This window comes from Comamonas trifloxystrobinivorans, assembly GCF_043359985.1.
Classification (GTDB): Bacteria; Pseudomonadota; Gammaproteobacteria; order Burkholderiales; family Burkholderiaceae_C; genus Comamonas; species Comamonas trifloxystrobinivorans.
In genome coordinates this window covers 113120-154718 of sequence record NZ_JBHZGV010000013.1, presented here as the reverse complement: position 1 = coordinate 154718, position 41599 = coordinate 113120, and the positions used below count along the sequence as shown (strand labels likewise).

The following is a 41599-nucleotide window of genomic DNA, read 5'->3' as shown; positions in this document are numbered from 1 at the left end:
ATCCGCGAGGCGCAAGTCTTCCGGCCAGCGTTGCGCGCGGCCTTCGTCATCAATCGGCGCGTCAGCACCACCGTGATCGGGCGCGAAGCGCGCCAGGCGCTCGCCGACCAGCCGCTTCCTGCGCTGCGCGCGGAAGTGCATCAGCGCATCGTGTTCGCCGACAGCGTGGCCGCTGGCCGGCTTGCACGCGAGACGGCGCCCGACAGCGCCGCCTCCCGCGAAATCACCGCCCTGGTGGACGAACTGCTGCGGTGGACGCCATGACAGAGAAGCCGCCAGCCACCAGCAAACGCACGGCCAAGCGCGTCGGCATCGGCGCGCGTCCGCCTGCGAATCCGCACGCCGAGGCGTGGATTCGTCAGGGCGATGCCGATGCGATAGGCAAAGGCGAACTCTACACAGCCCGCCTCACCCTCGACATCACGCCCGCCATGAGGGCGCGCATCAAGGTCTCGGCCTTCACGCAAGGCGTGACCGTGGCCGATCTGCTGCGCGGCCTGCTGGAGCGGGAGTTTCCAGAACACCGCAGGGAGAACACACCATGACCGCATCTGCTTCGCCAGTCTCCGCGCCTGCCGTCTTCGCGGCCACGGCTGCGCCCGTAGCGCCTTCCGGCCAGCCCGCCAACGCGCCGCTGACGCGCGTGGCGCTGGCCTACATCGAGGCCCGTTTCAAGCTCTACCTGCGCTTCGGTGAACCCGCGCGCACGCACCAGCTCGACCGCTGGCGGCGCAGCTCGGTATTCCTGCCGGGCGCGGTGTTCTGCCGTGTGCGCTGGCAGGCCAACGATTACGGCACCGTGCGCTGGCAGCTCATGGTGATGCAAGCCTGCACACCGCTGGACGACGCGCAGCGCATCCCCGGCATACAGCCGGGCGCGCGCCTGCTGCTGCACGCCGAGGGCGACGGGCAAGTGCGCGCCGTGCTGGAACGCATCGACGCCATCGAGGCCCTGGGCATCTCGCCTGTCGCTGCCTCGCCCGCGTACTGGCGCACGCTCGCCAACCGGCTCGCCGCGCGCCTGCCGCTGCCCGACTACACCGCCGAGCGGCACGCCGCCTGGCTGGCCGGGAGGGCGCTGCCATGACTGCCGTTTCCACTGGTGCCAACACCGCCGGAAAGGCTCCGCGCCCTCGCTCCCGCCTGCGCGCTCGCATCGTGCTTGCTGGCTTCGCTGCCTGCGGCCTCGCTGCGCTGGCATGGGCGTCTTTCGTGCATCCGCTGCCCCGCCTGATCTACAACCCGTCCGACAGCGTTCCCGTCGGCTGGTATCGCATCGTGTCACCCGACGCGCCGCGCGTCGGCTCCATCGTGCTGACCACGCTGCCACCAGACGCCGCTGCGCTGGCCGCACTGCGCGGCTACCTGCCGGCGCACGTGCCGCTGCTCAAGCGTGTGGGCGCGATCGCGCCGCAGGAGGTGTGCGTCGCCGGCGGCAGCGTTCGCATCGACGGCGTGCCTTCGGCAGCCTTGTTGCGCGCCGACCGCTGGGGACGGCCGCTGCCATCCTGGCAGCAGTGTCGCCGCATGGAACCGGGCGAGCTGTTCCTGTTGAGTGTCACCAATCCGGCGTCGTTCGACAGCCGATATTTCGGGCCGGTCGCCGCATCCGCCGTGATCGGCGTCGCGCACCCGGTTTGGCTGGAGGCCCGTCCATGATGGCCGCCGACTCGCTGCACGTTGCCGTGCATCTTGTCGTGCCATCTGGCATGTCGATCCCGTGGCTTTCTGCATGTCGTCGCGCGTGCAGTGCGAACGCATCCGCGCCGCACTTCGCGCTGCCTTCCCATGTACAGGCGTCTTGCCTCGAACGCGCCCGGCCTATGGCCGTCGCCGCGTTCGCCGGTGCGCTGGCTGCTCGCGCAGCAGCGCCGCCGGGCCGCCGCTGCCCGGAGCGCCAGCGAGGGGCAAAGGCGGAAGGCAAGACAAAAGGGGGCGGCACCTGTCGGCCCGCAAAGCCAGTCTGCACGTGGGGGGGCGAGGCACGCAGCGGCTTTGCCGCCGTGCCGCTTGGGGCGTGAGGCACGCACCGATACAGGCATGTCCGCGTGCTTCGCACGCCCGGACACGCCAGAGTTTGCAGGGAGCGCAGGCATGACCAACCGCCGCGACGATGATTTCCGCATCCGCCCCAGCGCACCGAAGAACCGGGGCCAGGGCTTCGTATCCAAGGTGCTCCAGCAGGCAGGCAAGGCCAGCGGCGGCAAGTCCACGGTGCGCCGTCCTGGCGGCAGTGGCAAGGGCACCGGCCAGCGGCCCGGATCGCGCCTGGGACGCGGCCACACGGCGGCGCGCTTCGCAGGGGCGAAGCTCACGCCTATGTCGCGGCGCGTGACCATCAAGACACTACTGGTCAACCAGCAGCGGGCCAGTCCGCAGTCGCTCGCCAAGCACCTGCGCTACATCGAGCGCGACGGCGTGGGCCGCGACGGCGAACCGGGTCGGGCCTATGGGCCGCAGACCGACGAAGCTGATCTGAACGCATTCAAGGAGCGCTGCGCCGATGATCGGCACCACTTTCGCTTCATCGTTTCGCCCGAGGAAGGGGCCGAGCTGGAAGACCTGCGCACCTACACGCGGCACCTGATGGGACGCATGGAGGCCGACCTGGGCACGCGGCTGGAATGGGTGGCGGTCGATCACTGGAATACCGACAACCCGCACACCCACCTGATCGTGCGCGGGCGCGACGACACCGGCAAAGACCTCATCATCGCGGGCGACTACATCACTGATGGTTTTCGTCATCGCGCCGCCGAGCTGGCGACCGAATGGCTGGGGCCACGCACCGAGCTGGAGATCCAGCAGACCTTGCAGCGCGAGGTGGAGCAAGAGCGGTGGACTAGCCTGGATCGCACGTTGAAACGCGAGGCCGGCGAGGATGGCCGGGTACAGATCGAACGCTTCAACGAACCGACGTTGCAACGCCAGCGCCTGCTGCTGATCAGCCGCCTGCAACGCTTGCAGCACCTGGGCCTGGTCGACGAGACGCAGCCCGGCAGTTGGGCCGTCCATGCCGATGCCGAGAAGACCTTGCGCGCCCTGGGCGAGCGTGGAGACATCATCCGCACCATCCAGCGGGCCATGAGCGGCCAGCCGCGCGAGCTGGCGGTGTTCGAGCCGGGCGACGATGGCCGAACTATTCTCGGCCGCGTAGCCGCGAAGGGGCTGGCCGACGAACTGCGCGACCGGGGCTATCTGGTCATCGACGGCGTGGACGGCAAGGCCCACTACGTCGCGCTCAATGCCCGCGACGAGCTGGCGAACTATCCCAGCGGCGCCGTGGTGGAGGTGAAAGGATCGGCCGACGTGCGCGCGGCGGACAAGAACATCGCCGCGCTGGCGAGCGATGGCTTGTACCGTACCGACCATCACCTCGCCATCGCCCAGGGGCAGGCCGTGCCCGGCCGCGATCCGCAGGAAGTCGTCGCGGCCCATGTCCGCCGACTGGAAGCCTTGCGCCGCGCCGGCATCGTGGAGCGTGTGGCCGAAGGTCTATGGAAGGTGCCGGACGATCTGCCCGAGCGTGGCCGTCAGTACGACGCGCAGCGCCTGGGAAGCGTGGCCGTGGAACTGAAATCGCACCTGCCCATCGAGCGGCAGGCCCGCGTGATCGGGGCCACCTGGCTCGACCAGCAACTGATCGGCGGCGGCTCGGGCCTGGGCGACCTGGGCTTTGGCGGCGAGGCCAAACAGGCCATGCAGCAGCGCACCGACTTCCTGGCCGAACAGGGGTTGGCCGAGCGGCGCGGGCAGCGCGTGATCCTGGCGCGCAACCTGCTGGGCACGCTGCGCAACCGGGAGCTGGCGCAGGCCGCGAAGGACATTGCAGGCGAAACGGGCCTGGAGCATCGGCCCGTGGCCGACGGGCAGCGCGTGGCCGGCATCTACCGGCGCAGCGTCATGCTCGCCAGCGGGCGCTACGCGATGCTTGATGACGGCATGGGCTTCTCGCTGGTGCCGTGGAAGCCGGTGATCGAACAGCGATTGGGGCAGCAGCTTTCCGCGACGGTTCGCGGCGGCGGGGCGTCCTGGGAGATTGGGCGGCATCGGGGGCCAACCATTTCTTGAGTCAAGGTAAAGCCACAAGCCGGTGGGCAAAATTAGATTTTATCCATAGATGGGTGATCAATCCAAAGCGTTACCAAAGGTTGGGATGTCAAAATTAGAATTATCTGTAATTTCGGATACACGGCCACATTCAAAGGCACGCTATCGCGTATATGGATTGATGGTTTCCGACCAGTGCCGCATGCGCCTTCCGCAGAATTTGGGGCAAATCCACGATGAAGAGAATAATTTGGACGTTCTGGTTTTTTGCGCTGGCATTGAGCGCTTTATGGCTTTTTACCGATACGCTCTGGCCTGCACAGTCCAACTACTTCGCCCTGCGAACGGTATGGATTAAATACAGCGGCGTACTGGCCATCGGCGCGATGTCCGTGGCGATGATGTTGGCCACGCGCCCGGCGTGGCTGGAGCCCAGCTTGAACGGACTGGACAAGATATACCGCCTGCACAAGTGGCTCGGCATCGCTGCTCTGGCCGCTGCAACAGTACACTGGCTGTGGGCGCAGGGTACTAAATGGGCCGTAGGCTGGGGCTGGCTGACGCGCCCCGCGCGCAAGCCCCGCGCAACGGCTGATTCAATGGGCTCCATTGAATCGGCGCTGCGTGGCTGGCGTGGACTGGCCGAGGACTTGGGCGAATGGGCCTTCTACGCCGTCGCCGTGCTACTGGTGCTGGCTTTGGTTAAGCGCTTTCCCTACCGGCTGTTCGCCAAGACGCACCACTGGATGGCAGCGATCTACTTGGTGCTGGCCTTCCACACCTTGGTGTTGGTGCAGTTCTCCTACTGGGCCCAGCCCGTGGGCTGGGCTTTGGCTATGCTGCTGGCGAGCGGCACGGTATCGGCGGTGTGGGTGCTGCTGGGCCGAGTCGGTGCGCAGCGCACCGCGCACGGTGTCATCGAATCGCTGCAGACCTACCCTGCGCTGAACGTGCTGGAAACCACCCTGCGGATGGACCCGGGCTGGCCCGGCCACCGGCCCGGACAGTTTGCCTTCGCCATGTCCAACCCGAAAGAAGGCCCGCACCCCTACACGCTAGCCTCAGCCTGGGTGCCGGAAGACCGGCGCATTACCTTCATCACCAAGGCGCTGGGCGACCACACCCGCCGGCTGCCTGAGCGCCTACGGGTAGGCGACCAGGTAACGGTCGAGGGGCCTTACGGCTGCTTCACTTTCGACGACGAGAAGGCCCGCCAGATCTGGATCGGCGCCGGCATCGGTATCACGCCATTCATTGCGCGCATGAAGTATTTGGCGCAGCATAAAGGCCAAGACGCACGCCCGGTCGATTTGTTTCATCCTACGAGCGACGTTGATCCGCAGGCCATCGAGAAACTGCGCGCCGACAGCCAGGCGGCCGGCGTTGTGCTGCACCTGCTCATCGACAAGCAGAACGGTCGCCTGACGGGTGAACGCCTGCGTGCCATGGTGCCGGGTTGGAAAGACGCCAGCGTCTGGTTCTGCGGCCCCACGGCCTTCGGCCGCGCGTTGCGCGCCGACCTGCTGGCCCAGGGGCTGGAGCCGGAGGCGTTCCACCAGGAGCTTTTCGAGATGCGCTGAATGGAAGAAAGCACATGCGCGTATTGATCGTGGAAGACTCGCAAACGCTGGCCGAAGCCCTGAGCCAGAGCCTTCAGTCGGAAGGCTATGCCTGCGATACAGCAGCCGATGGCGTGTCCGCGCTGAAGTTTCTTGCCAGCTACCGGTACGACGCCATCATTCTGGACTTGATGCTGCCCCGGCTGGACGGCTTTGGCGTGTTGCGCGCATTGGGCCGAGAGGCCCATGCCGCACCGGTGTTGGTGCTCTCCGCGCGCGAACTGCTCGACGACCGGGTGCGGGCCTTGGATGCGGGTGCCGATGACTACCTGACAAAACCCTTCGAGCTAGCCGAACTGCTGGCTCGCCTGCGGGCGCTAGTACGGCGTCCGCCGCAACGGGACGTTCCAGTTCTGCGCCACGGCGATCTGGAGGTCGATCCGCGCTCGCGCATCGCGAGGTTCAAGTGCATTGATCTTGGGCTCACGCCGAAGGAGTATGGACTGCTCGACTTGCTGCTGCGTCGGCGCGGCGCCACGCTGTCGCGCTCGCAGATTTTTGAACATTTGTACGACAGCCGCAGCGATGCATCGGACAAAGTGGTAGAGGTGATCGTCAGCACCTTGCGAACCAAGCTTGCCCAGTGCGGCCTGGATGAACTGATCGTGACACGCCGTGGCTTCGGCTACATCCTGCCCTGAACGATGGTACGTCCCGATTCCGAAGCCCTTTCTGATGCGAGTCAAGGCGGATCCTGGTCCTTGCAGCGGCGGCTGGCTGCCAGCTTGGTGATCTGCATTGGAGGAACCTTCGCGATCCTGTTTCCCGTCCTCGACTACTGGATTGACCACGAAATCTATCGACGGATGGATACCACCCTGATGCAACGATCAGCGGCGGTGGGGCGCGTGCTGCAGGAGTTGGATGCGAGAAAGCTCGAAAGCCTCATGCCGGAATATGAGCCTGGCGGGCATACCGAGTTCTTCACGGTCTTCGATTCGCAGACCCACCGGGCCTTGCTACGCTCTCCCAGCAGTGCAGGCGCCGAGCTATCGCTTGGCCCGGTGGAGCAAGGCACCCCGCGCTATTACGACGTGACACTTCCGGATGGCCACGCGGGCCGCGCGCTGGCGACGCGCGTGTCGGTAACTGGAGAGAGGTCTCAGCTATTAGTCGTCGCAACAGAACGCCGGGATTGGGATCAAACCGAGCGGCGCATCCACTTTGCGCTCTTGGGCGGTATTGTGCTGGCAACGCTGCTAGCGACGGGCCTGGCGCTGCTCATGGTTCGGCATATCGTGGTCATGCTGGAGCGGGTCGGCGAGCAACTGGCCGATCTGCGTTCGGATCGGCCGATTGCGCGGATCGGAGCGGACTTTCCCCGTGAACTGCGTCCATTTGCCGAAGCCTTCAATCAGGGCTTGCATCACCTGTATGTGGCCATTGTCCGCGAGCGCCGCTTCTCCCGCGATGTGGCCCACGAGTTGCGCACGCCCCTGGCGGAAATCCGCATCAGCGCAGAAAGCGCTTTGATCGATGCCGACCCGGCCCGAATCCAGCGCGCCCTGAATGCAATGATCCAGGCCAGTTCACGCATGCAGCGCAGTGTGGACACTCTGCTGTTGTTGGCGCGACTTGAGTCCGGCCAACACACAATGGCGCTGGATCCTCTGGATCTAACTGCTTTGCTGCGAGAGTTGCTGGCGGGACTTAACGTCCAGCAAATGGCACCCAAGTCACCCATCCGCGTGACTTTGCCTGAATCGGCATGGGTGCAAAGTGATCAGGGCGTGATCGAACGCATCGTCTCCAACCTCTTGCGCAATGCCATTGAATACGCGCCCGAAGGCGACGACATTCAATGCGGGCTGGAGCGCGAAGCTTCCGGCTGGATGTTGACCATCGTCAACACAGCTCCCAATTTGCTGGCATCCGATCTGGATCAATTCGGCCTTCGCTTCTGGCGCAAGGATTCCGAAGGTGGCACGGCGCACCACGCCGGGTTGGGACTTGCACTGGCCCTGGCGCTCGCGCATGCCATAGACCTGCCGCTGGCGTTCTCACTGGACAACGGTCGGCTGTCCGCGCGGCTTGGCCCTTGGCCAGCGCTGCTCTGAGATTGACGCAGATTTACACCGCGGTGCCGAACATGGCTCCCACGCCCGCTGTCACCGCCATGGCAAATGTGCCCCAGAACGCGACGCGCAGTGCACTTTTGAACAGCGGCGTACCACCCACGGCAGCAGCCGCAGCGCCGAGCAGGGCCAGGAAGACAATCGCCGTCGCGACGATCCAATAGAGCAGGCTCTGCTCTGGCGCCAGCAGAACCACAGCCAGCGGCATGGCCGCGCCCACGGCGAAGCTCCCGGCGGACGCCATTGCAGCTTGCAGCGGGCGAGCGCTCAGCGTTTCAGAAATGCCCAGTTCATCGCGCGCGTGCGCGCCCAGCGCATCATGTGCCATCAACTGCGTGGCGACTTGATCCGCGAGCCGATGATCCAGGCCACGCCGGACGTAGATGGCGGCCAGTTCCCGATGCTCTGCATGCGGACTACGGTTCAGTTCATCTTGTTCCCGTGCCAGATCTGCCTTTTCCGTATCAGCTTGTGAATAGACCGACACGAACTCGCCTGCAGCCATGGACATGGCGCCGGCTACCAACCCCGCGATGGCCGTGGTCATGATGCTGGCATGGCTTGCATGGGCAGCAGCCACGCCTGCAACTAGGCTGGCCGTGGAAATGATGCCGTCATTGGCACCCAGAACAGCTGCGCGTAGCCATCCGATATGTTCAGTGCGATGACTTTCAGGGTGAGCGCGATGATGAAATTTTGTCATTGAAAAATCAAATCCATGTGAAGCAGCCCAAGGCCAGCAGTTCAGGTGCGATGACCGGGAAGCATGCGAACCAGTGTGTTGTCACGCATGACGTAGTGGTGCAACAGCGCCGCCATCGCATGCAATCCGATCAAGACATAGCCCAATGTCGCCAGCGCCTCATGGACATCCTTGAGTTGGCGCGACAAAGCAACGTCGGTGCCGATCAGAGAGTGAATGGGCAAGCCAAACAGAACAATCGGCTTGCCCGCCGCACTCAAGGTGAGCCATCCGAGCAGCGGCATGGCGAGCATGAAGCTGTAGAGCGCATAGTGCATGACATCGGCGAGCGTGGCCTGCCAGCGTGGCATGGGTGGTTGGATCGATGGCTTCACGCCCGCCAGGATGCGCACCCCGATACGGATCACGACGATCACCAGAACGCTGAGGCCCAGCAGGTAGTGCAAGGACTTCATGGCGTCTCTCAAGGCGCTGCCCTTCGGTGCCAGACCGCGCAGCTCCATGCTCGCATAGACCGCGATGATGAGAAGCGCGGTCAGCCAATGCAGTCCTATGACCAAAGGACTGAAACGATATTCGGAATTCCTGACATTCATGGTGTATGGCTCCGAAGTTTGAGGTAGCAAAGGCGCACCGCTGGCATATCAGAGCAAGTTACTGAAAAATCAGTTTATCGATTGCTTGCTGCTCAAAGCAGGCGTTTTGCAGAAATACATCGCACTGAGAAAATTTCGCTTTCTCCAAAGCTTTCTCAAAGCTTCACCGAAGAACATGAGCTGATCTTTACAAGAGATCGACCGCATGTTTCGCCTCATTAACCTCGCGCACCGCTTCATATGCGACGAATTTTCAATTCGCGCTGTGTGCTCTCTACTCTGCTCTACGTCATTTGGGGCGGCACAAGCATGAGCTTCCCGACCTTGAAAGCGGCGGGCACCTCCAGCCGAACCAAGACCTTGGCCCTGTCCGCCGTCGGTGTGGCAGTTCTGGCTGCCGTAGGGTACGGCTGGTGGGCTTGGGCAACCCAGCAGACAACCGTAGCCGATAAAGACGCGAGCGAAGCTGTCGCCCAACCGAACGCTGGCGGCGTTCACCTCAATGCCACTCAGCTTCGCGCGCAGGGTGTGGAAACCGCACTCGTCAAGGATGCTGCAGTGATACCGCTGGATAGCTTACCCGCGCAGACGGTGGCACCACTCTCGGCTAGCGCGCAGGTCGTGGCGCCATATGGCGGTGTGGTGACGCGCGTTCTGGTCGATGAAGGCGCCGCAGTGCGCCAAGGTCAGGCACTGGCGCGCATCCAGAGCAAGGACGTTCTGGCGTCTCAGGCTGATCTGGCGCGTGCCCGCACCGAAGCGGCGGTGGCTACGGCGCAGGCCCGGCGCGATGCCACGCTCTTGGCCGAGGGCATCATCCCAGCCACGCGCAACGAGCAAACCCAGGCGCGCGCGGCGGCTGCGCAAAGTACGTTGCAAGAGGCCAATGGCGCCCTCGCACGGCTTCGACCCGTTAGCGGCGGGCAGGCCGGCGAGTATGAATTGCTGGCGCCTTTGTCCGGGCGGGTGATGCGTCGTCACCTGAGCCTCGGGCAGGCGGTCGCGCCGCTCGACATCGCCTTCATAGTGGCTCAGCCTGGCCCGCTGGATGTCAGCGTCGCGGTTCCGCTGCGCTGGCGCTCGGATCTCCACCCAGGCTTGGAAGTGCGTCTTCCCGATGGCACGATCGCTCGCGTGACGGCTGTTGGTGGCGACACTGACCTCAGTAGTCAGAGCCTGCGGGTACGTGCCCGCGTCGATGCAGATCAGGCAGGGGCAGACCGCTATGCGGCCGGGCAGCAGATCAGTGTCGCGCTGTTGCTGCCAGCACCGCAGGGCACCTTGAGCGTGCCATCGTCCGCACTGCTGCCAGCGGGCAGCGCCCACGTGGTCTACGTTGCTGAGCCGTCATCGCAAGACAAGCACGGCGACCTACGCGTCCGCGCTGTTCCGGTGCGACTGCTGGGGACAGACGAATCAGAGGCGTCAAGCGCCGTGCGTGCCGTCTCGCCAGACACTGCGCCGCTTGCGGCAGGCATGCAGGTCGTCGTGCGCGGTACGGCACTGCTTAAATCCATGATTCCATTGCAATGAGGGGCGACCACGCATGTTGTCCCGTCTGATTGAATTTTCCCTGCGCCAACGTGCGCTGGTACTGCTTGGCGTGCTGGCTTTGGCGGGTGCGGGCCTGGTGGCCTTCCTGCAACTGCCGATCGACGCCTATCCGGATATTTCCCCCACGCAGGTCAAGCTGATTATCAAGGCCCCTGGCATGACGCCTGAGGAGGTGGAGTCGCGCGTGATCACGCCGCTGGAGATGGAGTTGCTCGGCGTGCCGCGGGGCGTGATGCTGCGCTCCACGGCCAAGTACGCCATCGCCGACATCACGGTGGACTTCGCCGAAGGCAGCGACATCTACTGGGCGCGTCAGCAGGTGGCTGAACGCTATGCCGGCGTTTCGGGCAGCCTGCCCGAAGGCGTCAGCGGCGGGCTGGCGCCGATTTCGACACCGCTGTCGGACGTGTTCATGTTCACCATCGAAGGCGGTGGCCTCACGTTGAGCGAGCGCCGCGCCCTGCTGGACTGGACGCTGCGCCCGGCCCTGCGCACGCTGCCCGGTGTTGCTGATGTCAACGTGCTGGGTGGAGAAGCCAAGAGCTTTGCTGTGGTGCCGGATCGCGCACGGCTTTCCGCTGCGAGCCTCAGCTTCTCTGATGTCATCACGGCGATCGGCCGCAACAACCGCAATGACGGTGCGGGCCGCCTGGATGCAGGCGAAGACACGCTGATCGTGCGCGCTGAAGGCGCGATCCACACTTTGGACGATTTATCCCGTCTGATCCTGCGCGCGGGGGCCAATGGTACGGCCCCAGTTCGCCTGGGCGACGTGGCCCAGGTGCGCATCGAAGGCGTGACGCGCTATGGCGCCGTCACCCGGGACGGCGCAGGCGAAGCGGTGGAAGGCATCGTGGTGGCGCTGCGCGGGGCCGATGCCTCGGCGCTGGTCAAAGCCATTCGAGCCCGGCTGGACGAGGTGACTCCCAGCCTGCCGCCCGGCGTCAAGGTGGTGCCGTTCTATGACCGCAGCACGCTGATCGAGCGCGCCGTGGGCACGGTGGAAAGCGCCTTGCTGGAAGCGACGGTACTGGTCGTTATCCTGCTGCTTCTGTTCCTCGGCGAGCTTCGCGCCGCGCTGGTTGTGGCGGTGATGGTGCCTTTGGCGGCACTGGGCACCTTCTTGCTGATGCGTCTGGTCGGCATGAGCGCCAACCTGATGAGCTTGGGGGGCCTCGCGATCGCCATCGGCATGCTGGTGGACGCCGCCGTAGTGGTGGTGGAAAACGCCGTCAGTCGGCTCGACCCGCACGCGCCCAGTGCGCACCAGCCGCGCCTGCACCGCATATTCGCCGCGGCGCGCGAGGTCGCCATGCCTGTGGCCTCGGGCATCCTCATCATCTGTCTGACCTTCATGCCCCTGCTCACTCTGCAAGGGTTGGAAGGCAAACTGTTTGTGCCGGTGGCGCTGACCATCGTATTCGCCCTGGGCGTCTCGCTGCTGCTGTCGCTCACGCTGGTGCCGGTGCTGGCCTCGCTGCTGCTCAAGGAACACGCTCACACCGAGCCGTGGGTGATGCGCTGGGCCACGCGCCTGTACCAACCGCTGCTGGAGGCTGCGCTTCACCACCCGCTACGCGCATCGGCGGTCGCCATCGCGGCCCTGGCATTGGGTGTGGTGGCCTACCTCGGCACGGGCAAGGCGTTCATGCCGACGATGGACGAGGGCGATATCCTGCTGCAACTGCAAAAGCCGCCGTCCATCGGGTTGCAGCGCTCGCTGGAGATTGACCTGGCAGTGCAGAAGGCCATCGGTGCGGCGGTGCCCGAGGTGCGGCACAGCATCGGGCGGGTGGGCTCCGACGAGCTGGGGCTCGACCCGATGGGCCTGAACGAAACCGACCTGTTCATGCAGCTCGCACCGCGCAAGGATTGGCATGCAGCCGACAAGGACGCGTTGAGTGCCGAGATACGCAAGGTGATGGATGCCTTCCCCGGCCTGGAATTCGGCTTTACCCAGCCCATCGAGATGCGCATCTCGGAAATGCTCACCGGCAGCCGGGGCGACGTGGCCGTCAAGCTATTCGGCCCTGATCTGCAAACGCTGGGCGATCTGGCGCAGCGCATGGCCGCTCGCATCGAGAAAGTGCCCGGTGCGCGCGACGTGCTCACCCAGGCCAGCGACAGCGTGGAATACCTGCAGGTGAAGGTGGATGCGCAGGCGGCGGGGCGCGCCGGACTGGCCGTGACGCAGGTTCAGGACGAGCTGCGCGCGCAGCTCGAAGGCGTGCCGGCCGGGCTGGTGATCGAGCCGGACAGGCGCACGCCCATCGTGGTGCGCGGGGATGCCCGGCTGCGCGGATCGGCCGAGCGGTTCAAGGACTTGCAGCTCGCCCGTGGCGATCAGGGCGAAATCCCCTTGACCTCGCTGGCGCGCATCGCCACCACTGATGGCCCCGTGCTGGTGCGGCGCGAGAACGGCTCGCGCTTCGCGCTGATCCAGTCCAGCGTGAGTGGGCGCGATCTGGTCGGCTTCGTGGATGAAGCGCGCGCCGCCGTGGTGCGCGACGTGCCGCTGCCGCCCGGCTACCGCGTCGAATGGGGTGGGCAGTTCGAGAACCAGCAACGCGCAGCGGCCCGCCTTGGCATGGTGGTGCCGGTGGCCCTGGGGCTGATTTTCTTCGTGCTGTTCATGACCTTCGGCTCGGTGCGGCAGGCCGCGCTCATCCTCGGCAACGTGCCGTTTGCCATGGTCGGCGGCGTGGCGGCGCTGTGGCTGTCGGGGCAGTACCTGTCGGTGCCTGCTTCGGTCGGCTTCATCGCGCTGCTGGGCATCGCCGTGCTCAACGGATTGGTGCTGATGACGCACTTCAACCACCTGCACGCGCTAGGCCTGCCCATGGAACAGGTGGTGCGCGAAGGTTCGCTGCGACGGTTGCGCCCCGTGCTGATGACGGCTTCCATCACCGCCTTTGGCCTAGTGCCCCTGCTGCTGGCCAGTGGCCCTGGCTCTGAGATCCAGCGCCCACTCGCCATCGTGGTGATTGGCGGACTGGTCAGTTCCACTGCGCTGACCCTGGTCCTGCTGCCGGTGCTGTACCGGCGATTCGGCCAGGCCATCTCCTCACAACAAGGAGTCCACGCATGAACGGATTGAAAGAAGCGCAACTGGTGCGCCTGAATCTGGTGTTTCCACCCACGCTCGAAGACGCCGTCACCGATGCCCTGATGGCCGACCCGGTGCTGCCAGGGTTCACCCTGTTGCACGCCGAAGGGCATACCGGCGACTTCGCGCGCGCGTCCATTCGCGAGAAGGTTCGCGGTCGTGTGGATCGGCGCGTCATTTGGGTGTTGATCGAATATGAACAACTGGAACAGGTCCTGGCGCATCTGCGCCAGCGCATCGCGTCTAGCGATGTCCGCTGGTGGGTGGAGTCGGTGTTGGCAAGTGGAAGACTGGTATGACGAGTAAAAACAAAGGATGCAGCCTGGTACTACCGACTGGTGCCGTCATGGTGGCTATCGCGGCTTTGACATTTCATCCCGCGCAAGCGCGCGCCGATGATCTTTCGTGGCTGCCTGCGCAGGCGCAAGTCGAAGCGGCGATAAAAATCCAGCCGGTCGTGAATGCCGCAGCCGCTCGCTTGGACGCGGCGGCCGCCACGCAAAGCGCCCTTGAAGCCGGTAGCCACGAATTTGAACTCAGTAGTGGCCTACAACGTCGCAACGTGACCAACGAAGCGCGTCGCTACAACGAATGGGAAATCCAGCTCAGCCGTGCTGTTCGCTTGCCAAACAAGGCGCGTATAGATCGGGACATCGGCAGCCGCACCCGTAGGGTGGCCGATATGCGCCTTGAAGATGCCGAGCACCAAATGGCAAGGCGACTGTTGGAAGTCTGGGCCGGATGGCTGCGCAGTTTCGTCGTAGTCGACGAGATGCAAGCTCAGGAAAAGTTGCTTAGACGTGAGCAGGAAGCAATGGCCCGCCGCGTGGCCCTGGGCGATGCAGCGCAGCGGGACAGCGACGTTCTGCAAGCCGAACGCGCGATGCTTGCAGCCCAGGTTAGCGCTGCGCGCGACGCAGAACGGGCAGCACGACAAACGATGGTGATCGAGTTCCCGGGCATTGAGATTCCCGCGCGGCCATCCACGCTGCCAGATCCCGATCCTTTGCCGGGCGGGGTACAGGAGTGGCTGGCGCGAATTGTGCGACAAAGCGTCGAAATCGGCATTGCCGATGGAGAGGCAGCGCGCCTTGCCAAGGTGGCCGAGCGAGCTCGCGCCAACCGCACGCCCGACCCCACAGTCGGGGTACGGATGATGTCTGAACGCGGTGGGACGGAACGTGTCATTGGCGTTGTCCTGACGGTGCCATTTGGCACTGACTATCGCAGTGCAATGGCTGCCACGGAAAGCGCCAACGCAGCTGCCGCAGAGGCAGAGGCGCTCGGCGTGCGGCGCGCGGTGGAGCAAAGTGCGTGGGTAGCCGCGCAGGCAGCTGAAAGTAAGCGCACGCAGTGGCAGTCATTCGCGCAGGCGCTGGCCGCGCAGACCACGGCCAGCAACCGCACGCGGCGAGCTTGGGAACTGGGAGAGGCCCCCTTGGCCGAATACCTCTTGACGTTGCGAAACCTGCGCCAGACACGCCTCGGTGAGGCACAGGCTCGCATCGATGCGCTGCAAGCGTCAGCACTGGTGCGTATCGATGCGCATGCGCTGTGGCATTCGAAGGGGGCACATGCCGATGCCCCTCAATGAATCCCGACTACTGGGCAACGCCCCACTATCCAACGCACCATTCGCACCTCGATTCTTAATCACTCATTTAGCGCTACCAGCGGGTGCGGCGCTGATCATCAGCAGTCTATTGATGGATGGCGATGGGGACTTCTGGGTCGCCGATCATCTCTATCGCTTGCAGGGCAGCCGATGGGCTTTGCGGGATGCCTGGCTAACCAGCAACCTGCTGCATCGTGGTGGGAAGAATCTTTCCACCTTCCTGGCAATTGCGGTTGCAGCAACGTGCATCTGGGCTTGGAGAAAAAAACGTAGCAACAAATGCTCGGCATACCTACGCTGGCCGCTACTGTATCTTTTTTGTGCGTACTTGATCGGGGCACTGACGGTTTCGGCGCTGAAATCGTTCACTAACATGGATTGCCCCTGGAACTTGGTGCGCTATGGCGGAACGCGAGTGTTTGTGGGCCTGTTTGAAACACGCCCGCCCGGTATGCCGCGCGGTGTGTGCTTTCCCGCAGGGCATGCAAGTGCCGGATATGCATGGGTCAGCCTATATTTCTTTACCTTGATGGTTCGTCCTGCCTGGCGTTGGATGGCCTTGGCTGCAAGTTTGATGATAGGTGCCATCTTTGGATGGACCCAGCAGGTGCGCGGAGCCCACTTCCTTTCCCATGACTTGTGGACGCTCCTGATTTGTTGGGTCGTTGCCTTGGGTCTTTTCATGGTCTGGCAACGCTGGTTTGTTGATGGCTCAGGCGATGTCTATTCATCGGGGTTCCAAGCATGAGAACTTTCAAACAGGCTCTCGGTCTGATGCCGCGATTCAGAACTGCAAACCTCAAGGACCTAAGCCATTGGCGACCACAATGCAGCGTCGAGTGGCTGATCTTGATGACCAGTATTTTCTTTGCACTAGCCTGCAATGGTCTATTTTGGAGTAGCGCCTTAGGCGTCCAGTCCAGCTTACGCATGGGTACATCCGTACTGCTGTTTCTGGTGGGAATTCACAGTCTGCTGTTGAGTTTGGTTGTGTGGCGCTGGAATGCCAAGGTTTTACTTGCGGTGCTTTTTGTTGCCTCTGCCCTCGCAACACATTACATGCGCAGCTTTCATATCTACCTCGATTCGAGCATGTTGCGCAATGTTCTAGCCACAGACTTCAAGGAAAGTCGCGAGCTACTGACGCCTGCATTGATTGCTCCACTAAGCCTACTGGCAGTAGTTCCGATTATTTTTCTTTGGCGAATCCGATTGCTCGGGCGTACTTGGCTGAAAGCAACCGTGTGGCGTATGGGATTGATGCTGTTTTCGACACTGATGATTTCGGGCGGTGTCATGCTGTCATTTCAGGACATGTCCGCACTGATGAGAAATCATCGCGAAGTGCGATACTTGATTACACCGGGAAACTATCTGGTGGGTTTGCCGAAGGCACTGACAGGTTCCTCTATCACGCAGTCCGCCGAAAAAATACCCATTGGAGCTGATGCCGTTGCAACAGTCAGGCCCGAAGGCAGTCGGCCACGTTTATTAGTCTTTGTCGTAGGCGAGACGGCTCGCGCCCAAAACTGGGGATTGAACGGCTATGCACGCGAAACAACGCCTCAATTGACTCAGATGGGTGTGATCAATTTCTCCGACATGCACTCCTGTGGAACTAATACCGAGGTTTCTGTGCCTTGCATGTTCTCGTCCTTTGGTCGCCGAAACTACGATGAAGACAAGATTCGCTCACACCAATCCTTACTGCATGTTCTGGAGCGCGCCGGTATTACCACCTTATGGAGAGATAACCAGTCAGGTTGCAAAGGGGTGTGCGATGGTCTCGAATATCAAAGCCTAGGGAATGCACAAAGTTCCTCTTTATGCGTTGATGGTCGGTGTTTCGATGAGATTTTGCTTGAAGACTTACCAGCTCAGGCTCGCAAAAATCCCGGTGATCGTGTGATTTTTTTGCACCAGCTTGGAAATCATGGCCCCAGCTACTTTCAACGATACCCAGCAGCGTATCGAAAATTCATCCCAACATGCGACACACCGGAAATGGGGAAATGCACCCGCGAACAGATTGTGAATAGCTACGACAACGCTATTCTCTACACAGATCATTTCCTAACCCAAGTCATTAAAAAATTGCAGGGCCTTTCCGACTACGACACAGCTATGATATTCGTCTCGGATCACGGCGAATCCCTGGGCGAGAAGGGACTTTTTCTGCACGGCATGCCTTATGCGATTGCTCCACAAGAGCAGACTCGTGTTCCTTTGGTTATGTGGTTCTCTTCAACGTTTACTCAAAGTCGAGGGCTGAATATTGGCTGTTTGAGTGAGCGAGCCCGCTCTTATGCGAATCACGACGCATTGTTTTCGTCTGTCTTGGGGCTAATGCAGGTTAAAACAAGTGAGTACGATAGGAATTTCGATTTTTTCTTTGGCTGTGATGATAAGAATATATAAGAGTTGTTCTCATGAAAGATAAAAAACACACAATCGCAGCTGATTCCATGTCCGCATTCGAAAATAAACAAAAATCTCGCCGAGGAATATTGAGAATTTGGCATGCGTCCCATTACTCAATTCAGGGATTGCGCGCTGGATGGAATGAGCCGGCCTTTAGACTTGAGTCAGTATTTTCCTTTGTGTTGGTCCCATTGGCCTTCTGGTTGGGGCAGGGATGGGTCGAAGTCGCTCTTCTCTCAGGAAGTATCCTTATTTTGATGATTGTGGAGCTACTCAATACTGCTGTGGAATCGGCGATTGATCGTATTGGCCCTCAATGGCATGAGCTATCAAAGCGTGCAAAGGACATGGGAAGCGCTGCCGTGCTGTTAGCCACTTTGCTGACCGGGGGGGTTTGGCTGGCAGCACTCTGGCAAAGGCTGATTAATTAGCCGCGCAAATGAAATTAGACGAATTAAAGTGGAGTGAGCACAATGGAGCTTCGACATCTTCGCTGCTTTCTCATCGTTGCGGAGGAACTTCATTTCGCTCGCGCCGCTGAACGACTACATATCGACCAATCTCCACTTTCACGCACTATCAAAGAATTAGAAGAGGAACTTGGTGCTCGTTTATTCATTCGTACTACCCGAAGCACTCAACTAACCCGTGCCGGGCGACAGCTTTTGGAGCATGTCCCGCGCATTTTTACCGCATTGGATCAGGCCCGTGATGGCGTCAAGTCGGCCACCAACGGATTTTTAGGCCAGTTACGCATTGCCTTGTCTGATGGTGTAACACCCACACGATTGTCAACTTTGCTGGCGCGATGCCGTGAAGAGGACCCTGAAGTTGAGATGCGTCTGTTTGAGGTGCCGCTCGGGCTGCAGATCAAGGGTTTGCATGAAGATCTGTATGACGTAGGTTTTTCGATGGCAGAGGATGGAGGCGATGGTATCTTGGTCACACCTGCTTGGGAAGATGAACTGATGGTAGCGGTGCCAGCCCGCCATCCCGTGCTCGCCTTCAAACAGGTTCCGCTGAAAGAAGTGCTGCGCTATCCGTTGGCACTGGGCGACCCGGCGGTCTGCGAAGGCCACGCGCGGCAGATCGATCGTTTTCTGCGCAAGCTCGATCAGGAGCCGCTGATTGCGCAGCGCGTGGCAACCTTCGACGTGATGATGACGCTGGTTTCCGCTGGCCTGGCTTTGGGCCTAGCGGGCGAGGCGCATATCGCCTCCAGCCGCGAGCCGGGTGTCGTGGCCCGCCGCTTGGCAGGCAAGCCATACATGCTTACGACCTATCTGCTACGCCGCGATGCGGAGCCGTCCGAGATGCTGGCTCGGTTCATCGAGCGTGTGGCCTTCATTGATTCGGCAGACGGTATCGACGCTGCCGACGATGCCTGAACCATCCGACGAAAGGACTGGAATCATGAACAGAGTGATGCTACTGATGCTGACCGTCGCACTGACCGCATGTGGCTCGTCTCAACCTTCGGAAACCGTGGATTTCCTCGCGGCGCATCCCGAGCGCATCAAGGAGATTCAACGGCAATGCAAGGAGGATCGTGCGAAGGTCGGCGATGAACTTTGCCGCCGTGCGGCCGAAGCCGCCAATCGCCGCTTCTTCGGTGATCGACCTGAGCAGAAATCCAAATAACCTTGTTGTAGTCGCTTCGTAGCGACAAAGTTCTCGCCGTGACCTCGTCACGCCGCAACGTGCTCGCGCACGCTGCGTTCTTATGGCTTTCGACCCTGCAAGAAATCTGGCTTTTTCGGCCTAAATCACAGCCATAACGGCCTTTGACCGGCCTGTACGCACGCCTTGATCCTCAGTGCTGCGGCACCTCCGTGTGCCGTGATCGGAGGCGAGGTTATGCAAGGGACGAACGTGCTGTTCGGTCAGATCGCCGTGGTATTCGGCATCGTGATCGCCGGTGTGTGGAGCGCCACACAATGGACGGCAGCGGCCCTGGGCTATCAACTACGCCTTGGCTCGCCGTGGTTCGATTTTCTAGGCACGCCGGTCTATCACCCGTGGCGACTGTTCGAGTGGTGGTTCTTCTTCGATGCCTACGCGCCCCGCGTGTTCGACATCGGCGGCGCTATTGCGGGCGGCAGTGGTCTCGTCGCCGTGCTGGTGGCGATTGGCATGTCGATCTGGCGCTCGCGGCAATCGCGCCTGGTCACGACTTACGGCTCGGCCCGCTGGGCGAACGCGGATGACATTCGCAAGGCGGGACTCACGCAGCCGGCCGGCGTGTTCCTCGGCCAGCACGACCGTCAGTACCTGCGGCATGAAGGGCCGGAACACGTCCTGACCTTCGCACCCACGCGCAGCGGTAAAGGCGTTGGCCTGGTGGTGCCGACGCTGCTGTCCTGGCCGGCCTCGGCCGTCATCCACGACATCAAGGGCGAGAACTGGCAGATCACCGCAGGCTGGCGCAGTCGGTTCAGCCACTGCCTGCTGTTCAACCCGACCGATGCGAAGTCGGCGGCCTACAACCCGCTGCTGGAGGTGCGGCGCGGCGCGCATGAAGTGCGCGACGTGCAGAACATCGCGGACATTCTGGTCGATCCCGAAGGCGCGCTGGAGCGGCGCAACCATTGGGAAAAGACCTCGCACGCGCTGCTGGTCGGCGCCATCCTGCATGTGCTCTACGCGGGCGAAGACAAGACGCTGCGCGGCGTCGCCAACTTCCTCTCCGACCCGGCTTGCCCGTTCGAGCTGACCTTGCACCGGATGATGACCACGCCGCATCTCGGCGATGGCCCGCATTCGGTCGTGGCCTCGGCGGCGCGCGAAGTGCTCAACAAGTCGGACAACGAACGCTCCGGCGTGTTGAGCACCGCCATGTCGTTCCTCGGCCTGTACCGTGATCCCACGGTGGCCGAAGTCACGTCGCGTTGCGATTGGCGCATCGCCGACCTGATCGCGGCCGAGCATCCGGTGTCGCTGTACCTCGTGGTGCCGCCTTCGGACATTTCGCGGACGAAGCCGCTCATTCGCCTGATCCTCAACCAGATCGGGCGGCGCCTCACGGAATCGCTCGATGGCTCCGACGGCATCGAGCGCCGCCACAAGCTCCTGCTGATGCTCGACGAGTTCCCGGCGCTGGGGCGCCTCGACTTCTTCGAGACGGCGTTGGCCTTCATGGCCGGCTATGGCATCCGCAGCTTCCTCATCGCCCAAAGCCTGAACCAGATCGACAAGGCGTATGGGCAGAACCATTCCATCCTCGATAACTGCCATGTCCGCGTGACGTTTGCGACGAACGACGAACGCACGGCCAAACGGATTTCCGAGACGCTGGGCACGGCTACCGAGCTACGCGCACAGCGCAACTACGCGGGCCACCGGCTCGCGCCGTGGCTGGGGCACCTGATGGTGTCGCGCCAGGAAACCGCGCGCCCGCTGCTGACGCCGGGCGAAGTGATGCAGCTTCCGCCCGACGAAGCCGTGGTGATGGTGTCCAGCGTGGCGCCCATCAAGGCCAAGAAGCTGCGCTACTACGCAGACAGCAATTTCAAGCAGCGCGTGCTGCCGCCGCCTGTGCTTGCAGGCAGTCAGTACACAGATGCGCCGCCATCGCGGCCCGACGACTGGAGCGGGCTGGCGATTCCCGCCATGCCCGCCGCACCGGCTCCAGCTCCCGCTGATGAGCTGGGCAGTACCGACGACGGCGGCCCGCGCCGTCAGCCCGAACTCTCCGAAACCGTCGCCTACGACCCCGAGCGGGCGGCATCCGCAGCCGACCTCGCGCTGCTCGATGACGACGACGACCTGCCGCTTCCCCTTCCTCGCCAGCTTGATCCTGCCATGCAGCGCACGGCCCGGCTGGCCTCCCTCGACCCCAACGACGGAATCGAGCTATGAGCCACTACCGCCTCAACCTGTTCATCCAGCCGGAGCACGCCAAGCGTCTGGACGAGCTGGCCGCCAAGAAAGGCGTGTCCAAGTCGTCCATCGTCGCCGCTGCCTTGGCGTCCTGGCTATCGCCGGACGCGGCAGACCAGCGCGAGGCCGCCATCGCCAAGCGGCTGGATCGCCTTTCGCGCCACGCCGAGCGCATGGAGCGCGACCAGAACATCGCCATCGAAACGCTGGCGCTGTTCATCCGCTACTACCTCACGGTTAGCACGCCAGTTCCCGAGGCACACCAAGACGCGGCGCGCGCCCAGGGCAAGGCGCGGTTCGAGCAGTTCGTGGAGCAGTTGGGCCGTCACCTACTGCGTGGGCGCAGCCTGGTGCGCGATGTGGTGGAGGAACTGCACCCCGACCCGATGCGGATGGATGACGCGGCGGCAGTTGCCGAAGCGCAGGAGCGCGCCTCATGAGCGCCGCGCCTTCGTCCTTCGCCACCTCGCTCGACCGCCGCATTCAGATGCTGCGCACGGCGATGGGGCCGCTGATCGCCGCCGCGCTCGAAGACCCGGACGTGGTGGAAATCATGCTCAACCCGGATCGCACCTTGTGGATCGACCGGCTTTCCTCGGGTCGCGCACCGATGGGCGTGGAGCTGTCCGAAGCGGACGGCGAGCGAATCATCCGCCTTGTCGCCGCCCACGTTGGCGCAGAAGTCCATCGCGGCCAGCCGCTGCTGTCCGCCGAGCTGCCCGAAACCGGTGAACGCTTCGAGGGCATCTTGCCACCGGCCGCGCCGGGGCCGGCCTTCGCGCTGCGCAAGCGCGCCATCGGCGTGATTCCGCTGGAGCGGTACGTCATCGACCGAATGATGACCAGCGCGCAGGCGGGCTTTCTCGTTCGCGCCGTGCGCGAGCGACAGAACGTGTTGATCGCCGGGGCTACCAGCAGCGGCAAGACCACGCTTGCCAATGCGCTGCTGGCCGAAATCGCCGCGACGGGCGACCGCGTGCTGGTGCTCGAAGACACGGTGGAACTGCAATGCGCGGCCCGCGACCACGTTCCGCTGCGCACGCGGGCGGGCGTGGTGTCCATGACCGAACTGGTGCGCTCGTCCATGCGCTTGCGGCCGGATCGCGTGGTCGTCGGCGAGGTGCGCGGCGCCGAGGCGCTGGATCTCATCAAGGTGTGGGGCACGGGCCATCCGGGCGGCATCGCCACGATCCACGCTGGTTCCGCGCTGGGCGCGCTGCTGCGCCTAGAGCAACTGATTCTCGAAGTGGCGGTGAACCCGCCCCGTGCGCTGATCGCGGAAGCGGTCAACGTGGTCATCCACATCGCCGGGCGCGGGCGCAAGCGCCGCATCGAGAGCATCGCCCGCGTCGTCGGCTTCGATGGCGTGGGCTACCACCTGGCGGATGCGCTGGAGGCTCCATTCCCGGAGCTGCTGCCGCAGTCCGACTTTTCCTCCCTGTCCCCTGACCACTCTGGAGAACTGCCATGACGCACGTTGATGCTTTCCGTATTTCCGCAAATCCGCTTCCTCGGCCCGCACGGCTGGATGGCCTGGCTCGCCCGGCCATGCAAGGCTTGATGCTCGCTGCCTTCATGCTGCTGCTTGCGGGCACTGCGCAGGCCGCCGGCTCCTCGATGCCCTGGGAAGGCCCGCTGCAATCCATCCTCGAATCCATCCAGGGGCCGGTGGCGCGCATCGTCGCGGTCATCATCATCATCGCCACGGGCCTCGCGCTCGCGTTCGGTGACACGTCGGGCGGCTTTCGCAAGCTGATCCAGATCGTGTTCGGCTTGAGCATCGCCTTCGCCGCGTCCTCGTTCTTCCTGTCGTTCTTCAGCTTCTCGGGCGGGGCCGTCGTATGAGTGCCCCGGACACCTTCGCGGCCGGGTTCGAGGTGCCGCTGCATCGCTCGCTCACCGAGCCGATCCTGCTGGGCGGCGCACCGCGCACCGTGGCGATCGCCAACGGCACCTTGGCCGCCGCTGTCGGGCTGGGCCTGCAACTGTGGATTCCCGGTGTCGTGCTCTGGATCGTCGGCCATTCGCTGGCGATGCGGGGCGCGCGCGTCGATCCGCAGTTCATGGCCGTGTTCGCGCGGCACATCAAGCACCGCCCGCTGCTGGACGTGTAGGGGAGGACGCCCCGATGCTGAACCTCGCCGAATACCGCCAGCGACCGGCCTTGCTCGCCGACTGGCTGCCCTGGGCCGGACTGGTGGCACCGGGCGTCGTCTTGAACAAGGACGGCAGCTTCCAGCGCACGGCGCGCTTTCGTGGCCCCGACCTCGACAGCGCGACGCAAGGCGAGCTGATCGCCACATCGGCGCGCTTGAACAACGCGCTGCGCCGCCTGGGTTCGGGCTGGGCGCTGTTCATCGAAGCCGAGCGCCGGTCTGCCGCCGACTACCCGCACTCCGATTTCCCCGAACCGCTGTCCTGGCTGGTCGATGAAGAACGCCGCGCCGCCTTCGAGGATTCGGGCAACCACTTCGAGAGCGGCTATCACCTGACGCTGGCCTACCTGCCGTCCGAGGAATCCCGTGCTCGGGCCGCGGGCCTGCTGTACGAAAACCGGCCCACCGAAGGCGTGGATTGGCGCGAGCGGCTGCACGCCTTCGTCGCTGAAACGGATCGCATCTTCGACCTGCTCGATGGCGTGATGCCGGAGATCGCCTGGCTTGATGACAGCCAGACGTTGACCTACCTGCATTCGACCGTCTCGACGCGCCGCTACCGCGTCGGCGTTCCCGAAGTGCCGTTCCACATCGACGCGCTGCTGACCGATTCCGCGCTGGTCGGTGGCCTGGCGCCGATGCTGGGCGACCAGCACCTGCGCGTGGTGTCGGTGCGCGGTTTCCCGACCTCGACCTGGCCGGGGATTCTGGACGACCTCAACCGCCTGGGCTTCGCGTATCGCTGGAGTACGCGCTTTCTGTGCCTCGACAAAGCCGAGGCGGAAAAAGAACTCGCCCGACTGCGCCGCCAGTGGTTCGCGAAAAGGAAGAACGTCATCGCGTTGCTGCGCGAGACGATCTTCCAGCAGGAAAGCCCGCTGGTCGATACCGACGCCAACAACAAGGCCGCCGACGCCGATGCTGCCTTGCAGGAGCTGGGCAGCGATCAGGTCGCCTTCGGCTACCTGACGGCGACCGTCACCGTCATGGACGCGGACGCCGCCGTTGCCGACGAGAAGCTGCGCATGGTGGAGCGCGTCATCCAGGGGCGCGGCTTCGTCACCATCCCCGAAACGCTCAACGCCGTGGATGCGTGGCTGTCGTCCATTCCGGGCAACGCATACGCCAATGTCCGCCAGCCCATCGTCTCGACGCTGAACCTGGCGCACATGATGCCGGTGTCGGCGGTATGGGCCGGCCAGGAACGCAATGCGCATCTCGATGGGCCGCCGCTGATCGTCACGCGCACAGACGGCGCCACGCCGTTCCGGCTGGTGACGCACATCGGCGACGTGGGCAACACGCTGGTGGTTGGCCCCATCGGCATGGGCAAGTCGGTGCTGCTGGCGACGATGGCGATGCAGTTCCGCCGCTATCGCGGCTCGCGCATCTTCGCCTTCGACATGGGGCGCTCGATCCGCGCGGCCATCCTGGGCATGGGCGGCGAGCACTACGACCTGGGCGCGGACGACGAGATCGCCTTCCAGCCGCTGGCGCGCATCGACCGAGAGGGCTACCGCACCTGGGCCAGCGAATGGGTGGAAGGCCGCCTGCTGCACGAAGGCGCGGCCGTCGGCCCGGACGAGAAGGCGGCCATCTGGTCTGCGCTGGGGAGCCTGGCCAGCGCGCCGGTGGAGCAGCGCACGCTCACGGGCCTGACGGCCTTGCTGCAATCGAACACCTTGCGCCAGGCACTCGCGCCCTACGTCCTGGGCGGCGCGCACGGCAGGCTGCTGGATGCCGACCACGACCGCCTCGGCACATCCGACGTGCAGGCGTTCGAGATGGAGGAGCTGATGCACAGCAAGGCTGCTGTGCTCGCGGTGCTGCGCTACCTGTTCGCGCGCTTCGAGGAGCGGCTGGATGGTGCGCCCACGCTGCTGATCCTCGATGAAGCCTGGCTGTTCCTCGATGACCCGGTGTTTGCGGCGCGCATCCGCCAGTGGCTCAAGACGCTGCGCAAGAAGAACGTCAGTGTCATCTTCGCCACGCAGTCGCTCGCGGACGTGAAGGATTCGGCCATCGCGCCGGCCATCATCGAAAGCTGCGCGAGCCGGATTTTCTTGCCGAACCCGCAAGCGACCGAACCGCAGATTCGCGCGATCTACGAGGGCTTCGGCCTCAACAGCCGGCAGATCGAGATCGTCGCCACCGCGCAGCCCAAGCGCGACTACTACTACCAATCCCGCCTCGGCAACCGCGTGTTCGACCTCGACCTGGGGCCGGCGACGCTGGCCTTCGCGGGTGCTTCCACGCCGCAAGACCAGCGCGCCATTGATGAGGTTCTTGGCCGCGTGCCGCAGGACGCCGGCGTGCCCGGCTTCGCGGGCGCCTGGCTGCGCCATCGCGGCCTCGATTGGGCGGCCGACCTGCTGCCCTCGTTCCCCGGCTACGCGCCGGGTTCCCTCCGTACCGCTGACCACCCCCAGGAGAACCAACTATGAAATTGCATACCCCCAAGCTCGCCGCGTTGACCGCCGCCTGCGTGCTCGCATTCGGCATCGCGCAACCCGCCCACGCCTTGTTCGGCGTCGGCGACATCGTGCTCGACCCGACCAATCTGGTGCAGAACACGCTCACCGCCGTTCGCACGCTGGAGCAGATCAATAACCAGATCCAGCAACTCCAGCACGAAGCGCAGATGCTCATTAACCAGGCGCGCAACCTGGCCAGCCTGCCGTCCAGCGTGGTCGGCCAGTTGCGCGCGAACCTGGCGACCACCCAGCGACTGATCGCGCAGGCCAAGGGCTTGGCCTACGAAGTGACAAGCATCGACCGCGAATTCGTGCGCCTGTATCCCGAGAAGTACGCCGCCACGGTGAGCGGCAATCAGATGTACCTCGATGCGCAGGAGCGTTGGAAGAACACGCTCAACGGCCTGCAAACGACCATGCAGATGCAGGCCCAGGCGTCGCAGAACCTGAGCGACGACGAAAGCGTGCTGGCCGACCTCGTGGGCAAGAGCCAGTCGGCCGAGGGCGCGCTGCAAGCGATGCAGGCCATGAACCAGTTGCTGGCCTTGCAGGCCAAGCAGTCGATCCAGACGCAGCGGCTCCAGATCACGCAAGACCGCGCGGCCTCGCTGGAACTGGCGCGGCAGGCGGCGGCCACGGAGCGCGGGCGCGAAGTGACGCGCCGCTTCCTGGGCGAAGGCACGCCGTACACGCCGCAGCCCGTCAATTTCTACAACCGCTGACGGAGGCTGCCATGCAACGCACGCCCGTCGTGTTTGCTTTCGCCATTCATGCGCTGGTGCTGGCCGGCTGTGACCGGCCGCAGCAAGTGTCGGTGAATGCGCTCGCCGCCGACCCGGCCCGGTTGCACGCGCTGCGCGCGCAGTGCCGCGCGGGCGCGCACGACGGCGCGTTTTGCGCGCAGGTGGCACAGGCCGACCTGCGGCGCTTTCTCTCCGGCCAGGCCGGGCCGAATGAGTACCAGACGCTGGCCGACCTGCCGCCGATCCCGCCCAGCTTCGATGAACCCGCCGATGGCAGCGCGGCAATCGCTCTGCCTGGGCAGGAGGACTCGCCATGAACGACGTGACGGTCATCGACCGCTTCCTCGACACCTTCTCGCGCTACATCGACTCGGGCTTTGGCCTGTTGCACGGCGAAGTGGCGTTTCTGACCGTCACGCTGATCGTCATCGACATGACGCTCGCCGGGCTGTTCTGGGCGATGAGCCATGCCACCGGCCAGGGCGAGGACGTGATCGCCAAGCTGATCCGCAAGGTGCTGTACGTCGGCGCCTTCGCCTACATCATCGGCAACTTCAACTGGTTGGCTGGCATCGTGTTCCGCTCCTTCGCCGGGCTGGGCCTGACGGCCAGCGGCTCGACCCTGAGCATGGAGAACTTCCTGCAACCGGGCCGGCTGGCGAAGGTCGGCATCGACGCCGGTGCGCCGATCCTGAAACAGATCGGCGACATGGCGGGCTTCCCCGAAGTCTTCGTGAACATCACGCCCATCGTCGTGATGTTCCTCGCTTGGCTGATCGTCCTGCTGTGCTTCTTCGTGCTGGCGATCCAGCTTTTCATCACGCTGATCGAGTTCAAGCTGACCACGCTTGCCGGCTTCGTGCTGGTGCCGTTCGCGCTCTGGAACAAGACCGCATTTCTCGCCGAGAAGGTGCTGGGCAACGTGGTGTCGTCCGGCATCAAGGTGCTGGTGCTGGCGGTGATCGTGGGCATCGGCTCGGGCCTGTTCGCCGAGTTTCAGGTACAGCCCGCCGAACCATCCATCGACCACTCCGTGGTCGTGATGCTGGCCTCGCTGACGCTGCTGGCCTTGGGCATCTTCGGGCCGGGCATTGCAACCGGGCTGGTGTCCGGCGGCCCGCAGCTCGGCGCAGGTGCGATGGCCGGTGCGGCGCTGGGCGCGGCCGGCGCTGCTGTTGCCGTGGGCGCTGCGGCTACGGGCGTCGGCGGCGCAGTCGCCGCCGGGGCGCGCATGGCGCCCGCAGCCGCCAAGCTGGCCGGTAGCGGAGCGCGTGCCGCCACTGGGGCCGCCAGCAGCGCGCGGTCGGCGTTTCAGGCGGGTTCTGCATCCGCCGGCGGCGGCCTCAAGGGCGCTGCCGCTGGTGTCGGCAATGTCGCCAAGACCGGCGCGCAGGCGACCGGGCAGAAGGTGGCTGAGGGCGCGCGCTCGATGAAGGAGCGTGTCGCCGCCGCCTTCCGGCCCGATGACGCCGGATCGGCGTCGGGTGCCGGTGCCGCACAGGCTGCAAACGAGCCAACCCCATCCACCGCGCAACCCGCCTGGGCCAAGCGCCTGCATCGCAGGCAGCAGCTCACCCATGCCGCGACGACCGCCGCCCACACGCTGCGCGGCGGCGATGGCGGCAGCTCCAGCCAAGGCCCGAGCCTGCGCGATTCCGATTCCTGATCTTCAAGGAGAACTCCCATGCGATTCAAACGACCGCAGGTGCGCTACGCCGATACGCCACAGCCTGCTACTCCGTATCAATCCGCCGCCCAGGTTTGGGACGAGCGCATCGGCTCGGCCCGCGTGCAGGCCAGAAACTGGCGTTTCATGGCCTTTGGCTGCCTCACGCTGGCCGTGCTGATGGCGGGCGGCCTAGTCTGGCGCTCGGCGCAGTCCATCGTCACGCCCTACGTCATTGAGGTGGACAACGCGGGCCAGGTGCGCGCTGTCGGCGAGGCCGCCACGCCCTACAAGCCCAGCGATGCGCAGATCGCCTACCACCTGGGCCGCTTCATCGGCCTGGTGCGCTCGCTGTCCATCGACCCCATCGTGGTGCGGCAGAACTGGCTCGATGCCTACGACTACACGACCGACAAAGGCGCGGTCGTGCTCAACGAGTACGCCCGCACGAATGACCCGTTCGCGCGCATCGGCAAGGAGTCGGTGACGGTGCAGATCACCAGCGTGACCCGCGCCAGCGACACGTCTTTCAACGTGCGCTGGACGGAAACGCGCTTCGTCAATGGCGCGCTGGATCGCACCGAACGCTGGAACGCGGTGATTTCCACGGTGCTGCAAACCCCGCGCACCGAGCAGCGTCTGCGCAAGAACCCCCTGGGCATCTACGTCAACGGGCTGTCGTGGAGCCGCGAACTGGAAGCTAACGAAGGAGCAAAACCATGAATGATCTTTTCCGTAAATCCGCCTTGCCGGTGATGCTTCTGGCTTCGACCGTGCTGTTCTCTGGCTGCGCTACTCAGGGCAAGCCGCCACCGACCATTTCGCTCGATGAGCCGGTGCAGGCCCAGCCGCTGCCGGAGCCACCAAAACCGGTGGAGGTGGTCACGGTGCCGCAGCCGCTCGCGCTGCCGTCGCAGTTGAAACCACTGCCAGAGACCGAGGAGGCCAAGCCCGCGCCGGAACCCGCGGATGAGAAAGTGCGCGTCTCGCGCGCCAATGCCGAGGCCCGTGTCGCGCCCACGCGCGAAGGCTACGTCAACGCGATCCAGGTCTGGCCCTTTACCGATGGCGCGCTTTACCAGCTCTATGCGGCCGTGGGCCGCGTGACGGTGGTTTCGCTGCAGCCCGGCGAGGAACTGGTGACGGTCGCGGCCGGCGACACGGTGCGCTGGATCGTCGGGGACACGTCGAGCGGCAGCGGTGAGGCTCTGCGCGTCAACGTGATGGTCAAGCCGATCCGCTCGGGCTTGAAGACCAATCTGGTCATCACCACCAGCCGCCGGACGTATCTGCTGGAGCTGACTTCGACCGAAAAGACGTGGATGGCGTCGGTGTCCTGGGAGTACCCGAAGGACAAGATGCTGGCCTTGCAGCGCCAGGCGCAGGCGGCCAGCGCCGCCGCCCCGGTCGATAGCGGCCTGTCGCTGGAGAAGATCCGTTTCCGCTATGCCATCAGCGGCAGCAATCCGCCGTGGAAGCCGCTGCGTGCTTTCGATGACGGCGAGAAGGTCTACATCCAGTTCCCGCCCGGCATCGCCCAGGGCGAGCTGCCGCCGCTGTTCGTGATCGGCGCGCAAGGCGACGGGCAACTGGTGAACTACCGATTCCGTGCGCCGTACTACATCGTTGATCGCCTGTTCGGCGCGGCCGAACTGCGCCTGGGCGGGGACAAAGGCGACGTGGTGCGGATTGAGCGCACAGATGGCGTTTTCGGTGGCACGCGGAGGAACTGACCATGAGCCAGGACGATTCCCCTGATCTTGCGGCGCAGGCGGGCAAGGTCGCGCCCGAGGCGGTGGCGCTGCGCGCCCAGCCGCGCCCGGTCACGCGCCTGAACCGGCGCACGCTGGCCATCCTCGTCGGCGTCCTGTCGGTCGCCGTGCTCGGGGCCACGATCTGGTCATTGCAGCCGCACCGGCGCGGCACGGGCGAGCAGACCGAGCTTTACAACGTCGATCGCGTCTCGAAGTCCGAGGGGCTGGATGGTCTGCCGGCCGACTACTCGAAGCTGCCGCCGAAGGTGCCCGAGCTGGGGCCGCCGCTGCCGGGTGATCTCGGCCCAGCCATCGTGAAGTCGCAGCAGCCGGTGACGCCGGCCTACGCACCGCCGGGACATGATCCGGCGGATGCGTGGCGCAAGGAGGCCGATGCGGCGGCGAACTCGTCGGTGTTTTTCCGCTCGGGCAACCAAGGCAAGGCCACCGCGCCGGTCACGGCGCAAGCCGCTGCGGCTGCGCCCGGCAGCGCCTTGGCGGGCTTCGACCCGCTGGCCGCTGGCCCGGCCTCGACGGCGGCCCAGCCATCCGACCCGACAGCCGTGCAGAACCGGCAAGACCAGAAAGAGGCTTTCCTGAAAGGCGGTTCTACGGAAACCCGCAATTCCGGCAATCTCCAGATGCCGGCCTCGCCGTATCAGGTCATGGCGGGAACGGTGATCGCGGGCGCGCTGGTGACGGGCATCAAGTCCGATCTGCCGGGCGACGTGATAGCCACGGTGACGGAGCCGGTCTATGACACGGCCACTGGCAAGTTCCTGCTGATCCCACAGGGATCGCGCATCCTGGGCAAGTACAACAGCCAGGTGAGCTACGGGCAGAGCCGCGTACAGGTGGTGTGGAACCGCGTCATCCTGCCGGACACGTCCTCGCTGAAGCTAGACAACCTGGCGGGCACTGACCCTGCCGGCTATTCCGGCCTGGAGGATGGCGTCGATTGGCATTGGGATCGCGTCTTCGCGGGTGCGGCGCTGACGACCCTGCTGGGCGTGGGTGCCGAGTTGGCCGCACCGGAAAACCGGCAGGATGGCAACCGCATCGTGATCGCTGGGCGCGATAGCGCGCAGGACAGCATCAACCAGGTCGGCCAAGAGATGACCCGGCGCAACATGAACATCCAGCCGACGCTGACCGAGCGGCCGGGCCTGCCGGTGCGGATCATCGTCAACCGCGATTTTGTGCTGCGGCCGTACCAGCCTATGTTCTTCAACCGTGGAATTGCGAAATGAACACCACCAGGAAGTTGCGGCTTGGGCCGCTGCCCAAGGTCGAGAGCGTCAAGCTGGCCTTTGCGTGCCCGGTCAGCCTGAAAGCCGACCTCGACCGTTACGCCGCGCTGCACGCGCAGGTGTACGGCGAAGCGGTCGATGCCACGACGCTGATCCCGCACATGCTAGAGGCCTTCATGCAAGGAGACCGTGGGTTTCAGAGAAACAGCGCTAGTAAACACGCATTGCAAAACGCTGGTGGAGTAACCATCTCCGGTTGCCGTACGCCGTGAGCTTTTTGGCTATGCGTGACCTAGGTTGCGGGAGTTGGCATCGCGGCTTCGAATTTCGAGGGCTGCAAGCGGTGGGGTGTGCTACAGGTGCGCCATTCACCCACCCGCCAAGTGCTTCAGTGCTTGTGGCCGCCCTGGGCATCGTGGCCAGCCGGCTGGGCGCTGGCGTTGAGCGCACGCACGGGAGCCTTCACTTCGACCGATTCGCGCTTGCCGTCCGGGCCCTCGATGACGAGGGTCAGAGGCACCGTGTCGCCTTCCTTCACCTGCTGCTTCAGGTCCATCAGCATCACGTGGTAGCCGCCGGGCTTGAGTTCCACGGTCTTGCCTGCGGGCAGCTCGACGGCCGGCACCTGGCGCATCTTCATCACGTTGTCCTGCATGGCCATCTCGTGGACCTCGACGGCGGGCGTAAGCGGCGAGCTGGCCGAGACCAGCTTGCTATTCTTGGTTGCCTTCAACTGCATGAAGGCGCCGGTGGCTTTCTGTTGCGGTACGGTGGCGCGCACCCAGGCATCTTTGACGGTGACTTGCGCCTGGGCGGTGGCCGCGAGCAGCGAGGCGGCGACGATGGCTGTGCGGATGACGAGTTTCATGGTGTTCTCCTTGAGGGGATAGAGGGTCAGGCAGGGTTCAAGAGCTTGCGGATGTCGTCCGCATAGTCTTGGGCGGGTTGCTCATGGCGCAGGGCCAAGCGCAGCTTTCCTAGCGGGTCGTAGACGTAGCTGAGCGATGTGTGGTCCATGGTGTAGGACGATCCCGTCGGCATTTTCTTGTAGTAGACCTTGAAGTCCTTGGCGATCTGTGCGGTGCGTTCCAGGTCGCCGTACAGACCGATAAAGCTGGGGTCGAATGCAGCCGTGTAGGCTTTGAGCACCTCGGGCGTGTCGCGCTCGGGATCGACCGTGACGAACAGTGTCTGGAAGCGCTCGCCGTCGGGGCCGAGAAGCCGCTTGACCTCGGCCGCCCGCGCCAGGGCCGTCGGGCAGACATCTGGGCACTGAGTGAAGCCGAAGAAGACCAGGATGGCCTTGCCTCGGAAGTCCGCCAGCGTGCGCTCATTGCCATCCGGGTCGGAGAGCCGGATGTCCGTGGCATAGGTTGCACCGGTCAGATCGACACCTTTGTACGTGGGGACGTCTCAGAAAACGGAAAATAAAGCACGTTAAGCCCATTGCAGACGCTAGATATTGACGAGTACGTCGGGTTTTCTCTTGTTTGAGTTGCCTCTTGTGGTAAGATAGTAATCAATTACTATCTTACAAGGAGTGCTCGTGGACACCCATCCAAAGCATCTGCCGGCCGATGAACGTCGTGCCGTAACTGTCGAGTCCGTCGTGGCGCTTGCCGGTTCACAAAACCCAAGCGAGATAACCACTGCAGCTATCGCTAAACACATGAACTTGACCCAGGGTGCGCTGTTTCGGCACTTCCCGAACAAGGAAGCCATTTGGCAGGCGGTCATGGAGTGGGTAGCAGAGCGCCTATTAGCCAGAATCGATCGATCCGCACAAGGAATCGAGTCGCCCTTGGCAGCCATGGAGGCGATGTTCATGAGTCATATCGAATTCGTAGCTGAGCACCCAGGCGTGCCAAGAATGATGTTTGGTGAGCTTCAGCGTGCCGAATCGACACCGGCCAAGCGCATGGTGCAAACCTTGATTCAGCGCTACGGCGAACGTTTGCATCGTCTCATCGAGAAAGGCAAGGCCAGCGGCGAGTTGTCTCCCTCGCTTGACAACGAGGCGGCGGCAACGCTGTTCATTGGCACGATCCAGGGCTTGGTCATGCAATCGCTGTTGGCGGGTGATGTGGGACGTATGCACCGCGATGCGCCGCGCGTCTTTGCAATTTATCGGCGTGGCATAAGGAGTGCGCAATGAAAAAGTTACCCTTGCAAGGCCGCACCCTGGCGCTGCTTGCCGTCATCATTCCTTTGCTGGTGCTTTTTATTTATGTCGGTCTGCGATCAGGGCCGCTCGCCCCGGTCGCGGTGACGGTGGCAAGCGTGGAATCACGGGCTATCACACCGGCGCTGTTCGGCATCGGCACGGTGGAGGCGCGCTACACCTACAAGATCGGGCCGACGTTTGCCGGGCGCGTCAAACGCCTGGAGGTGCATGTAGGCGACCAGGTCAAGGCCGGACAGGTGCTCGGCGAGATGGAGCCGGTCGACCTCGATGATCGGGTGCGCTCACAGGAGTCGGCATTCAAGCGTGCGGAAGCGGCTTTGCGCGAGGCAGAAGCCCGGCAAGCCTACGCGCAAACCCAGGCGCGCCGCTACGAGCAATTGTTTGCGGTGCGCTCGACCAGCGAGGAAATCGTCACCACCAAGCGGCAGGAACTGCAGATCGCCGATGCCGCCTTATCTGCCGCTCGGGAAGATATTGTCCGGGCACGCTCCGACCGCGAAGGACTCGTCGCGCAGCGGAGCAATCTGCGCCTGATCGCGCCGGTCGACGGTGTAGTCGCCGTGCGCGATGCCGATCCCGGCACGACCATCGTCGCGGGCCAGGCCGTGGTGGAAGTGATCGACCCCAAGAGTTTGTGGATCAATGCGCGCTTCGACCAGATCAGCGCATCGGGGCTGGCTGGGGGGTTGCCGACTCTTATCGTCCTGCGTTCGCGTGGTGGCCAGACCTTGAAAGGTCGCGTGCTGCGGGTGGAACCCAAGGCCGACGCGGTAACCGAGGAAACGCTTGCCAAGGTGACATTCGATAACAAACCAGAACCTTTGCCACCGGTGGGTGAACTGGCCGAAGTCACGGTTGACTTGCCGGCGCTCCCGGCCGCTCCACTGATCCCCAACGCTGCCGTCCAGCGTGAGGGCGACAAAGTTGGTGTCTGGCAAATCGTGGATGGTGATCTGCATTTCTCCCCGGTCAAGCTCGGCACTTCCGACCTCAATGGTTACGTGCAGGTGCGCGAAGGGCTCAAGAATGGGGACCAGGTTGTGACCTATAGCGAAAAGGCACTGACGGCGCGCAGCCGCATCCATGTGGTCGACCATATCCCAGGAGTGTCACGATGATCAGCCTGGCCGGCCGCGACATTCTCCATGCCTGGGGAAAATTCGTCTTCACCGGCATCGGTCTGGGTCTGCTGATCGGCGTCACCCTGGTCATGGCTGGGGTGTACCGAGGCATGGTGGACGACGGCAAGGCGTTGCTCGACAACAGTGGCGCTGACCTTTGGGTGGTGCAAAAGGATACTCTGGGTCCTTATGCGGAGTCGTCCAGCCTCAACGATGACGTGTATCGCGCCATTCTCGCCATGCCGGGAGTCTCACAGGCAGCGAACGCGACCTACCTGACCATGCAGGTACGCAAGGGCGAGAGTGATGTACGCACCATGGTGGTCGGCATCGCGCCCGGTGCGTTGGGGGCTACACCCGGATGGCCTCCTTATCTCGTCGCTGGACGCCAGATCACGCGCGGTCACTACGAGGCGGTGGCCGACATCGCCACCGGCTTCAAACTGGGAGATCGTCTTGCCATTCGCCGAAATCATTACACCGTCGTGGGGCTGACACGGCGCATGGTGTCGTCCAGCGGCGACCCGATGGTATTCATTCCGCTCAAGGATGCCCAAGAGGCTCAGTTCCTCAAGGACAACGACGCCATTTGGCAAAGCCGGCGTCGCACCGAAGCCAACCCGGCCTTCAATCGACCCGGTGTTACTGGTTTGCTGGATGCCGTGATTGCTTCACAGAGCACCAACGCGTTCGTCAATGCAGTGCTGGTCACTCTGAAACCTGGTCATGCGCCGGACGAGGTTGCCGAATCCATCCGGCGCTGGAAACGTTTGACGGTCTACACACGGGCACAGATGGAAGACATCCTCGTCGGCAAGTTGATCGCCACGTCGGCCAAGCAGATCGGCATGTTCTTGGTGATTCTGGCCATCGTTAGCGCGGCCATCGTTGCCTTCATCATCTATTCGCTGACGATGGACAAAATCCGCGAGATCGCGGTGTTGAAGCTCATCGGCACACGCAACCGAACCATCGCCGCGATGATCATGCAGCAGGCGCTCGCCCTGGGCGTGATTGGTTTCGTGGTCGGCAAGATCACAGCCACTTTCTCAGCGCCCCTGTTTCCCAAGTACGTACTGCTGATGCCGTTCGACTCCATCGCCGGTTTTTTCGCCGTGCTCGTGATCTGCGTTCTAGCCAGCATCGTCGCCATTCGCATGGCACTCAAGGTCGACCCGGCCGAAGCCATTGGAGGTTGAGATGAGTGGCAAAGGCATTCGCATCGAAGGTTTGAGAAAACGTTATGGCGAGGGCGATACCGCGGTCAATGCCTTGAAAGGCGTGGACATGCAGGTGGCACCCGGCGAGGTGGTGGGCCTGATTGGCCCTTCCGGGTCCGGCAAGAGCACGCTGCTCAAATGTCTGGGCGCGGTGATTGATCCGACCGCCGGTCGCATGACGCTGGGCGATGAAGAGATCTACGACGATGGCTGGAAAGTCCGCGACTTGCGCGCCTTGCGGCGCGACAAGATCGGTTTCGTTTTCCAGGCGCCGTACCTGATTCCGTTTCTCGATGTCACCGACAACGTGGCGCTGCTGCCGATGCTTGCAGGCGTCGCGAATGGAGAGTCGCGCGCGAAGGCACTGGAATTGCTCACAGCGCTTGATGTGCAACACCGAGCTCGCGCAATGCCCTCGCAACTCTCCGGTGGCGAGCAGCAACGGGTCGCCATCGCGCGCGGACTGGTCAATCGTCCGCCGGTGATCCTGGCCGATGAACCCACTGCGCCGCTGGATTCCGAGCGCGCCATGGCTGTAATCCGCATCCTCAACGACATGGCCCGGAAGTTCGAGACCGCCATCATCGTCGTCACCCATGACGAAAAGATCATCCCCACATTCAAGCGCATCTACCACATCCGCGACGGCGTGACCCATGAGGAAGCTGGCGAAGGGCGGGAGTTCGAATGAGAGAACGATTGAATTACAGGAGAATTTCATGACCCACCGCAAACACAGCCACGCATTTGGAACTATCACCCTGACCGTTACGGCCTGCCTGCTTTTATGGGGTTTTCAGTTGCCAGCTTGGGCTGGTGACGCTACCCAGGTTGAGCCACTGGCGCTACGCAAGATCATGCAGGAACTCGGGCGCAACATGCAGGCTATTACCGGTGCGATTTCGCAGGAGGAATGGGTTCAGGTCGTTCAGCTCGCCCCAAAAGTTGCTGCACACCCCGAGCCACCGCTTACTGAAAAAATGCGCATCCTTGCTTACCTCGGCGCTGATGCGACCAAGTTCAGAAACTTTGACGCGCAGACTCACGAGGCGGCGCTGGCCATGAAGCTGGCTGCTGCGAGCAGCGACGGCAAGGCGGTGATCCAATCATTCGCCCACGTGCAGGAAAGCTGCTTGGGCTGCCACCAAGCTTTCCGTAAACCTTTCGTGGAGCATTTTTATGGAGCACGCTAAAACATGCCAGCGCCCCATCAGCCTCGAAAGACGGCTTGCGGCAACTTACCTGGTAGCTGGTCTGGTCACCGCCGGTCTGGCCGGCTGCGCCGCCGGCCCTGATTTTCAGCGTCCCACCGCACCCGATGTGGCTCGCTACACTGCAACACCGGTGGCTGATAGAACCGTGTCCGCTCCCACGCAGTTCGGCGAAACACAACGTCTAGTCAAAGGGCTTCCGATCGAAACGCAATGGTGGCAAAGCTTGGGTTCATCCGCACTCGACGGACTGATAAACGAAGCTTTCCATGTCAGCCCGACGCTGGCGAGCATCAGCGCCAATTTGCGACAGGCGCAGGAGCTTCTTGCCGCACAGGCGGGCTCGACGCAATATCCACAGGTAGATGTCGCACTGGGATCTCAGCGCCAGCAAATGAGTCCCAGTAGCCAAGGGTTGAGCGGAGACGCACGTCAATTCAGCCTCTACAACGCCAGCGTTGGCGTGCATTACAACCTCGATCTGGCTGGCGGCAACCGGCGCGCACTCGAAGCCTTGGCTGCTCGCGCCGACTACCGTCGCTTCGAACTGAATGCTGCGCGCCTGGCCCTTGCCGGCAACATGGCAACCGCTGCCATTACCCGAGCACGCCTCGCCGCGCAACTAGAAGCCACTACTGCCATTTTGCGCGTGCAGGATGAGCAACTGCGCCTAGCCCATGAACGCGTGCGTATCGGTCAGGCCTCACCTGATGAAGCGTTGAGCCTACAAGCTCAGGCGGAGCAAACGCGGGCAGAACTGCCTGCGCTGCGTAAACAACTGCAACAAACCGAACATCTACTGGCGGTGCTAGCCGGTCGTGCCCCAGGCACGGGTGGCATCCCGGCCTTCACTCTGGCCGATTTCACTCTGGCCGATTTCACTCTGCCCGTCGAGATGCCGCTCGTCGTGCCCTCAGAACTGGTGCGCCGCCGACCGGATATCCAGGCGTCAGAGGCGCTGTTGCATGCGGCCAATGCAGACTATGGTGTGGCTGTCGCCAAGCTCTACCCACAGATCAACCTGAGCGCCAACCTTGGCTCTCAAGCGCTGACCACCGGTGCCCTGTTCGGTGGTGGCTCGGCAGTGTGGGGCCTGGTTGCGCAGCTCACCCAGCCTCTTTTTAATCCAGGGCTACCCGCTGAAAAAAGAGCGGCGCTCGCCGCTTTTGATGCCGCCGCAGCCAATTACCAGAGCGTCGTATTGGAGTCTTTGCGTAACGTCGCCGACACCCTGCGCGCGGTGGAAAGCGATGCACAAACTTTGACTGCCCTCGCTGCCGCTGATATGGCTGCACAGGCCTCATTGCAGTCGGTCGAGCGGCAATACCGGCTGGGCGCGGCCAGCTACCTGCAACTGCTCATCGCGCAGCAACAGGCACAGTCAATCCGGATCAATATGGTTGCGGCCCAGGCACAACGCCTAGTCGATAGTGTTGCTTTATATCAGGCCCTGGGAGGTGGTGTCAGTTAAGGCTATACCCTAACCTGATGTCAGATGCTGGGCGCAAACTACGTCAGGGTGGATTCAACTGGTCGTCGCAACACCAAGTTAAGTTACCGATTCTAGATACTCATTAAAGACTTCCGCAGGTGTTCTCCAGCCCAACGTTTTGCGTGGTCGATTGTTGAGTGTCAATGCCACTGCTTGAAGCTCTCGATGGTTCCATCGAGATAGATCCGTGCCCTTGGGGAAGTATTGGCGCAGCAGCCCGTTGGTGTTTTCGTTCGTACCACGTTGCCATGGACTATGAGGATCAGCAAAGAACACCTGCACCCCTGACTCGGCAGTGAACCGTGCGTGGTCTGACAGCTCCTTACCACGATCCCACGTTAACGATTTCCATAGCTGGGCAGGCAGTTTGGTGACAGTTTTTCTGAGAGCATTGGCCATCGTGACGGCACCATAGCCAGCCAACGGCTGCCCATTCTTTACCCTTGGGGTCAAGCCATAGCCATCCTCTCGTGGCAAGTGCACAAGCATGGTCAAGCGGCTTGTGCGCTCGACCAGCGTGCCAATCGCTGATCGTCCCAAACCGATGATCAAGTCCCCCTCCCAATGTCCTGGTACTTTGCGATCTTCTATCTCGAACGGTCGATTGCAGATCATTACTTCTTCACTGACATGAGCCCACGCTTTAGCTTGGCACCTTGCCCGAGGAACACGTAGCGCCCGCCCGGTGCGCAGATAACTGACCGTCTCTCGCTTGAGGGCACCTCGACCCTGGATGTACAGGGCTTGGTAGATGGCTTCGTGTGAGATGCGCATCGATGGATCATTTGGAAAGTCCAGCCGTAATCGGTTCGCAATTTGCTGTGGAGACCAACCTTTGACCCACTTGCGATCACAGCGGTGGGGCTTGTTGCGGCCAATGAACGCCGCTTGCTGGGGACCGGCAACTTCCCACCCTTGCACATCGTAAATGGAGCCTTCCAAGCGTTCTTGGACATATTCACGCAACCGTGGATTCGTTACCAGCTTGGATGGTTTGGGGCGTTTGGCCACAAGTTCTGCTTTCCACTGCGCAACGGATGCTCGATATTCCAACTTGCCCCCGCGAGTCGCCGCATTGCGTGTCAGCTCCCTCGATACAGTAGAAGGACTTCGGCCAATTCGACGAGCAATCTCCCGCACGCCAATATCCTGCGCACGAAGTAATCCGATCTCTTCTCGTTGGTCAAACGACAGATACCTGTTGGATACAGGCTTGGACACCCGAACATCTATGTGGTGGGTGACCTGGCCTCGGCCAAGAGCTATCTGGATCCGGAGAACCCGACGCCCGTGCCCGGCGTGAGCCCTGGTGCGAAGCAGATGGGGCGCAAGGCCGCGTTCAACATCATGCGCAAGCTCAAGGGGCTGGATGCCCAAGCGTTTCGCTACTTCGACTACGGCTCGATGGCAACGATTGGCAAGCGCGCGGCGGTGGCGATGCTCGACATCCCGTTCACGAAGAAGCGCATCCGTTTCAGCGGCTTTGCGGCCTGGCTGTTCTGGCTGTTCGTGCACGTGTACTTCCTGATCGGGTTCCGCAACCGCACCGTGGTGATGATGGACTGGGCCTAGGCCTACTTCACCTCGCAGCGCCACGCCCGCGTGTTCCCAGACCCGCATGCGCTGGAGCCCCACACCCGCCTCGTGCGGGTGGACAAGCCCGACTAACAACGGATACATCCCGCGCAACTCCCACGGGTGAGCGGCTTTGGCTGCGTGCGAGGTGGGGTTGCTGGCGTGGCCTGCGAGATCGCTGTGCGGGTCGTGGCAACATCGGGCTTTCTGCCTTGATGCCGCCTGACCGGTTGGCTTGCTCGCCGTGACTGCTTCCTCTGCCGCCTCCCCCGCTTCCATCGCTCCTCGTCTGCAAGCCTTGCGCGCACGCATGGCGCAGCAGAACTGGCAGGCGGTGCTGGTACCCAGCAGCGACCCGCATTTGTCGGAGTACCTGCCGGAGCGGTGGCAAGGCCGGGTGTGGTTGAGCGGCTTCACCGGCTCGTCGGGCACGCTGTTGGTGTCGGCCACGCAGGCGGCGCTGTTCACGGACAGCCGCTATTGGGAACAGGCCGAGGCCGAACTGGCCGGCAGCGGCGTGGCCCTGGTGAAGCTGGAAGGTGCGGCCACGCCCGCCTATGTGAGCAAGTTGAAGGCTTTGGGCGAGGCCGCCGGCACGAACGGTTCCGCGCAACCCACCCTGGCCGTGGACGGCGCGGTGATGGGCCTGGCGCAAACCCAGCAGCTGCGTGACGCACTGGGTGCGGCCGGCTGGCAACTGTTCACACAGGTGGACGTGCTGGATGGCATCTGGCCCGACCGCCCCGGCCTGCCCACGGCGCCGGTGTACGAGCACACCCTGCCCCATGCTGCCACGGCGCGTGCCGACAAGCTGGCCGGTGTGCGCGAGCAGATGCGCGCCCAGGGGGCTACCCACCATTGGATTGCCACGCTGGACGATCTGGCCTGGTTGCTCAACCTGCGGGGCGCCGATGTGGAGTACAACCCGGTGTTCTTGGGCCATGCCCTGGTGACGCTGGACGAAGTGAGCCTGTTCGTGGGCGAAGGCAAGGTGGATGCGGCCCTGGCTGCCAAGCTGGCGCAAGACAGCGTGATCGTACGCCCCTATGCAGATGCACTGCCCACCTTGGCGGCCCTGACCGCCGACAGCGTGGTGTGGATGGACCCCAAGCGTGTGACCTGGGGGCTGCGTGA

41 protein-coding genes and 2 pseudogenes (1 of these 43 only partly in view) are annotated in these 41599 nt (G+C 63.3%); 38 read left to right on the top strand and 5 right to left on the bottom strand.

Annotated features, from left to right (window positions below; all coding sequences use genetic code 11):
* From ACFIQF_RS17275 to ACFIQF_RS17240, 8 genes and pseudogenes are all read left to right on the top strand, one after another.
* Window positions 1–264: pseudogene (locus tag ACFIQF_RS17275) on the top strand (ParA family partition ATPase); the annotation flags it as partial.
* Entirely contained in the window at window positions 261–545 is a 285-nt protein-coding gene (locus ACFIQF_RS17270; RefSeq protein ID WP_393944738.1) for a chromosome partitioning protein ParB, read from the top strand. The pseudogene ACFIQF_RS17275 and the gene ACFIQF_RS17270, both read left to right, overlap by 4 nt.
* Window positions 542–1087, top strand: coding sequence for a DUF2840 domain-containing protein (locus ACFIQF_RS17265; protein ID WP_393944737.1), 546 nt, complete (start codon window positions 542–544; stop codon window positions 1085–1087). The genes ACFIQF_RS17270 and ACFIQF_RS17265 overlap by 4 nt, the downstream gene beginning before the upstream one ends.
* A complete protein-coding gene (locus ACFIQF_RS17260) occupies window positions 1084–1659 on the top strand; it encodes a S26 family signal peptidase (protein ID WP_393944735.1) in 576 nt (191 codons plus the stop codon). The genes ACFIQF_RS17265 and ACFIQF_RS17260 overlap by 4 nt, the downstream gene beginning before the upstream one ends.
* 435 nt (window positions 1660–2094) lie before the next feature.
* Window positions 2095–4071 (top strand): relaxase/mobilization nuclease domain-containing protein, encoded by a 1977-nt coding sequence (locus tag ACFIQF_RS17255; RefSeq protein WP_011517536.1) that lies wholly within the window; start codon window positions 2095–2097, stop codon window positions 4069–4071.
* Between the two features lie 215 nt (window positions 4072–4286).
* Window positions 4287–5630, top strand: coding sequence for a ferredoxin reductase family protein (locus ACFIQF_RS17250; protein ID WP_393944732.1), 1344 nt, complete (start codon window positions 4287–4289; stop codon window positions 5628–5630).
* A 14-nt stretch (window positions 5631–5644) separates the two neighbouring features.
* Window positions 5645–6310 (top strand): response regulator transcription factor, encoded by a 666-nt coding sequence (locus ACFIQF_RS17245; RefSeq protein WP_011517534.1) that lies wholly within the window; start codon window positions 5645–5647, stop codon window positions 6308–6310.
* A 3-nt stretch (window positions 6311–6313) separates the two neighbouring features.
* Window positions 6314–7726: a sensor histidine kinase gene (locus ACFIQF_RS17240; protein WP_003056166.1), complete on the top strand. Its 1413-nt coding sequence runs from the start codon at window positions 6314–6316 to the stop codon at window positions 7724–7726.
* 13 nt (window positions 7727–7739) lie between these two features.
* Here ACFIQF_RS17240 and ACFIQF_RS17235 read toward each other — a convergent pair whose 3' ends face one another.
* Both ACFIQF_RS17235 and ACFIQF_RS17230 read right to left on the bottom strand, forming a co-directional pair.
* Window positions 7740–8447, bottom strand: a complete 708-nt coding sequence (locus tag ACFIQF_RS17235) for a VIT1/CCC1 transporter family protein (protein WP_035884269.1) — start codon at window positions 8445–8447, stop codon at window positions 7740–7742.
* Window positions 8448–8488: 41 nt separating this feature from the next.
* Window positions 8489–9043 carry a cytochrome b gene (locus ACFIQF_RS17230; protein WP_393944731.1) on the bottom strand — a complete coding sequence of 185 codons (555 nt, stop codon included), beginning with the start codon at window positions 9041–9043 and terminating at the stop codon, window positions 8489–8491.
* A gap of 309 nt (window positions 9044–9352) precedes the next feature.
* Between ACFIQF_RS17230 and ACFIQF_RS17225 the strand changes: the two genes are divergently transcribed.
* The 22 genes from ACFIQF_RS17225 to ACFIQF_RS17120 all read left to right on the top strand — a co-directional run bounded on the left by ACFIQF_RS17225 (window position 9353) and on the right by ACFIQF_RS17120 (window position 31933).
* Window positions 9353–10576 (top strand): efflux RND transporter periplasmic adaptor subunit, encoded by a 1224-nt coding sequence (locus ACFIQF_RS17225; protein ID WP_393944730.1) that lies wholly within the window; start codon window positions 9353–9355, stop codon window positions 10574–10576.
* Between the two features lie 13 nt (window positions 10577–10589).
* Window positions 10590–13685, top strand: a complete 3096-nt coding sequence (locus ACFIQF_RS17220; RefSeq protein WP_393944728.1) for an efflux RND transporter permease subunit — start codon at window positions 10590–10592, stop codon at window positions 13683–13685.
* Window positions 13682–14002 carry a DUF3240 family protein gene (locus tag ACFIQF_RS17215; protein WP_003056157.1) on the top strand — a complete coding sequence of 107 codons (321 nt, stop codon included), beginning with the start codon at window positions 13682–13684 and terminating at the stop codon, window positions 14000–14002. Before ACFIQF_RS17220 ends, ACFIQF_RS17215 begins: the two co-directional genes overlap by 4 nt.
* Entirely contained in the window at window positions 13999–15297 is a 1299-nt protein-coding gene (locus ACFIQF_RS17210) for a TolC family protein (protein WP_393944727.1), read from the top strand. Before ACFIQF_RS17215 ends, ACFIQF_RS17210 begins: the two co-directional genes overlap by 4 nt.
* Window positions 15278–16066, top strand: coding sequence for a phosphatase PAP2 family protein (locus ACFIQF_RS17205; protein ID WP_393944725.1), 789 nt, complete (start codon window positions 15278–15280; stop codon window positions 16064–16066). The genes ACFIQF_RS17210 and ACFIQF_RS17205 overlap by 20 nt, the downstream gene beginning before the upstream one ends.
* Window positions 16063–17736, top strand: a complete 1674-nt coding sequence (locus ACFIQF_RS17200; RefSeq protein ID WP_003056147.1) for a phosphoethanolamine transferase — start codon at window positions 16063–16065, stop codon at window positions 17734–17736. The genes ACFIQF_RS17205 and ACFIQF_RS17200 overlap by 4 nt, the downstream gene beginning before the upstream one ends.
* 11 nt (window positions 17737–17747) lie before the next feature.
* The gene (locus tag ACFIQF_RS17195; RefSeq protein ID WP_393944724.1) at window positions 17748–18170 is read left to right on the top strand and encodes a diacylglycerol kinase; all 423 of its coding nucleotides are present in this window, start codon (window positions 17748–17750) and stop codon (window positions 18168–18170) included.
* Window positions 18171–18212: 42 nt separating this feature from the next.
* On the top strand, window positions 18213–19127 hold the full coding sequence (locus ACFIQF_RS17190) for a LysR family transcriptional regulator (protein ID WP_012204568.1): 915 nt from the start codon (window positions 18213–18215) through the stop codon (window positions 19125–19127).
* A gap of 25 nt (window positions 19128–19152) precedes the next feature.
* Entirely contained in the window at window positions 19153–19380 is a 228-nt protein-coding gene (locus ACFIQF_RS17185; protein WP_049405256.1) for an EexN family lipoprotein, read from the top strand.
* Window positions 19381–19596: 216 nt separating this feature from the next.
* Window positions 19597–21597: a conjugal transfer protein TraG gene (locus ACFIQF_RS17180; protein ID WP_201621428.1), complete on the top strand. Its 2001-nt coding sequence runs from the start codon at window positions 19597–19599 to the stop codon at window positions 21595–21597.
* Complete coding sequence (locus ACFIQF_RS17175) at window positions 21594–22058, top strand: ribbon-helix-helix protein, CopG family (RefSeq protein ID WP_180189917.1); 465 nt, start codon at window positions 21594–21596, stop codon at window positions 22056–22058. The genes ACFIQF_RS17180 and ACFIQF_RS17175 overlap by 4 nt, the downstream gene beginning before the upstream one ends.
* Window positions 22055–23089, top strand: coding sequence for a P-type conjugative transfer ATPase TrbB (gene trbB, locus ACFIQF_RS17170; protein WP_393944721.1), 1035 nt, complete (start codon window positions 22055–22057; stop codon window positions 23087–23089). Before ACFIQF_RS17175 ends, trbB begins: the two co-directional genes overlap by 4 nt.
* Complete coding sequence (locus tag ACFIQF_RS17165) at window positions 23086–23463, top strand: TrbC/VirB2 family type IV secretion system protein (RefSeq protein WP_012204563.1); 378 nt, start codon at window positions 23086–23088, stop codon at window positions 23461–23463. Before trbB ends, ACFIQF_RS17165 begins: the two co-directional genes overlap by 4 nt.
* On the top strand, window positions 23460–23732 hold the full coding sequence (locus ACFIQF_RS17160; protein WP_003056130.1) for a VirB3 family type IV secretion system protein: 273 nt from the start codon (window positions 23460–23462) through the stop codon (window positions 23730–23732). Before ACFIQF_RS17165 ends, ACFIQF_RS17160 begins: the two co-directional genes overlap by 4 nt.
* Before the next feature lie 14 nt (window positions 23733–23746).
* Complete coding sequence (gene trbE, locus ACFIQF_RS17155; RefSeq protein WP_003056125.1) at window positions 23747–26218, top strand: conjugal transfer protein TrbE; 2472 nt, start codon at window positions 23747–23749, stop codon at window positions 26216–26218.
* Complete coding sequence (gene trbJ, locus ACFIQF_RS17150) at window positions 26215–26970, top strand: P-type conjugative transfer protein TrbJ (RefSeq protein WP_003056124.1); 756 nt, start codon at window positions 26215–26217, stop codon at window positions 26968–26970. The genes trbE and trbJ overlap by 4 nt, the downstream gene beginning before the upstream one ends.
* Window positions 26971–26981: 11 nt before the next feature.
* The gene (locus ACFIQF_RS17145; protein WP_003056123.1) at window positions 26982–27308 is read left to right on the top strand and encodes an EexN family lipoprotein; all 327 of its coding nucleotides are present in this window, start codon (window positions 26982–26984) and stop codon (window positions 27306–27308) included.
* The gene (gene trbL, locus ACFIQF_RS17140; RefSeq protein ID WP_393944719.1) at window positions 27305–28657 is read left to right on the top strand and encodes a P-type conjugative transfer protein TrbL; all 1353 of its coding nucleotides are present in this window, start codon (window positions 27305–27307) and stop codon (window positions 28655–28657) included. Before ACFIQF_RS17145 ends, trbL begins: the two co-directional genes overlap by 4 nt.
* Before the next feature lie 18 nt (window positions 28658–28675).
* On the top strand, window positions 28676–29380 hold the full coding sequence (gene trbF, locus ACFIQF_RS17135; protein ID WP_003056121.1) for a conjugal transfer protein TrbF: 705 nt from the start codon (window positions 28676–28678) through the stop codon (window positions 29378–29380).
* Window positions 29377–30390 (top strand): P-type conjugative transfer protein TrbG, encoded by a 1014-nt coding sequence (trbG, locus tag ACFIQF_RS17130; RefSeq protein ID WP_393944717.1) that lies wholly within the window; start codon window positions 29377–29379, stop codon window positions 30388–30390. The genes trbF and trbG overlap by 4 nt, the downstream gene beginning before the upstream one ends.
* 2 nt (window positions 30391–30392) lie before the next feature.
* Entirely contained in the window at window positions 30393–31661 is a 1269-nt protein-coding gene (locus ACFIQF_RS17125) for a TraB/TrbI/VirB10 family type IV secretion system protein (protein ID WP_003056119.1), read from the top strand.
* Window positions 31658–31933 carry a DUF2274 domain-containing protein gene (locus ACFIQF_RS17120; protein ID WP_003056116.1) on the top strand — a complete coding sequence of 92 codons (276 nt, stop codon included), beginning with the start codon at window positions 31658–31660 and terminating at the stop codon, window positions 31931–31933. The genes ACFIQF_RS17125 and ACFIQF_RS17120 overlap by 4 nt, the downstream gene beginning before the upstream one ends.
* A gap of 116 nt (window positions 31934–32049) precedes the next feature.
* Here ACFIQF_RS17120 and ACFIQF_RS17115 read toward each other — a convergent pair whose 3' ends face one another.
* Window positions 32050–32529: a copper chaperone PCu(A)C gene (locus ACFIQF_RS17115; protein ID WP_003056114.1), complete on the bottom strand. Its 480-nt coding sequence runs from the start codon at window positions 32527–32529 to the stop codon at window positions 32050–32052.
* Between the two features lie 26 nt (window positions 32530–32555).
* Window positions 32556–33047 (bottom strand): SCO family protein, encoded by a 492-nt coding sequence (locus ACFIQF_RS17110; protein ID WP_076841736.1) that lies wholly within the window; start codon window positions 33045–33047, stop codon window positions 32556–32558.
* Between the two features lie 160 nt (window positions 33048–33207).
* On the opposite strand from ACFIQF_RS17110, the gene ACFIQF_RS17105 reads away from it, so the two are divergent.
* Genes ACFIQF_RS17105 through ACFIQF_RS17080 form a run of 6 tightly spaced genes read left to right on the top strand, consistent with a single transcriptional unit; the run spans window position 33208 to window position 38869 of the window.
* The gene (locus ACFIQF_RS17105; RefSeq protein WP_004393990.1) at window positions 33208–33816 is read left to right on the top strand and encodes a TetR/AcrR family transcriptional regulator; all 609 of its coding nucleotides are present in this window, start codon (window positions 33208–33210) and stop codon (window positions 33814–33816) included.
* Window positions 33813–34964, top strand: a complete 1152-nt coding sequence (locus tag ACFIQF_RS17100) for an efflux RND transporter periplasmic adaptor subunit (protein WP_003056109.1) — start codon at window positions 33813–33815, stop codon at window positions 34962–34964. The genes ACFIQF_RS17105 and ACFIQF_RS17100 overlap by 4 nt, the downstream gene beginning before the upstream one ends.
* Window positions 34961–36166 (top strand): ABC transporter permease, encoded by a 1206-nt coding sequence (locus ACFIQF_RS17095; protein WP_393944714.1) that lies wholly within the window; start codon window positions 34961–34963, stop codon window positions 36164–36166. The genes ACFIQF_RS17100 and ACFIQF_RS17095 overlap by 4 nt, the downstream gene beginning before the upstream one ends.
* Before the next feature lies 1 nt (window position 36167).
* Window positions 36168–36878, top strand: a complete 711-nt coding sequence (locus ACFIQF_RS17090; protein WP_393944713.1) for an ABC transporter ATP-binding protein — start codon at window positions 36168–36170, stop codon at window positions 36876–36878.
* 28 nt (window positions 36879–36906) lie between these two features.
* Window positions 36907–37380 (top strand): cytochrome c, encoded by a 474-nt coding sequence (locus ACFIQF_RS17085; protein WP_003056106.1) that lies wholly within the window; start codon window positions 36907–36909, stop codon window positions 37378–37380.
* Window positions 37367–38869, top strand: a complete 1503-nt coding sequence (locus ACFIQF_RS17080; RefSeq protein ID WP_393944711.1) for an efflux transporter outer membrane subunit — start codon at window positions 37367–37369, stop codon at window positions 38867–38869. The genes ACFIQF_RS17085 and ACFIQF_RS17080 overlap by 14 nt, the downstream gene beginning before the upstream one ends.
* A 78-nt stretch (window positions 38870–38947) precedes the next feature.
* Here ACFIQF_RS17080 and ACFIQF_RS17075 read toward each other — a convergent pair whose 3' ends face one another.
* On the bottom strand, window positions 38948–40156 hold the full coding sequence (locus ACFIQF_RS17075) for an IS30 family transposase (RefSeq protein WP_393944869.1): 1209 nt from the start codon (window positions 40154–40156) through the stop codon (window positions 38948–38950).
* Here ACFIQF_RS17075 and ACFIQF_RS17070 point away from each other — a divergent pair.
* Window positions 40106–40459 (top strand): annotated as a pseudogene (locus ACFIQF_RS17070) (NAD(P)/FAD-dependent oxidoreductase); the annotation flags it as partial. The gene ACFIQF_RS17075 and the pseudogene ACFIQF_RS17070 sit on opposite strands and share 51 nt — an antisense overlap.
* A 250-nt stretch (window positions 40460–40709) precedes the next feature.
* Window positions 40710–41599, top strand: partial view of an aminopeptidase P family protein gene (locus ACFIQF_RS17065; protein WP_393944709.1) — the 5' portion only. It continues 988 nt past the right edge of the window; the window shows 890 of its 1878 coding nt (coding positions 1–890); the start codon lies at window positions 40710–40712; its stop codon lies beyond the right edge, outside the window.

Excerpts from the sequence above, each read along its gene's own strand:
- trbJ (WP_003056124.1), top strand. The coding sequence starts at position 26,215 with ATGAAATTGCATACCCCCAAGCTCGCCGCGTTGACCGCCGCCTGCGTG.
- ACFIQF_RS17085 (WP_003056106.1), top strand. The coding sequence starts at position 36,907 with ATGACCCACCGCAAACACAGCCACGCATTTGGAACTATCACCCTGACC.
- trbF (WP_003056121.1), top strand. The coding sequence starts at position 28,676 with ATGCGATTCAAACGACCGCAGGTGCGCTACGCCGATACGCCACAGCCT.
- ACFIQF_RS17230 (WP_393944731.1), bottom strand. The coding sequence starts at position 9,043 with ATGAATGTCAGGAATTCCGAATATCGTTTCAGTCCTTTGGTCATAGGA.
- ACFIQF_RS17080 (WP_393944711.1), top strand. The coding sequence starts at position 37,367 with ATGGAGCACGCTAAAACATGCCAGCGCCCCATCAGCCTCGAAAGACGG.
- ACFIQF_RS17090 (WP_393944713.1), top strand. The coding sequence starts at position 36,168 with ATGAGTGGCAAAGGCATTCGCATCGAAGGTTTGAGAAAACGTTATGGC.
- ACFIQF_RS17100 (WP_003056109.1), top strand. The coding sequence starts at position 33,813 with ATGAAAAAGTTACCCTTGCAAGGCCGCACCCTGGCGCTGCTTGCCGTC.
- ACFIQF_RS17120 (WP_003056116.1), top strand. The coding sequence starts at position 31,658 with ATGAACACCACCAGGAAGTTGCGGCTTGGGCCGCTGCCCAAGGTCGAG.
- trbE (WP_003056125.1), top strand. The coding sequence starts at position 23,747 with ATGCTGAACCTCGCCGAATACCGCCAGCGACCGGCCTTGCTCGCCGAC.
- ACFIQF_RS17265 (WP_393944737.1), top strand. The coding sequence starts at position 542 with ATGACCGCATCTGCTTCGCCAGTCTCCGCGCCTGCCGTCTTCGCGGCC.
- ACFIQF_RS17215 (WP_003056157.1), top strand. The coding sequence starts at position 13,682 with ATGAACGGATTGAAAGAAGCGCAACTGGTGCGCCTGAATCTGGTGTTT.
- ACFIQF_RS17240 (WP_003056166.1), top strand. The coding sequence starts at position 6,314 with ATGGTACGTCCCGATTCCGAAGCCCTTTCTGATGCGAGTCAAGGCGGA.
- ACFIQF_RS17165 (WP_012204563.1), top strand. The coding sequence starts at position 23,086 with ATGACGCACGTTGATGCTTTCCGTATTTCCGCAAATCCGCTTCCTCGG.
- ACFIQF_RS17190 (WP_012204568.1), top strand. The coding sequence starts at position 18,213 with ATGGAGCTTCGACATCTTCGCTGCTTTCTCATCGTTGCGGAGGAACTT.
- ACFIQF_RS17175 (WP_180189917.1), top strand. The coding sequence starts at position 21,594 with ATGAGCCACTACCGCCTCAACCTGTTCATCCAGCCGGAGCACGCCAAG.
- ACFIQF_RS17235 (WP_035884269.1), bottom strand. The coding sequence starts at position 8,447 with ATGACAAAATTTCATCATCGCGCTCACCCTGAAAGTCATCGCACTGAA.
- ACFIQF_RS17180 (WP_201621428.1), top strand. The coding sequence starts at position 19,597 with ATGCAAGGGACGAACGTGCTGTTCGGTCAGATCGCCGTGGTATTCGGC.
- ACFIQF_RS17260 (WP_393944735.1), top strand. The coding sequence starts at position 1,084 with ATGACTGCCGTTTCCACTGGTGCCAACACCGCCGGAAAGGCTCCGCGC.
- trbB (WP_393944721.1), top strand. The coding sequence starts at position 22,055 with ATGAGCGCCGCGCCTTCGTCCTTCGCCACCTCGCTCGACCGCCGCATT.
- trbL (WP_393944719.1), top strand. The coding sequence starts at position 27,305 with ATGAACGACGTGACGGTCATCGACCGCTTCCTCGACACCTTCTCGCGC.
- ACFIQF_RS17160 (WP_003056130.1), top strand. The coding sequence starts at position 23,460 with ATGAGTGCCCCGGACACCTTCGCGGCCGGGTTCGAGGTGCCGCTGCAT.
- ACFIQF_RS17195 (WP_393944724.1), top strand. The coding sequence starts at position 17,748 with ATGAAAGATAAAAAACACACAATCGCAGCTGATTCCATGTCCGCATTC.
- ACFIQF_RS17185 (WP_049405256.1), top strand. The coding sequence starts at position 19,153 with ATGAACAGAGTGATGCTACTGATGCTGACCGTCGCACTGACCGCATGT.
- ACFIQF_RS17095 (WP_393944714.1), top strand. The coding sequence starts at position 34,961 with ATGATCAGCCTGGCCGGCCGCGACATTCTCCATGCCTGGGGAAAATTC.
- ACFIQF_RS17145 (WP_003056123.1), top strand. The coding sequence starts at position 26,982 with ATGCAACGCACGCCCGTCGTGTTTGCTTTCGCCATTCATGCGCTGGTG.
- ACFIQF_RS17255 (WP_011517536.1), top strand. The coding sequence starts at position 2,095 with ATGACCAACCGCCGCGACGATGATTTCCGCATCCGCCCCAGCGCACCG.
- ACFIQF_RS17250 (WP_393944732.1), top strand. The coding sequence starts at position 4,287 with ATGAAGAGAATAATTTGGACGTTCTGGTTTTTTGCGCTGGCATTGAGC.
- ACFIQF_RS17210 (WP_393944727.1), top strand. The coding sequence starts at position 13,999 with ATGACGAGTAAAAACAAAGGATGCAGCCTGGTACTACCGACTGGTGCC.
- ACFIQF_RS17245 (WP_011517534.1), top strand. The coding sequence starts at position 5,645 with ATGCGCGTATTGATCGTGGAAGACTCGCAAACGCTGGCCGAAGCCCTG.
- ACFIQF_RS17125 (WP_003056119.1), top strand. The coding sequence starts at position 30,393 with ATGAGCCAGGACGATTCCCCTGATCTTGCGGCGCAGGCGGGCAAGGTC.
- ACFIQF_RS17270 (WP_393944738.1), top strand. The coding sequence starts at position 261 with ATGACAGAGAAGCCGCCAGCCACCAGCAAACGCACGGCCAAGCGCGTC.
- ACFIQF_RS17115 (WP_003056114.1), bottom strand. The coding sequence starts at position 32,529 with ATGAAACTCGTCATCCGCACAGCCATCGTCGCCGCCTCGCTGCTCGCG.
- ACFIQF_RS17205 (WP_393944725.1), top strand. The coding sequence starts at position 15,278 with ATGCCGATGCCCCTCAATGAATCCCGACTACTGGGCAACGCCCCACTA.
- ACFIQF_RS17220 (WP_393944728.1), top strand. The coding sequence starts at position 10,590 with ATGTTGTCCCGTCTGATTGAATTTTCCCTGCGCCAACGTGCGCTGGTA.
- ACFIQF_RS17225 (WP_393944730.1), top strand. The coding sequence starts at position 9,353 with ATGAGCTTCCCGACCTTGAAAGCGGCGGGCACCTCCAGCCGAACCAAG.
- trbG (WP_393944717.1), top strand. The coding sequence starts at position 29,377 with ATGAATGATCTTTTCCGTAAATCCGCCTTGCCGGTGATGCTTCTGGCT.
- ACFIQF_RS17200 (WP_003056147.1), top strand. The coding sequence starts at position 16,063 with ATGAGAACTTTCAAACAGGCTCTCGGTCTGATGCCGCGATTCAGAACT.